This window comes from Microvirga calopogonii (assembly GCF_003347665.1).
GTDB classification, from domain to species: domain Bacteria; phylum Pseudomonadota; class Alphaproteobacteria; order Rhizobiales; family Beijerinckiaceae; genus Microvirga; species Microvirga calopogonii.
Genome location: NZ_QDGA01000019.1, coordinates 53,756 through 99,521 on the forward strand (window position 1 = coordinate 53,756; position 45,766 = coordinate 99,521).

Annotated in this window: 46 protein-coding genes and 1 tRNA gene; 30 read left to right on the forward strand and 17 right to left on the reverse strand. The window is 64.4% G+C overall.

The genetic code is table 11. The features are described from left to right. Positions 1–378: 378 nt before the first annotated feature. The 10 genes from DDF70_RS16215 to DDF70_RS16260 all read left to right on the forward strand — a co-directional run bounded on the left by DDF70_RS16215 (position 379) and on the right by DDF70_RS16260 (position 7,243). Positions 379–2,109: a replication initiation protein gene (locus tag DDF70_RS16215; protein WP_114945896.1), complete on the forward strand. Its 1,731-nt coding sequence runs from the start codon at positions 379–381 to the stop codon at positions 2,107–2,109. A 37-nt stretch (positions 2,110–2,146) separates the two neighbouring features. Further along, positions 2,147–3,265: a hypothetical protein gene (locus DDF70_RS16220; protein WP_162820442.1), complete on the forward strand. Its 1,119-nt coding sequence runs from the start codon at positions 2,147–2,149 to the stop codon at positions 3,263–3,265. Positions 3,266–3,413: 148 nt separating this feature from the next. Continuing rightward, complete coding sequence (locus DDF70_RS16225; RefSeq protein ID WP_114945898.1) at positions 3,414–3,746, forward strand: hypothetical protein; 333 nt, start codon at positions 3,414–3,416, stop codon at positions 3,744–3,746. After that, positions 3,743–4,105 (forward strand): DUF6634 family protein, encoded by a 363-nt coding sequence (locus DDF70_RS16230; RefSeq protein ID WP_114945899.1) that lies wholly within the window; start codon positions 3,743–3,745, stop codon positions 4,103–4,105. Before DDF70_RS16225 ends, DDF70_RS16230 begins: the two co-directional genes overlap by 4 nt. A 55-nt stretch (positions 4,106–4,160) precedes the next feature. Then, positions 4,161–4,556: a hypothetical protein gene (locus DDF70_RS16235; protein WP_162820443.1), complete on the forward strand. Its 396-nt coding sequence runs from the start codon at positions 4,161–4,163 to the stop codon at positions 4,554–4,556. Between the two features lie 2 nt (positions 4,557–4,558). Then, complete coding sequence (locus DDF70_RS16240) at positions 4,559–5,356, forward strand: metallophosphoesterase (protein WP_114945901.1); 798 nt, start codon at positions 4,559–4,561, stop codon at positions 5,354–5,356. A gap of 2 nt (positions 5,357–5,358) precedes the next feature. Continuing rightward, complete coding sequence (locus tag DDF70_RS16245; RefSeq protein ID WP_114945902.1) at positions 5,359–5,652, forward strand: hypothetical protein; 294 nt, start codon at positions 5,359–5,361, stop codon at positions 5,650–5,652. Continuing rightward, the gene (locus DDF70_RS16250) at positions 5,649–5,951 is read left to right on the forward strand and encodes a hypothetical protein (RefSeq protein WP_114945903.1); all 303 of its coding nucleotides are present in this window, start codon (positions 5,649–5,651) and stop codon (positions 5,949–5,951) included. The genes DDF70_RS16245 and DDF70_RS16250 overlap by 4 nt, the downstream gene beginning before the upstream one ends. Beyond that, positions 5,948–6,316: a hypothetical protein gene (locus DDF70_RS16255; protein WP_114945904.1), complete on the forward strand. Its 369-nt coding sequence runs from the start codon at positions 5,948–5,950 to the stop codon at positions 6,314–6,316. The genes DDF70_RS16250 and DDF70_RS16255 overlap by 4 nt, the downstream gene beginning before the upstream one ends. Before the next feature lie 90 nt (positions 6,317–6,406). Further along, a complete protein-coding gene (locus DDF70_RS16260; RefSeq protein ID WP_162820444.1) occupies positions 6,407–7,243 on the forward strand; it encodes a hypothetical protein in 837 nt (278 codons plus the stop codon). A gap of 335 nt (positions 7,244–7,578) precedes the next feature. Here DDF70_RS16260 and DDF70_RS16265 read toward each other — a convergent pair whose 3' ends face one another. From DDF70_RS16265 to DDF70_RS16295, 7 genes are all read right to left on the reverse strand, one after another. Then, positions 7,579–9,306 (reverse strand): site-specific integrase, encoded by a 1,728-nt coding sequence (locus DDF70_RS16265; protein ID WP_114945906.1) that lies wholly within the window; start codon positions 9,304–9,306, stop codon positions 7,579–7,581. 196 nt (positions 9,307–9,502) lie between these two features. Next, positions 9,503–9,576 (reverse strand) — tRNA-Gln (locus DDF70_RS16270). A 147-nt stretch (positions 9,577–9,723) separates the two neighbouring features. Then, positions 9,724–10,284 carry a Holliday junction resolvase RuvX gene (ruvX, locus tag DDF70_RS16275; protein WP_114945907.1) on the reverse strand — a complete coding sequence of 187 codons (561 nt, stop codon included), beginning with the start codon at positions 10,282–10,284 and terminating at the stop codon, positions 9,724–9,726. 257 nt (positions 10,285–10,541) lie between these two features. Continuing rightward, positions 10,542–11,675, reverse strand: a complete 1,134-nt coding sequence (locus DDF70_RS16280) for an ABC transporter ATP-binding protein (protein ID WP_114945908.1) — start codon at positions 11,673–11,675, stop codon at positions 10,542–10,544. Between the two features lie 75 nt (positions 11,676–11,750). Continuing rightward, complete coding sequence (locus tag DDF70_RS16285; protein ID WP_114945909.1) at positions 11,751–12,575, reverse strand: carbohydrate ABC transporter permease; 825 nt, start codon at positions 12,573–12,575, stop codon at positions 11,751–11,753. Next, complete coding sequence (locus DDF70_RS16290; RefSeq protein ID WP_114945910.1) at positions 12,572–13,549, reverse strand: carbohydrate ABC transporter permease; 978 nt, start codon at positions 13,547–13,549, stop codon at positions 12,572–12,574. Before DDF70_RS16290 ends, DDF70_RS16285 begins: the two co-directional genes overlap by 4 nt. Then, positions 13,546–14,811 (reverse strand): ABC transporter substrate-binding protein, encoded by a 1,266-nt coding sequence (locus DDF70_RS16295; RefSeq protein WP_114945911.1) that lies wholly within the window; start codon positions 14,809–14,811, stop codon positions 13,546–13,548. Before DDF70_RS16295 ends, DDF70_RS16290 begins: the two co-directional genes overlap by 4 nt. 130 nt (positions 14,812–14,941) lie before the next feature. Between DDF70_RS16295 and DDF70_RS16300 the strand changes: the two genes are divergently transcribed. The 4 genes from DDF70_RS16300 (at position 14,942) to DDF70_RS16315 (ending at position 18,081) form a co-directional block, all read left to right on the forward strand. Further along, positions 14,942–15,643 (forward strand): metal-dependent hydrolase, encoded by a 702-nt coding sequence (locus tag DDF70_RS16300; RefSeq protein WP_114945912.1) that lies wholly within the window; start codon positions 14,942–14,944, stop codon positions 15,641–15,643. Positions 15,644–15,851: 208 nt separating this feature from the next. After that, on the forward strand, positions 15,852–16,139 hold the full coding sequence (gatC, locus tag DDF70_RS16305; protein WP_114945913.1) for an Asp-tRNA(Asn)/Glu-tRNA(Gln) amidotransferase subunit GatC: 288 nt from the start codon (positions 15,852–15,854) through the stop codon (positions 16,137–16,139). Positions 16,140–16,261: 122 nt separating this feature from the next. Further along, a complete protein-coding gene (gene gatA / locus DDF70_RS16310) occupies positions 16,262–17,776 on the forward strand; it encodes an Asp-tRNA(Asn)/Glu-tRNA(Gln) amidotransferase subunit GatA (RefSeq protein ID WP_114945914.1) in 1,515 nt (504 codons plus the stop codon). Positions 17,777–17,781: 5 nt separating this feature from the next. After that, positions 17,782–18,081, forward strand: coding sequence for a hypothetical protein (locus DDF70_RS16315; RefSeq protein WP_425374082.1), 300 nt, complete (start codon positions 17,782–17,784; stop codon positions 18,079–18,081). Positions 18,082–18,912: 831 nt separating this feature from the next. On the opposite strand, the gene DDF70_RS16320 is transcribed toward DDF70_RS16315, so the two are convergent. Together DDF70_RS16320 and DDF70_RS16325 are read right to left on the reverse strand one after the other, a co-directional pair. Then, positions 18,913–19,176: a hypothetical protein gene (locus tag DDF70_RS16320; protein WP_162820445.1), complete on the reverse strand. Its 264-nt coding sequence runs from the start codon at positions 19,174–19,176 to the stop codon at positions 18,913–18,915. Positions 19,177–19,320: 144 nt separating this feature from the next. Next, positions 19,321–19,572: a hypothetical protein gene (locus DDF70_RS16325; RefSeq protein ID WP_114945916.1), complete on the reverse strand. Its 252-nt coding sequence runs from the start codon at positions 19,570–19,572 to the stop codon at positions 19,321–19,323. Positions 19,573–19,755: 183 nt separating this feature from the next. Here DDF70_RS16325 and DDF70_RS16330 point away from each other — a divergent pair, with 183 nt between their 5' ends. Continuing rightward, positions 19,756–20,463, forward strand: coding sequence for a glutathione S-transferase N-terminal domain-containing protein (locus tag DDF70_RS16330; RefSeq protein ID WP_114945917.1), 708 nt, complete (start codon positions 19,756–19,758; stop codon positions 20,461–20,463). Between the two features lie 41 nt (positions 20,464–20,504). After that, positions 20,505–21,074 (forward strand): hypothetical protein, encoded by a 570-nt coding sequence (locus tag DDF70_RS16335; RefSeq protein WP_114945918.1) that lies wholly within the window; start codon positions 20,505–20,507, stop codon positions 21,072–21,074. A 12-nt stretch (positions 21,075–21,086) separates the two neighbouring features. On the opposite strand, the gene DDF70_RS16340 is transcribed toward DDF70_RS16335, so the two are convergent. Continuing rightward, positions 21,087–21,491: a DUF2147 domain-containing protein gene (locus tag DDF70_RS16340; protein WP_114945947.1), complete on the reverse strand. Its 405-nt coding sequence runs from the start codon at positions 21,489–21,491 to the stop codon at positions 21,087–21,089. A 168-nt stretch (positions 21,492–21,659) separates the two neighbouring features. Here DDF70_RS16340 and ndk point away from each other — a divergent pair, with 168 nt between their 5' ends. From ndk to DDF70_RS16360, 4 genes are all read left to right on the forward strand, one after another. Next, positions 21,660–22,082 (forward strand): nucleoside-diphosphate kinase, encoded by a 423-nt coding sequence (ndk, locus tag DDF70_RS16345; RefSeq protein ID WP_114945919.1) that lies wholly within the window; start codon positions 21,660–21,662, stop codon positions 22,080–22,082. Between the two features lie 84 nt (positions 22,083–22,166). After that, positions 22,167–24,320, forward strand: a complete 2,154-nt coding sequence (locus DDF70_RS16350) for a molybdopterin-containing oxidoreductase family protein (protein ID WP_114945920.1) — start codon at positions 22,167–22,169, stop codon at positions 24,318–24,320. Positions 24,321–24,621: 301 nt separating this feature from the next. Further along, positions 24,622–24,987, forward strand: coding sequence for a hypothetical protein (locus DDF70_RS16355; RefSeq protein ID WP_114945921.1), 366 nt, complete (start codon positions 24,622–24,624; stop codon positions 24,985–24,987). Positions 24,988–25,059: 72 nt separating this feature from the next. After that, positions 25,060–26,328, forward strand: a complete 1,269-nt coding sequence (locus tag DDF70_RS16360; RefSeq protein WP_114945922.1) for a lytic murein transglycosylase — start codon at positions 25,060–25,062, stop codon at positions 26,326–26,328. A 21-nt stretch (positions 26,329–26,349) separates the two neighbouring features. Here DDF70_RS16360 and purN read toward each other — a convergent pair whose 3' ends face one another. Together purN and purM are read right to left on the reverse strand one after the other, a co-directional pair. Next, positions 26,350–26,997: a phosphoribosylglycinamide formyltransferase gene (gene purN / locus DDF70_RS16365; protein ID WP_114945923.1), complete on the reverse strand. Its 648-nt coding sequence runs from the start codon at positions 26,995–26,997 to the stop codon at positions 26,350–26,352. Further along, positions 26,997–28,067, reverse strand: coding sequence for a phosphoribosylformylglycinamidine cyclo-ligase (gene purM, locus DDF70_RS16370; protein ID WP_114945924.1), 1,071 nt, complete (start codon positions 28,065–28,067; stop codon positions 26,997–26,999). The genes purN and purM overlap by 1 nt, the downstream gene beginning before the upstream one ends. Before the next feature lie 314 nt (positions 28,068–28,381). Between purM and DDF70_RS16375 the strand changes: the two genes are divergently transcribed. The 9 genes from DDF70_RS16375 to DDF70_RS16415 all read left to right on the forward strand — a co-directional run bounded on the left by DDF70_RS16375 (position 28,382) and on the right by DDF70_RS16415 (position 38,076). After that, a complete protein-coding gene (locus tag DDF70_RS16375) occupies positions 28,382–28,912 on the forward strand; it encodes a CDP-alcohol phosphatidyltransferase family protein (RefSeq protein ID WP_114945925.1) in 531 nt (176 codons plus the stop codon). A 29-nt stretch (positions 28,913–28,941) separates the two neighbouring features. Continuing rightward, positions 28,942–30,057 carry an AI-2E family transporter gene (locus tag DDF70_RS16380; protein WP_114945926.1) on the forward strand — a complete coding sequence of 372 codons (1,116 nt, stop codon included), beginning with the start codon at positions 28,942–28,944 and terminating at the stop codon, positions 30,055–30,057. Continuing rightward, complete coding sequence (locus DDF70_RS16385; protein WP_114945927.1) at positions 30,050–30,742, forward strand: P-loop NTPase family protein; 693 nt, start codon at positions 30,050–30,052, stop codon at positions 30,740–30,742. Before DDF70_RS16380 ends, DDF70_RS16385 begins: the two co-directional genes overlap by 8 nt. 146 nt (positions 30,743–30,888) lie before the next feature. Continuing rightward, a complete protein-coding gene (locus DDF70_RS16390) occupies positions 30,889–33,057 on the forward strand; it encodes an RNA degradosome polyphosphate kinase (RefSeq protein WP_245435518.1) in 2,169 nt (722 codons plus the stop codon). 1 nt (position 33,058) lies between these two features. Continuing rightward, on the forward strand, positions 33,059–34,579 hold the full coding sequence (ppx, locus tag DDF70_RS16395) for an exopolyphosphatase (protein ID WP_114945929.1): 1,521 nt from the start codon (positions 33,059–33,061) through the stop codon (positions 34,577–34,579). Between the two features lie 128 nt (positions 34,580–34,707). Further along, the gene (locus tag DDF70_RS16400; protein ID WP_114945930.1) at positions 34,708–35,331 is read left to right on the forward strand and encodes a 2OG-Fe(II) oxygenase; all 624 of its coding nucleotides are present in this window, start codon (positions 34,708–34,710) and stop codon (positions 35,329–35,331) included. A 522-nt stretch (positions 35,332–35,853) separates the two neighbouring features. Next, positions 35,854–36,315, forward strand: coding sequence for a hypothetical protein (locus DDF70_RS16405; protein WP_114945931.1), 462 nt, complete (start codon positions 35,854–35,856; stop codon positions 36,313–36,315). A gap of 28 nt (positions 36,316–36,343) precedes the next feature. Then, positions 36,344–37,000 carry a L,D-transpeptidase gene (locus DDF70_RS16410; RefSeq protein ID WP_245435516.1) on the forward strand — a complete coding sequence of 219 codons (657 nt, stop codon included), beginning with the start codon at positions 36,344–36,346 and terminating at the stop codon, positions 36,998–37,000. Positions 37,001–37,038: 38 nt separating this feature from the next. Continuing rightward, positions 37,039–38,076 carry an amino acid ABC transporter substrate-binding protein gene (locus DDF70_RS16415; protein WP_114945932.1) on the forward strand — a complete coding sequence of 346 codons (1,038 nt, stop codon included), beginning with the start codon at positions 37,039–37,041 and terminating at the stop codon, positions 38,074–38,076. A 127-nt stretch (positions 38,077–38,203) separates the two neighbouring features. On the opposite strand, the gene rnd is transcribed toward DDF70_RS16415, so the two are convergent. The 3 genes from rnd to DDF70_RS16430 all read right to left on the reverse strand — a co-directional run bounded on the left by rnd (position 38,204) and on the right by DDF70_RS16430 (position 42,913). Then, positions 38,204–39,358: a ribonuclease D gene (gene rnd, locus DDF70_RS16420; RefSeq protein ID WP_114945933.1), complete on the reverse strand. Its 1,155-nt coding sequence runs from the start codon at positions 39,356–39,358 to the stop codon at positions 38,204–38,206. A gap of 199 nt (positions 39,359–39,557) precedes the next feature. Further along, a complete protein-coding gene (locus DDF70_RS16425; protein WP_114945934.1) occupies positions 39,558–41,735 on the reverse strand; it encodes a peptidase domain-containing ABC transporter in 2,178 nt (725 codons plus the stop codon). Continuing rightward, on the reverse strand, positions 41,732–42,913 hold the full coding sequence (locus DDF70_RS16430; RefSeq protein WP_162820446.1) for an HlyD family secretion protein: 1,182 nt from the start codon (positions 42,911–42,913) through the stop codon (positions 41,732–41,734). The genes DDF70_RS16425 and DDF70_RS16430 overlap by 4 nt, the downstream gene beginning before the upstream one ends. 436 nt (positions 42,914–43,349) lie before the next feature. Here DDF70_RS16430 and DDF70_RS36650 point away from each other — a divergent pair, with 436 nt between their 5' ends. Next, positions 43,350–43,580 (forward strand): hypothetical protein, encoded by a 231-nt coding sequence (locus tag DDF70_RS36650; RefSeq protein ID WP_162820447.1) that lies wholly within the window; start codon positions 43,350–43,352, stop codon positions 43,578–43,580. A gap of 180 nt (positions 43,581–43,760) precedes the next feature. Here DDF70_RS36650 and DDF70_RS16440 read toward each other — a convergent pair whose 3' ends face one another. Together DDF70_RS16440 and DDF70_RS16445 are read right to left on the reverse strand one after the other, a co-directional pair. After that, positions 43,761–44,105, reverse strand: a complete 345-nt coding sequence (locus tag DDF70_RS16440) for a hypothetical protein (protein WP_245435517.1) — start codon at positions 44,103–44,105, stop codon at positions 43,761–43,763. 584 nt (positions 44,106–44,689) lie between these two features. Next, positions 44,690–45,766 (reverse strand): cadherin domain-containing protein (locus DDF70_RS16445; protein ID WP_205772437.1); only part of this gene is annotated, 1,077 nt, incomplete at its 5' end.

Sequence of the window (45,766 nt, forward strand, 5' to 3'; positions counted from 1 at the left end):
GTCTGTGATTTTTTTGGCGCCCCTGTCCCGGCCAACCCATTGAAAACAAAGGCGCCGTCCACTGGGTTTTCGTTGCACGATTCACGCGATGCAAGAATGTGGACGACCTTTTCGTTGCATGATTCACACGATGCCGGGGGCTTTTCGTTGCATGTTTCACAGCGGGCGGGCGAAATCCCGCCTCCCGGGGAGGCTGGGACATCCGTCTCGCGTTGACGGAGCCTTGTCTGGCCCGACTTGTTGCGCGGCTGGCAGGGACGCAACGAAAAGGATTCGGCCCTTTCGTTGCGCGATTGCGAAATCCGCAACGAAAGCCCCTTGCCGAATTCCCGCCGACGAAATGACAATCGTTGCATGGGTTCGGGAGGCGCAACGAAAATGAGATCACTGCTCAAGAGGAGGCCGCGGGCGACGGCGGAGTACAACGACGAGGGACTGCGCCGCGTCCACGTGCGGGGGAGCATCGAGGACGCCCTCGCCGCGGCGGACGGGCGGACCCGCGAGGTGCGCGACGGGACTGACGCCAGCCCGCTCGACCGGGTGTCGCCGGAGACGCCGCGCCCGGCGGAGATGCTCGAGCACGTCACCGTGGAGGGCGACGACGTCCTCACGGCGGGCGACATGAAGCTCCACGAGCTCCTCGTCGCCTACGCCTACGAGCAAAGCAAGCGGGTGATGGAGGCCGGCCGCGAGTACACGATGCCGACCTCCTACGCGATCCGCTTCCTCGGCGAGCACGCGAGGCGGGCCACGGTCCGCGACGCCCTCAAGCGGCTGCGCTCCACCACCGTGTGCTACGGCACGCGGGCCGGGCGCCGCTACGACGACGTGCCGCTGCTCTCCGCCTGGATGGAGGGCGAGGGCGGACGGGACGAGATCGTCTACTCGATCCCGTCCGCCATCGAGACGCTCATGGCCTCCCAGCTCCGCTACGCGTACCTGGAATTGGCGGCGCTCTCCCGGATGCGCAGCCGCTACGGCATCCGGCTGTACCGCCACCTCGCCCTCGCCCTCGCCGACCGCAAGGCGCGATGGGTGCCGGGCCTCGACAACCTGCACGAGGTCACCGTCTCCGTGGAGGAGATGAAGGCGTGGCTCGGCTTCGACGGCGGCCACGTGGGCCAGCTCCAGCTCCGGGCGCTCAAGCCGGCGCTGGCCGACCTCGATCACGTGCGGCTGTTTTCGCACGTCAAAACGGAGGCCGTGAAGGGCAAGCGCCGAGGCGGCGGCATCGACGCCTGGACGCTCACCCTGCGGGTCAACCCGCCGGCCGCACACGCGGGCCGGATGCAGGGCGTCGCCCCCGAGGCCCGCGCCCTCGTCGGCGGCTGGGACGTGCCGATGTTCCGGATCGCCCGACAGGACTTCTGGCAGCGCAAGGGCGCCTTCCTCGTGGAGCACCGCCACATGGGCGGCTTCGCGGACGCCTTCGCCGTGTGGCTGCTCGCCGTGCACGAGGCGCTGACCGGCAACCCGGTCACGGACGGCTTCGCCACCCGCGCCATGCGGGGCGAAAGGCTGCTCACGGCCATTAAGGCCGACGGCCCCGAGGACGCCGCCACCCGCTTCCTCGCCGAGGAGATCGAGGCGCCGGACCTGCTCGCCATGCCCGCCGACGTCGCGGGGCGACGCGAGCGTCTCCTGCGCATCCGCGAGGCCCGCTCGGCCCGCATCGCCCGGTGGAAGGAGTACAAGAAGGAGAAGGGGATCAAGTCGAAGGCGGACATCGGGAAGGAGGCCGAGTCCGTGAACGCTCCGGCACCTAAGCCGAAGGCGTCGCCGGCATCGAAGGCACCCGCCCCGGTGGCGGCTCCAACTCCGGTCCCGCCGACGTTCGGTCCGCTCACGTGGGTGGAGTTCCTCATCGCCCCCGGCGTGCGTCTCAAGGAGATCGAGGCGATGGCCGACGGCATCTTCGAGATGACGTTCGAGGGCGAGGGCATGGACGGCCCCGCTCCGGTCGAGGCGACGATCCGGTTCCCCTCGGGGATCGGGACGGACACGATCCAGCTCGGCGCCTTGCCGCTGGCGGATGCCGACATTTCGTTTATTGCGGGGCAATTCGACACGATCATCGAGAAAGTGCGTCACAACAGGACGGGGGCGTGACATGGAAGAGAACGTGCAGAGGATCGTGACGGTCCGGATGAGGAGATTTTGCCCGGCGGTGGAGACGATGCGGGCCGTGCTCGAGCGGATCGAGTCCTACCCGTGGGCGGGCGAAGAGGAGGTCGAGGCCAGGATCGAGTGGTACGTCCAGAAGGGCGGCAATCCCTGCCACTACCCGCTCAAGCCTGTGCGCTTCCACCGCGAGGACGTCGCCGCGCTGCTCGCCGAGCTTGGCGAGGAGGTGTCGGCAATCATCTGCGCCAAGCCCGTGAACGCGGAGGGACGGAAGGCCGCCGCCGCCGCCGCCGCCGCCAGGTTCCGCCGGGAGAAGGAGAAGGAGGCCGCAAGGCCGAAGCCCCAGCCGACCGACCCGGCCACCGTGCGGCCGTCGCTGCGGCACCTGCTCTCCGACGAGGCGAAGGCAGAGGGACGGAAGCTGTGGGACAGGCTCGACTTAATCCCGGGCGGGACTAAGGCGCTTGCATCGAATGCCGACCACCTCAGCGAAACCTTCCCCCTCATCGCCCAAGCCGACGACGCCCTCGACGGAAAGATTCGCGAGATGCTGCGGGCGGCGGCGGCTCTCCCGGCCGAGGTGAAGCTCTCCCCCAACAAGGGACCCTGGGTGAATGTCGCGTGGCTCATCCGCGAGGGACGCCCGCAGCATCTCACCGCCCGGTACGTCGATGGCAAGAAAGTCGAGGGCGCCGTGGACAAGGCACTCCGGCACATCGCCGACCTGCGCCAGCGCATGGAAGCGAAGATCGCCGCCGACGCCGAGGCGAAGGCCGCGCAGGGCGATGGCAGGCCCGCCTCCCGGCTCCCGTGGCACCTGCACCCGGCCTCGCCCGAGGACGCGGCGGCGCAGGCGGCCGAGCGGGCGGAGCGCGACCGCCTCGGCCTCGGCGCCGGGAGCCTCCGCGACGCCACCCCGGAGGAGCTAGCCCTGATCCGCGAGGCCCGGCGTCGGGCCATCGCCTCCCTGCCGGGACACACCGAAAAGGTCGCTGCCGCCGTCGCCGAGCGCGAGGAGCGCGAGCGCCTCGGACTTCTTTCGGACGACGTGCCGACCGACGAGGAGCGGGCGCTCATCGAGCGCGCCCGCAGCCGCGCAGCCGCTCTCGCCAGCCCGATCCCCGCCGACTGCCCGTTCTGACCTGTGGGATCTCGCGCCCGGGCCCGTTGACACGACGTCAACGGGCCCGATATTCCTATCCGTCATCGAGGAGTTCGCATGAAGGCCATCTGCATACGCGTCTGACAAGACCACCGCCCGCCGACCGAGGCCGGGCGATCTCGTATGCATGAAAGGCTTCATCGTGAAACTACCACTCCGGCGCCCCGACGGACGCCTCGACCTCTCGGAACTCCAGGAACCCAGCACACTCGCGGACATGATCGCGAACGCCGAGTGCGGCCGTCCGACGGCCGCAGAACTGGCGTCCGCGCCACTTCTCACTCACTGGTCCGTCTCCCCGGGGCCGAATCTTTTCGCGCTCGACGAGTACGGCGAGATCGTCGTGCACGAGGTCTGGGCCGTCGGTTCCGATCTCTCCTGGGCGCAAACGAAGGAGGGCGCCGTCCGCCTCGCGCTGCCGGCCCGGCTGCCGCTCGTGACGAAGGGAGGCAGCCGATGATCATGATCGGACCGGACGGCGCCTTCGACCGCAGGCGTGTGGAGCGCGAGATCGAGCGGCTCGAGTCCCTTGCCCGCGACCTACGGCGGCTGCTCGACGAGGGACCGTCGACGGCTGCCGATTACCCCGACGCCCCCGTGATTCATGGATGGCGCGCCCATCCGATCCAGGTGATGTGCCTCATCGGCGCCGTGTCCGGCCATCCCGACCCGCTTGTCGGCAAGCCGGGACGCATCACGGCGACGTCTGATTTGTGGGTCTTCGATCCCGCCCGCGGCCTCGCCCGCACCCTGTCCCGCGTCTACCGGCTCGGCGCCCCGCACCGGGACGAGAGCGCCGCCGGCACGTCGATACATTGAGCGCCCCGGGGCGCCCTCCATGCATCGTCAACACGGACAGGGAAAGGACACGAGCATGCCTACGCAGCACAGCAGGGACTGGCAGGACGAGATCAGGAGCCACACGGAGTGGGAGTGGATGTTCGGACGCGGCGGCTTCTATGCCGAGTGCATGGGGGGATGGCGGAACCTTCTCGTCGATCTCATCCGCAAGATCGACGCCCACGTCCAGGGCGAGTGGCGCAAGGGAGACGAAGACCTGCCCGGCTTCCAAGTCACTCAAGTGAAGGAGAAGTTCGGGACGCTCAGATTTTACTGTTGGGGTTCGGATGACCAGATCGACGCGTGGATCGAGGAGGCAGAGGAGGCCTCGGCAAACACGTGTGAGCTGTGCGGCAAGGAGGGGAAGATCTACGGGCATGGTTGGTACATGACCCGCTGCCCCGAGCATGCTCCAGCGGAGGGCCGCTGATCATGCGCTTGTGGATTCTCTCGGACCTTCACCTCGAGGTCGATCCGCACCTCGCCTTCGCGGTCCCCGATGCCGACGTCGCGGTCGTGGCGGGCGACGTGCACAAGCCGGCGTGGAAGGCGATGCAGTGGCTCGCCGAGCACATCGCTCCGCACATGCCCGTCGTCACGATCCTTGGGAATCATGAGTACTTCTCGGGGTCGGTCACCGGCTGCACGAAGCGCGGCCTCGCCGCAGCCGCAGGCGTCGACGGCGTCCACCTCCTGCACGATTCCGAGGTGGTGATCGGCGGCGTCCGATTCGTCGGCGGAACGCTGTGGACGGACTACTCCCTCGACGCCGACCCCGAGCCGGGCAGGCAGCGCGACATGGACATCGCGCACGCGATGAACGAGTGCGGCTCCCTCATGGCCGACCACGTCGCGATCCACACCGACGACTCGCTGACCGAGCGCTGGCAGCCGGAGCATGCCCGCGCCGCGTTCCAGCGCACGGCGGCGTACATCGACGGCGTCCTCGGCGACGGATCGGGCGTGCCGACGGTCGTGGTCACTCACCACGCGCCGTATCCGGAGTCGGTCGATCCGCGCTACATCGGCAGCCCCATGAACCCGGCCTTTGCCAGCGATCTCGGCGACATGATCTGGGACCGGCAGCCGGCGATGTGGGTTCACGGGCATGTTCATCACACGACCGGCTACATGCTCGGAGGCACGATGATCGCGTGCAATCCGCGCGGCTACGGCAACGAGAATCCCGGCTTCCGGCCTGACCTCGTTCTCTCGGTTTCGGGGAAGTGACGATGGAGATGGAAGGCTGGCAGAAAGAATCCCTCGACCGCTACGTGCACAAGGCCTACGGCACCGACGATTACGAAGTCCTCGGCGCGACGGAGATGCTCTGGAGCGGCTGGGAGTGCGACACCGACGCCGTGCTCATCCGGCTCGCCGACGGGCGGAAGGCATGGGCTGTGATGCTGTGCGTAAACGTGCCTCCGAAGGAAGTGCCGGACGCGCTACGCGAACGCATCGAGGCCTACCGCAAGGCCATCGCCGACACGGAGGCGCTGCTCGCCAAGGCGGAGGAACAGCCATGACGACCTTGAGCGAATCCGAGAAGGAGAGCCTCGCCGCGTACGTGCGCATGTCCTACGGCACCGACAACTACGAGATCGTCGGCGCCTGCCGGCTTCTGTGGCCGCCCGTGCCGGGACCGGTCGCGTCCGGCAAGGCCGTGCTCGTCGCGCTGCCGTCCGGTCGTCGTGTGTGGGCCGCGCTGCACGCCCTCGCGATCCCGCCGGAGCGGATCGCTCCGATGCTGCGCCAGCGGATTTCGGCATACCGGGATGCCATCGCCGAAACCGAGGCACTCCTGACGATCGCGGGCGAGCGATGACGAACTGGGCAGCAGACCTCGCGGAGCTTATGCAAGCCCTGCGCAAGCTGATCGAGCGAACGGCCGGACCTCTCCGCAACGCCGCCGGGCACGAGGCGACGTGGCTGCTGCTCGCCGAGGTCGACTGGCGGGAGCCGCGCATGCTCACCGACGTCGCACTCGTGCTGGCGGACACGGCGCCGGAGATCGGCGTCGAGTGGGCCATCCTTGCGAAAGCCTTCCGGCACCGCCTCGATCACGGACAGCCGCCACTCAAGGACTTCCTCCTGGGGAGCGCGGGGGCAGCGGGAGAGGACAATGACGAATCTCTGGAGGCAGCGATCCGGCAGGTGCGAGGCGAAGGAACCGATGACGACGAGCGATGACGCTATGCGCCTCGGCGACGTCGCGGCCGGGGTTCGACAAAGGACGCCGCTTCGGCCTACATATCGTATGCGGGGTGGAGGAGAATGGCGGTGGACCTGTTGAAAGTTCAGGAGGCTGCAAATGCTGCGCACCGCAACTTTCTCGCGGTAATGGATGTGGACCATCGTGTGTACGATGCGTCATTGCTGTCATATCTTTCTCAGTTTCAAGATGATGCCGTTCCGCGGGTCGCTGCGGTGAAGCAATGTGCCCAAAGGTGTGAAGAAAAGATCCGGGAATTTCCGGGGCTATTTGGAGACCTTTTAGGTAAGATCGCCACTATTCTAATGAAGCGGGATTTGCTTGTCGGAGGAGCTACGGTCATTTCGATGGCTCTCATGCTCAAAGACTTCTCGACATATCTTGATAATGTTCCGAAACGACTTGCTCGGACTAGCCAAGACACGCTTGGTGACGAGGATGCTTATCGAGCAGCAGTGGAGATGCTGAAGGCTGATGCTGCAACGCTTGGATACGCAGTGGCCCTCGTCGAGCAGCTCGGCGCGAATCTTGTAGGCTCACGACTGCAAACGCTGGGAGACTTCCAGAATAGGTACCTCGCGATAAGGACTCCAGCTCAGGTCATCGCCAATATTACTAGCGATGACGTGATCGACGTACTTCTTGAGGCGCTGCTCGCGAGTGCCGAGACCCTTGCTCTAGTTGGCCCAATCAAGAAAGTTCTCGACATATGGGACAGTAAGCGTCTACCTCGCGCCGGAGCCACGCCGGGGGACACGGATAAGCTATTCGAACTGGACGAGAAAACTGAAGCGCATTCGGGCGTGATGCACGAGGTGCTGTCCGCATTACACGAAGCCGAGCTACGAGCAGACGCTCTCCAGGCGAGACAAACGGCGATCCAAGCGTCACTCAAAGACAGTTAGCAAGCCCAGTATTCGCACACGCGCCAGTCCCGACCATCGTTCCGCTGTCGCACGCCTGACCCGGGTCAGAGGGTCCTCTCGCCAATCGTCCCCGCTCACGATCTCGATCCTCTCGATTGGCCCGACCCGGCGCTGAAGCTAATGCTTCATCGCGCTCCACGTCTGCGGCCCGTTCGGCAGCGCGAGAGCCGTCGTCGGGGCGGCGCGACCGCGACCGCGACGCTTGTAAAGGAGCCGCCCGATCGCTGCCGCTCGCGGCCGGAACGAGTGCGTAATAAGCTAGTTACGCGGGATAGGTTCCGACAGGGCTTGTCGGAATCCGTGTTTTCAAAGGGTTAGCCGATATCCTCGGGAGCGTCGTCGTTCCCGGCTGAGAGCGATGCGAGTCGCAGAGGTTCGCTTGGGGGCTTGGCACCGGGCAGCGGGGGGAGGTGCAGGTTGAAGAGCCAGCGGTCCTCGTCCGGGATCGTCGGGATGATGCGGAGGCGTCCGGCCGTGGTGTTGGCGAATGTGCTGTATCGGTCAGTGCGTTCCTTCGCGACCAGTTTCTCGTACTCGGCGAGCACGGCGTCAGTCCACAGGCGCAGCCCCTCGAGCTTCAGCTCGAACCTCATGGCGTGGTTGTAGTGCTTGCGGGTGACCTCCGACTGCTGCTCGTCCGGCCTCATCAGCGGGACCGGCGCCGCGTGGTCAAGGATCGCGGACGCCGTGCTCCCCGGGACAGGCTGCCCGTCGAGGAAGGTTGCCAGGGCAGAACGCATCACGTGCGGCGTGAAGGGCGGGCAGCCGGCCTCCGCGAGTAGGTCGGGCCCGATCTGGCCGTGCTTCTTGTCCTTGCCCCGCAGGCGGTCGAGCATCTGGTTGAGGATCGTGTCCCCGGCGGGCTTGTCCTCGCGCCCTTCCTTGCCGCGGTTCTTCGTCCTCGTCGACGGGAATGCCCACGTGGAGTCACGGCGCTTCGGGTCGGCCAGCGCCCGCCCGATGGTCCGGCGGTACATCTCCGGCGGGATCGCCAGAGCGTGGTCGCGCTTGCTCTTGACGTCCTTGCGCAGCCACGCGACCTCGACCCACCCCTCCTTCGCGGTCCGGTCCTCGATTAGGCTGCGGCGGACGACGGCGGAGGCATGCGTCCGCTGGGCCGACAGGCACACCCACCAGAACAGGGCGAGGGTCTGCTCGTCGGTAGGAAGCTTGATCTTCCGCCAGGGGAGCACCTTGTATTTCTCCGCGACGAACAGGGCGGTGGCGACGTCCTTCGGGGTCGGCGTTCTCGGCAACTCGATCTTGTCGGCCTTGGCCTCCTGGCGCTTGGTCGCATGGATCTTTGCCCGCAGTTCCAGCCACCACGGCGCCACGTCCTCGAGGCCAGCGGCGGAGTGATGAAGCTTGGCCCACTTCATGCTGCTCTTCACGTAGGTGACGAACTTCGCCGGGCGACGTTTGAGATTCTCGCCCTGCCACTTGTCGCGGACGGCCTCGATCTCCCGCTTCGTGACATCGCGGGCAAGCTTCGGCTTCAGGTGGTCGAGGTCGGGGTGCCGCAGGATGAAGCTCACCTCCGAGTCGGTATTCTCCGAAGGCGGCCGAACCCCGGTTGTCGGTGAGATCTCCGGCTGCCGGATGTGGTCGTCGAGGAACCTCTCGACGAGCTGCGACCAAGTCCAGGCGCCCTCGGCCCGGGCGGCCTCCGATTCGGCCTTGCCGAGGGCGTCCTCGTGGGACAGACCGCGCCAGCGGGCGGAGATGTAGTCGTCGGGCTTCTCGTCGCTCTTGAGGATGTCGCGGACCCGTTCGGCAAAGTCCCGCGCGTCCCGGGCCGTGTAGATGTAGTCGGGCTTCCGTCCGTCGGGAGCGGTGTCGGGATGGCCGACGGCCCCGAGTCGCTTCAGGACCTTGCCGTACTTCAGGTACCACGCCGCCGTCCGGCCGGACGTGAGGATCGTGACGCCCGTGAAGGCGGGATCGCGCTGGATGAGCGGCTTGGCTGAGGTGTGGCGGCCGTCGGCCTCGCGCAGCGCGCGCTTGAGGGCGTCTGGTCCGAAACGAACGACTTCGGTTGGCACGGAGAAAGGCTCCTGGGGATGTCGGAGGTTATAAACTCCATAAACACTCCCATAAACACCAGCCGGGTTACCGACCACTCAAATATGCTCAAAACGGCATGCCTGCGGCAACACGTAAATACCTGCCGCAGAGAGGCAAAGGGCCGGAAATCCAGCCATTTTCAGTTGCTTAGAACAGGATTTGAAGAAGAAAGGTTGGCTGGGGGACCTGGATTCGAACCAAGACTAGCGGAGTCAGAGTCCGCTGTTCTACCATTAAACTATCCCCCACCGAAGCCATCGAACCCTTGGCCTTTCCTGAGGCTTTCTTCTCAGCATCGGAGGCGGGGATTCGAAACCGGCGTCGCGGTTGGCGGTGAGATAGGGGGCTTTTGGTGGCGCGTCAAGCCTTGAAATGGGGGCCGAGCGGGTCTGCCGCTAATCGTCGAGCGCCCCGCCTTCCGGAGGGGTGTCCAGGTCGAGGCCGGACCGGAGGGCGGCTTCGTCTGCCGCGTCCTCCGCATCGGCCGCGATACGCTCGTAGCGGTCGAGGGCGCCTTGGAGGATGTAGGCGGCCGCCATCTTGTCGACGGCGTCCGCCCGCTTGGCGCGGGACGCATCCGCGTCGAGGAGCGTGCGGGTCACCACCATGGTGGACATGCGCTCGTCCCAGAACAGGACGGGCAGCGGCAGGAGGGGCTTCATGTTGCGCACGAAGGCGCGGGTCGCCTGGGAGCGGGGACCCTCCGTGCCGTCCATGTTGAGCGGCAGGCCGAAGACGAGGCCGCCGACCTCATAGCGGGCAACGAGATCCTTGATCCGGCCGACATCGGGGGTGAACTTCACCCGCTTGATCGTCTCCAGCGGGGTGGCGATGCGCCGCTCCACGTCCGAGAGCGCGAGGCCGATGGTCTTGGTGCCGAGATCGAGGCCCATGAGGCGGGCGCGGGGCGGCAGGCCGTCGATGAAGGCGACCAGTTCGTCGTCTCGTGAGATCATGGGCGGCCTCCTCGTGCACCTGCCGGAGTCCCAGCCAGTATAGGGGAAGTGGGCGGACGTCGAGACGGGAGAGTGGTCGCCATCTCCGATCATCCTCGACGTCATCACCGGCCTCGTGCCGGTGATCTCGATTGCGGGAGCGCGGCGGTTCACAGCATCGGGATGGCCGGGACGGATCCCCGGATCAAGTCCGGGGACGGCCATGACGTGGTGGGTGGCGTCCCCGGCGGCCGCAGTTCGAGAATGACAAACCCATGTCATGCCGCGCTCGTCAGATCAGGCGAAGACGGAGCAGGGCTCAAGGTGCCGCCGCGTGACGGCAGAGCTTCGCCGGAGCGCCTGAAGAGGTGGCAGGACTCGCGGATCAGATCCAGGTTGACGGTGCTGCCCGTCTCATGACGCGCATCGCCCGGCTCGCGCACGGTCATGCGGCGGCCCTGGCCGACATCGACGTAGAGCAGGTGGTTCTCGCCAAGCTCCTCCACCAGCTCGACGCGGCCTGTGAGGGAGCCCTGGGGGCTGACCCGCACGTGGTCAGGCCTGACGCCGAGGGTGACGGGCTCGCCCGGCTGGACGGCTTCCGGGGCCACCGGGACCGACAGGGTTCCGCCACTGGGAAGGCTCACCAGCACCTCGTCCAGCCCGACACCGGCAACCTGGCATTCGATGAAGTTCATCTGCGGCGAGCCGATGAAGCCGGCCACGAAGAGATTGGCCGGCCGGTGATAGAGCTCCAGCGGCGTGCCGACCTGCTCGATCCGTCCTCCGTTGAGCACCACGATCCGGTCGGCGAGCGTCATCGCCTCCACCTGATCGTGCGTCACGTAGATCATGGTCGCGCGCGTATCGTTGTGGAGCTTGGCGATTTCGATGCGGGTCTGCACGCGCAAGGCGGCATCGAGATTGGAGAGGGGCTCGTCGAAGAGGAAGACCTTCGGGTCGCGCACGATGGCACGGCCGATGGCGACGCGCTGGCGCTGGCCGCCGGAAAGCTGCCGGGGCTTGCGGTCGAGGAGGGTGTCGATCTGCAGCATGCGTGCGGCCTCGCGTACCTTGGCGTCGATCTCAGCCTTCGATGACTTCGCCAGTTCCAGACCGAAGGCCATGTTGTCGTAGACGTTCATGTGCGGGTAGAGCGCGTAGGATTGGAACACCATGGCGATGCCGCGCCTGGCCGGCACGAGATCGTTCACGCGCTCGCCGCCGATGAAGAGATCGCCCGCCGTGATATCCTCGAGCCCGGCGACGAGGCGCAGCAGCGTGGATTTCCCGCAGCCGGACGGGCCGACGAAGACCACGAACTCGCCGTCGCGGATGTCGAGATCGACACCGTGGATCACCTTCACCCGGCCGAAGGATTTTTGCACGTTCTTGAGGACCACATCAGCCATGTGCAGACTTCCTGAACTAAGTTTTTTCTCGCATCTTTGCACGCAAAACCGGTTCCCACTTTTGCGTTCGATGCTCTAGCCCTTCACCGCGCCGGCCGTGAGGCCCGCGACGATCTTGCGTTGGAACACGAGCACCAGGACGATAATCGGGATCGTCACGATGACGGAGCCCGCCATGATCGTGCCCCAGGGCAGTTCATAGGCGGTCGAGCCGCTCATCAGGGCGATGGCGGGCGGCACGGTGCGTCGTTCGTTGGTGAGCGTGAAGGTGAGGGCGAAGAGAAACTCGTTCCACGAGACGATGAAGGCGAGCAGCCCCGTGGTCACGGCGGCCGGTGCCATGAGCGGCAGGAACACGCGCCGGACCACGATCCACGGCGTCGCGCCGTCGACGAAGGCGGCCTCCTCGATCTCCTTCGGCAGCTCGCGCATGAAGGTGGTGAGCACCCAGATCGTGAAGGGCAGGGTGAGCATGAGGTTGGCGAGGATCAGCCCCGGCAGGGTGTTGTAGAGCCCGAAGCTGCGGATCAGCTCGAACATCCCGGCGAGCACCGCAACCTGCGGGAACATGGAGACGCCCAGGATCGTCATGAGCAGAAGCGAGCGGCCGCGAAAGGCGATGCGGCCGAACGCATAAGCCGCCGTGATCCCCAATCCCAGGGACAGGATCACCACGGAGCCCGACACGATGACCGAGTTCAGAATGTTCCGGCCGAAGGGCTGGCGCTCGAACACCGCGATGTAGTTCGACGGATCGAAGCTCTCCGGAAGATAGGCCACCGAGAATAGCGCACTCCCTGTCCGGAAGGACGAGACGATCGCATAGTAGAATGGGAAGAGCGCGAAGAACGCGATGACGGTCACGAGCAGCCAGAAGCCGGTCCGGGCGAGAAGTCTCATCGCGGATCCTCCCCGAGCCGTACGCGTCCGGCCGCGAGGGTGATCACGACCACGAGGGCGATGATGAGGAAGATCAGCGTCGATGCGGCGGAGCCGAGGCCCACTTCCTGGAAATCGACGAGCTGCTGGCGCGCATAGACGGACATGGAGGCCGTGTCCTTCGAATTCGACGTCAGGACATAGATGAGATCGAAGACCCGCAGGGCATCGAGGGAGCGGAAGATCACCGCCACCAGCAGCGCCGGCTTGATGAGCGGCAGGGTCACGCGGAAGAACACGCGGACGGGCGAGACGCCGTCCACCTTCGCCGCTTCGTAGATGTCCTGCGGCAGCATCTGGAGCGCGGCCAGGATGAGCAGCGCCATGAAGGAGGTGTGCTTCCAGACGTCCACCATCACGGCCGCCCACAGGGCCGTGTCGGCATTGGCCGTCCAGCTGACCGGCGCGGCGATCAGGCCGATGCGCAGGAGGAGGTCGTTGATGACGCCGAACTGGTCGTGCAGCATCCAGCTCCACATCTTGGCGGACACGATGGTCGGGATCGCCCAGGGGATGAGGATGACGGCCCGCATGAGGCCGCGGCCCGGGAACGCCGCGTTCAGGATCAGCGCCACGACGATGCCGAGCACCGTCTCGAGCGAGACCGACACGAGGGTGAACCACAGGGTGTTCCAGACCGAGCGCCACCAATCGGGCTCGATCAGGATCCCGAACCATTCGCCGTCGTAATTGGCGAGGTAGTTTTCCAGGCCGATGAATTGGTAGTCGCTCAAGTCGTTGAGGCTGGCATCCGTGAAGCTGAACCAGATCGTCCGCGCCAGGGGCCAGCCCGCGATGAGCGCCACGACGATCAGGCTCGGCGCGATGAAGAGCCATGCCGCCCTGACCCGCGAACGTGTCAGCGACGAGCGGCGCTCCCGCGCCTGCTGCGCGATGGGGGCGCCGGCCTCGGCGACGGCGCTGCCCATGATCATTGCCAGCCGTTGCGCTTGATCCGCTTCAGGTCGCGGTCGAGGCGGTTCAATGCCTGCGCAGGCTCGGAGCGCTTCGAGAGAACCTGATGCACCGCGTTGAAGAATTCGGTCGAGACCTTGTTGTAGTTCTGGCCCGTCACGGTGGCCGGGCGCGCGACCGCATTGCTGAACACGTCGACGAGGTCGCCGATGAAGGGGTTGGCCTTGGCGATGTCCGCATCGCTGTAGAGCGACACGATGGTCGGGTTGAAGGCACCTTCGACCGCGCGGCGCTTCTGTTCGGCCTCGCCCGTCAGGTACAGGACGAGATCGGTCGCGGCTTCGGCGTTCTTCGAATATTTGGAGACCGCGAGAAGCTGGCCACCGAGCGTTCCCGCATGACGTCCGTCCGCGCCTCCTTTCGGCAGGGGCGCGATGCCGACCTTGTCCTTGATGGTGCTGTCGGCGCCCTGCGCCAGCGCCCAGGCATAGGGCCAGTTGCGCATGAACGCCGCATTGCCGGCCTGGAAAACGCCGCGGGCTTCCTCCTCCGTGTAGTTGAGCACGCCCTCGGGCGTGACCGTGCCGACCCAGCCGGCGGCGGTCTTCAGCGCCTCGGCGGCCTTGGGGTTCTCGATGGTGACGTCCCCCTTCTCGTCGACGATGGTGCCGCCGTTATAGGAGGCGATCCATTCGAGCGCGTTGGTGGTCAGGCCCTCATAGGCACGGCCCTGCCAGGTATAACCCCAGAAATCGTTGCGGCCCTCCTTGCGCTCGCCCTCCTGGATGAGACGGGCGGTCTCGGTGAGGTCGGCCCAGGTTTGCGGCACGGGCCGCTTGTACTTGTCCAGAAGGTCCTTGCGGTAATAGAGCAGGCCCGCATCGGCGAACCACGGCACGGCCATCAGCTTGCCTTCGATCCGGCTGGTCTCGACCATGGCTGGAAGATGGTCGCCGATTGCTCCCTGCGCCTTGGAGGTCAGGTCGAGGAGGTGGTTGCCGAGGGTGCCGGTCCAGACCACGTCGATCTGGAACACGTCGATGTCCCCGGCGCCGGCCGCGAGAAGCTGCTGGTAGAGCGCAAGGCGTTCGGTCGCCGAGTTCGGGGTCGAAACGATCTTGACCGTATGGCCGGTCTTTTGCGCCCACGCGTCGGTGCCCTGCTTGCAGATCTCGTATTCCTTGCCGAGTGCGCTGCACGAGATGGATATCTCGACCGCCCAGGCACTGGTGGATGCAAGAAGCCCGGCGGCTGCGGCAAAGCTGGCGATGAGGCGGGACATGGCAATCCTCCTGCAGGCTTGATGTTTATTGCTTAGCTTCTTAAAGCCCCACCTGCCGATTTGTTCCTGTGGGACGTGGTCAGGGGGCGCGGCTGCCCCATCTCATGTTGCCGAAAGCGAGGGTATTCCCATGAAAATTACGTGGTTCGGTCATTCCGCCTTCCGGCTCGATTTCGCCGGCAAGGCCGTGCTCATCGATCCCTTCTTCACCGGCAATCCGGCCTTCGAAGGCGACAGGGCCAAGATCATCGAGGGAATCTCGCACATCCTGATCACCCACGGGCACGGAGATCACGTCGGCGATACGGCCGACATCGCGAAGGCGACGGGCGCCAAGGTCGTGACCAATTTCGAGCTCTGCATGTATCTCGCCAAGCAGGGCGTCCAGAATTTCGATCCCATGAACACGGGCGGCACGACGGACCAGGACGGCTTCACCGTCACCCTGGTGCGGGCGGACCATTCCGCCGGCCTCGTGGAGATGGACGTGAACTTCCCGCTCGGCAACGCCAACGGCATCATCGTCAAGGCTCCGGGGGAGCCGACAATCTATCACATGGGCGACACGGACATCTTCGGCGACATGGCCCTGATCGCCGAGATCCATCGGCCCGACGTGGTGATCGCCCCCATCGGCGACCGCTTCACGATGGGCCCCGAAGTCGCCGCCCTGGCGGTCGAACGCTATTTCAGCCGCGCCAAGGCCGTCATCCCCTGCCACTACGCCTCCTTCCCACCGCTCGTTCCCAATGCCGACCGCTTCGTCGCGGCCCTGGACGGCAAGGGCATCCAGGTGGTGGTGCCGCACAAGACGGTGGGCGTGACCGTATAAAAGCAACCTGCACGTCATCACCGGGCTTGTCCCGGTGATCCCGATGGCATGAAGCGCGGCGCTTTTCCGTATCGGGATGGCCGGCACAAGGCCGGCCATGACGTTGAGGGCGCCGTCGTAGGAGGGCGCCCCGCACATCCAACGTTGCCCCCCGAGGCGGGCGGGTGCTATAGGCCGCGGAAGCGAATTCCAAGAGGTTAGACCATTCATGTCGGTCGATGAGAAAACGGTCCGCCGCATCGCCCATCTGGCGCGCATTGCCGTGACGGATGCGGAGGTGCCTCATCTCCAGGGCGAGCTCAACGCGATTCTCTCCTTCGTCGAGCAACTCAATGAGGTGAACGTGGAGGGCATCGAGCCGATGACCTCCGTGACGCCCATGGTCATGAAGAAGCGCCAGGACGGCGTGACCGATGGCGGCTACGCGGAGAAGATCGTCCGGAACGCTCCCGCAACGGAAGACAACTTCTTCCTCGTGCCCAAAGTGGTCGAGTAAGGCGTAGGCTTATTCGACCATCCCCGGGCAAACGCAGTGCGACCCGGGGATCTCCCGCAGAATAAGGCGTGGATGGCCGGGACAAAAGCCCGGCCATGACGTAGAAACAGAGATCCAGTCCCGTGACCGAACTGACCCATCTCACGATTGCCGAGGCCCGCGACGGCCTGAAGGCCAAGTCCTTCTCCGCTACCGAGCTCGCCCAGGCCCATCTCGCCGCCATGGAAAAGGCGAGGGCGCTGAACGCCTATGTGCTCGAGACGCCGGACAAGGCGCTCGCCATGGCCAAGGCCTCGGACGAGAGGCTGTCCAAGGGCGAGGGCGGGGCACTCGAGGGCATTCCGCTCGGCATCAAGGACCTGTTCTGCACGGACGGCGTGACCACCACCGCCGGCTCCAAGATCCTGAGCAGCTTCAACCCGCCTTACGAATCCACCGTCACCCGGAACCTCTGGAACGACGGCGCCGTGATGCTCGGCAAGCTCAACCTGGACGAGTTCGCCATGGGCTCCTCCAACGAGACCAGCGCCTTCGGGCCGGTGGTGTCGCCCTGGCGTCGCGAAGGCTCGAATGTGAGCGCGGGCGCGTCCGGCGCCATCGAGGGCTCTCATCTGGTCCCCGGCGGCTCCTCGGGCGGCTCGGCTGCGGCAGTCGCTGCCCATCTGTGCCTCGGCGCCACCGCGACCGATACCGGCGGCTCGATCCGCCAGCCGGCGGCCTTCACCGGCACCGTGGGCATCAAGCCGACCTACGGGCGCGTGTCCCGCTGGGGCACGGTGGCCTTCGCCTCGTCCCTGGACCAGGCCGGCCCCATCGCCCGCACCGTGCGCGACACGGCCATCATGCTGCGCTCCATGGCGGGCCCGGACGATAAGGACACCACCTGCGTCGACCTTCCGGTGCCGGATTTCGAGGCGGCCGTCTCCCGTGGCGTGAAGGGCCTCAAGATCGGCATCCCGAAGGAATACCGGGTCGACGGCATGTCGCCCGAGATCGAGGCGCTCTGGCACCAGGGGGCCGAATACCTGCGCGCCGCCGGGGCCGAGATCGTCGAGGTCTCCCTGCCTCACACCAAGTATGCGCTGCCGGCCTATTACATCGTGGCACCGGCCGAGGCGTCCTCGAACCTCGCCCGTTACGACGGCGTGCGCTACGGCCTGCGCGAGAACGGCCGGGACATCGTCGAACTCTACGAGAAGACCCGTGCCGCCGGCTTCGGCCGCGAGGTCAAGCGCCGCATCATGATCGGCACCTATGTGCTTTCGGCCGGCTATTACGACGCCTATTACGTTCGGGCGCAGAAGCTGCGCACCCTGATCAAGCGCGACTTCGAGGAAGTCTATGCCCAGGGCGTTCACGCCATTCTGACGCCGGCGACACCCTCGGCGGCCTTCGGCATCGGCGAGAAGGGCTCGGGCGATCCGGTCGAGATGTATCTCAACGACATCTTCACCGTGACGGTGAACATGGCCGGCCTGCCGGGCATCGCGGTACCGGCAGGGCGCGACGCTCAAGGGTTGCCGCTCGGCCTCCAGCTCATCGGACGCGCCTTTGACGAGGAGACCCTCTTCGCGGCTGGTCAGGTGATCGAGGATTCCGTCGGACGCATCGAACTGCCCAAGGCCTGGTGGGCTTGAACGGCGTGCATCCCACCGTTCCCGTCATCCATCTCTGGGACTGGCTGCCTGCGGCCTTCGATCCGGTGCTGGTTCTCCTCGCCGTCTGGCTCGGCTGGAAGGCCGACCAGTTCGGCAAGGTACTGATCATCGGCATGATCGCCCTGGCCGTGTCGGCGCTCGTCTCCTGGGGGATCAGCAGCCTGGGGCTGCCCTGGATCGCGCCGGTGCGCTCCGACGGGCTGACCCTGTTCCCGGTCCGCTTCGTCGCCGCGATGCTCTGGGCCACCGGTGCCTATGCGGCCCGACGGGTGGTCAGGCGTTAGATCTCGGCCAGCGCATCGAAGCTTTGCCCGGGTTCAAGACCCGGGAAGAACTGCTTCCTATGGAAACCTGGGTGCCCTCGAAGCGATGGTGGCGGGGTAGTCGGCACGTTTCAGCTCACCTTCATCCCCCCAATCTCACCGGGCGCGGTGCAATCCGCGTGAAGGTGGAAGGCGGCGTGTCGGTGGACCGGCATCGGGGCGTCGATGAGTGCCTTCGTCGAAGACCATGCCCGCAGCCATGAAGCAGCCGCTATGGCGTTGACCTTCAACAAGACCCGTGAGGACGGCCCGCCGCTTCTATAAGAGGCTGGGGTTTACACGCAGCCATGAGGGATCTAAGAAAGAAACATAGTTTCAGGGGGCTTCCATGACGACAAACAGGCTTGAGGAGCTTTACCATACTATAGGTCATGCCATTGCGGACACGTTGGAAACGAACTGGTCCAAGGCATGGATCGTCGCAAAATTGGGGGATGACCATCTGGCGAGTTCGATTTCAAATACCAGGCCAGAGCTGAAGAGCCGGCGATAAGCTTCGCCCGGGAAGTCGCTCCAAAAATGCATCTGATCTACATTGCATTCGATGAGATCAGAGCTTTGACCTGCGAGGCAGGGCGTGGTCACTGGACTTCAGCATTATTCGAGTTGGGCAATGGCGGAAGCTTCAAATTGAGCTTCTCGTACGACGACTGATAAGGCGCGCTTTGGGCCGCGGCGATCGAGCTGACCTCCGACTAGACCAGCGACGACACGCATCGGTTCTACGAGCGGCCGGGTTTCGCCCACAGTTATGAGGGTTTCAAGAAGAAGTCCTGACAATCTCGAATGTGATCAGGTCTCGTCGTCCGGGTGGCAGCGGAACCATACGATGTTTCCTTCCTGATGCATGACAAGATCGATGAACACTTCATTCGTTGCCAAGCATCGTAGGCGAAATCCGCCTTTGGTTTGCACTTCGGCGCAAAGCGCCTCAAGCTCAGCATCTTCATCAGGCCATGATTCTGTATCTGTGAAGTAAGGCCGGAAACGCTCGAATTTCGCTGCGTCCAGCAAGGTTGCGTATGTCCAGGGATAATCGATGCCGTCGACTTCCATGAGGGCAATCATTTCACCCCCAAGTTCCAGCGCCAAACGCTTGGAAGAGGGCTCTTTAGGTGCAAGAACTCTCCTCAGCCGAGACCACATATCCGAGTCCTTGCATATTATGCGTGACCGGTTCGGTCACGCATAACAGTGACCTCAAGCCTTCGTGCCGCCCTTGAGGCGCGTGTTGCACTCGCTCCAGAACTTTGGCCACTTGGCGTCCTTGGCGAGCTTGCCGCCAGCCTTGGCTTCCTTCCACTCCGCGCTGCATTTGCTCAGGCGCTCGCGGGCGGCGAGCTGGGCGGCCGTCGGTTCCTTTTTCGGCTTCGTCTCGGCGGCAGCCTGGGCGGCCCCTGCCATGGATAGAGCCAGCGCGGCGGCGAGGGCGGAACTCACGAAACGGTTCATCAGAGAATCCTCAGAGATTGAATGTCACAACGTATCTCACGATGAAACATGGGAACGTGCAAGGGCCGAAGAGTGGCCGGGCAGCCTTTCCACGGAATTTCATTGCGTTGGAGGGTGCGCATCCCGATCTTATGTCTTAACGTCCGGCGCGGATCCGTGCGTTATGTAAGGAGAGGAATATTCATGGCGGCTTCCACGCAGCGACCGATCGATCTCTATTACTGGCCGACCCCGAACGGATGGAAGATCACCATCATGCTCGAGGAATGCGGGCTGCCTTACGCGATCCATCCGGTCAATATCGGCAAGGGCGACCAGTTCCAGCCGGATTTCCTGGCAATCTCGCCCAACAACAAGATGCCCGCCATCGTCGATCACGACGGCCCCGACGGGCGGCCGATCTCGGTGTTCGAGTCCGGAGCGATCCTGCAATATCTCGGCCGCAAGACGGGTAAGTTCTATCCGCAGGACGAGCGCGGGCGGGTCGAGGTCGATCAATGGCTGTTCTGGCAGATGGGTGGCTTCGGCCCCATGCTCGGCCAGACGCACCATTTCCGCATCTATGCGCCGGAACAGGTGCCCTATGCCATCGAACGCTACACCAACGAGACCAACCGTCTTTACGGCGTGCTGAACAAGCGCCTCGCGGACCGGGAATTCGTGGCGGGCGAGTATTCCATCGCCGACATGGCCGTCGCCCCCTGGGCGAAGTTGTGGGAGCGCCAGGGCCAGAACATCGACGATTTTCCCCACGCCAAGCGCTGGCTGGAAACCGTTCTCGCGCGCCCGGCGGTCCAGCGCGGCATCAAGGTGAGCTCGGAAGACCGCGAGAAGACCGACCTGACGGACCCCTCGGTTCAGGCAGTGTTGTTCGGTCAGAGGGCGAGGTAGGCTGCACTGCATCCTGATGGGAACCGCAGTGTCGAGGCTTCATGGGCGATTTCAATACGATTCTCGTCGATTCCCAAGTAAGTCTCGACGATGCTCCCCATGAAGCCGCTCGGATGATCTCCTGGCTTCAGAGAGGGGGGATCATCGGCCCTGCCAAAGTCGAGGAAGGATATCGCCGCGGTCCGGACGGTTCTTACGCCAAGGTCGACGTCAACGTTTACAGGCCTGGAGCGAAATTCAGGGAAGCATCCGAGGGCGACGGACCCCTGAAGCTGAGCTACAACTACTTAGAGGTCACGACGGAACGGACTATCTTTACCGCCGGTGACAACGGCATCGGGATCTATTGCACCCAGTGCGATGCCGAGCAGACCAGGTTGGGGGATGAATGGAACAATGCTTTCCAGACATGGTTCGATGGGCATCCCGAGCCTCTGACATGCATCCAGTGTGCGCAAACAGCTCACCTTTCAGAGTGGCGTTTCGACCCCGTCTTCGGCTTCGGTAATCTTGGCTTCCGCTTCAACAACTGGTCTCTTTTGTCTTCTTTCCTCCAAGCGTTCGAGCGGGAGTTGGGGCGTCCGCTCACGATCGTTCACCAGCACCCATAGCATCAAACCCGCTCAATTCGTCTTCGTCCAGGTCTGCGACCGGCAGATGAGCCCGCCAAGGACGCAGCCGGAGAGCTGCAGGGTGGTCGGGCTCATGACCTTGAGCTTGCCGGTATAGGTCTTGCCGTCCTGGGGATTGTAGAGCTGGCCGCTGTAGCCGTCCCCTTCCGGCTTGGCGTCCCAGATCATCCGCACGCCCACGATGTTGCGGTCCCGCAGCTTCGGATCCGCGTTGTTCGTGTCCTTCTCATAGGTGGAGGACACGATCGTGCCGCAATAAGCGCCGCCGCACTGGGCGATCCTCACCCGGGTGTCGCCGCTTTGCGTAAGCCAGGTCCCGCTCGGATTGGCACTCTGGGCCAGTGCCGGAAGCGCAAGAAGGACAAGGCCGAAAGCGGCCAGGATCGCTCGTTTCATGGCAAATTCCCTCTGTTCGGCCCTCATTGGCCCCATCCGGTTGAAAGATTAGGGGAGGCCATTAAGCTTTCCAAGCAGGTCGGGGCAAAAGGCGCTTGAGGGGGAGGGACCTCGCCGTTATAAGCGCCGCACTTCATTATTTCCCATCTCAGATCAAAGCGAGTTCCCATGGCCATCGAGCGCACCTTCTCCATCATCAAGCCCGACGCGACCGAGCGTAACCTCACCGGCGCCATCAATGCCGTCATCGAGAACGCCGGCCTGCGCATCGTGGCGCAGAAGCGCATCCTCATGAGCCGCCGCGAGGCCGAGACCTTCTATGCCGTCCACAAGGAGCGTCCCTTCTTCGGTGAACTCGTGGACTTCATGATCTCCGCTCCGGTCGTCGTTCAGGTTCTCGAAGGTGAGGGCGCCGTGCTCCGCTACCGCGAGATCATGGGTGCCACCAACCCGGAGAGCGCCGCCGAGGGCACGATCCGCAAGCTCTACGCCAAGTCTATCGGCGAGAACTCGGTCCACGGCTCCGACAGCCTCGACAACGCCAAGATCGAGATCGCCCAGTTCTTCTCGGGCAACGAGATCGTCGGCTAAGCTCTTGGAGCATAGCCTTCATGTTCAGGCCGCCCTCTGGGCGGCCTTTTCTTTGGCCTCCCGCTCCGTCATGATGCGCCCGCCATGAACCAAGCTCCCCGCATCGAACGCCGCTCGTCCGTCTGTCCGCACGATTGCCCCTCCGTCTGTTCCCTCGAAGTCGAGGTGATCGACGGGCGCACCATCGGGCGCGTGCACGGGGCGAAGAGCAACAGCTACACGGCGGGCGTCATCTGCGCGAAGGTGGCGCGCTACGCGGAGCGCATCCACAACCCCGACCGGCTGCTCCATCCCATGAGGCGCACCGGGCCGAAGGGCTCGGGCCAGTTCGAGCGCATCTCCTGGGACGAGGCTCTCGACATCGTGGCCGAGAAATTCCTGGAGGCGGAGCGGGCGTTCGGGTCGGAATCCGTCTGGCCCTACTACTATGCCGGCACCATGGGCTACGTCATGCGCGACGGCATCAACCGCCTGCGCCATGTGAAGAAGTATTCCGGGCAGTATTCCACCATCTGCACGGCCATGAGCTGGACCGGCTACGTGGCCGGCACCGGCCACTTGCGGGGCTCCGATCCGCGCGAGATGGCGGTCTCCGACTGCATCGTGATCTGGGGCACGAACCCGGTTCACACGCAGGTCAACGTGATGACCCACGCGATGAAGGCCCGCAAGGAGCGCGGCGCCAAGCTCGTCGTGATCGACATCTACCAGAACGCCACCATGAGGCAGGCCGACATGGCGCTCCTGGTGAAGCCGGGAACCGACGGAGCGCTCGCCTGCGCGGTCATGCACGTGCTCTTCCGCGACGGGCTGGCGGACCGGGATTACCTGGGGCGCTATACCGATCATCCGCAAGAACTGGAAGAGCACCTCAAGACCCGCGATCCGGCCTGGGCCTCGGCCATCACGGGCCTGACGGTGGAGGAGATCGAGGCCTTCGCCAGGCTCGTCGGCACGACGAAGCGGACCTTCTTCCGCCTCGGCTACGGCTTCGCGCGCCAGCGCAACGGCGTGGTCAACATGCATGCGGCCGTGTCCATCCCGGCCGTGACCGGCGCGTGGCAGCACGAGGGCGGCGGCGCTTTCCATTCGAACAGCGGCATCTTCCACTGGAACAAGGCCCTGATCGAAGGACACGACGCCATCGATCCCGCGATCCGCATTCTCGACCAGTCGCAGATCGGCCGTGTCCTCACGGGCGACGCGAAGGCGCTCTACAACGGGCCGCCCGTCAAGGCCATGCTGATCCAGAACACCAACCCGGTCTCGGTCGCTCCCGAGCAGGAGCTGGTGAAGCAGGGCTTTGCCCGCGAGGATCTCTTTGTGTGCGTCCACGAGCAGTTCATGACCGAGACGGCCCTCATGGCCGATATCGTCCTGCCGGCGACCATGTTCATGGAGCACGACGATCTCTATTCCGGCGGCGGCCACCAGCATTTCCAGGTCGGCCCCAAGCTCATCGATCCGCCCGGCGAGTGCCGTTCCAACCACGAGGTGTTCCGCGGCCTCGCCACGCGCCTCGGCGCCGAGCATCGCGGCTTTGCCATGGAACCACGTGAGATCATCGACTGGACGCTCCGGAATTCCGGCTGGGGCTCCCTGGAGAACCTGGAAGCCCAAGTTCATTTCGACGCGCAGCCGCCCTTCGAGGAGGCGCATTTCCTGAAGGGCTTCGGCTATCCGGACGGCAAGTTCCGCTTCAGGCCTGACTGGGCCACGGTCCCGTCCTACAACAACGGCGCCATGGGTCCGTGGGCCGAAATGCCGGCCTTCCCGGACCATTGGGGCGTGATCGAGGCGGCCACAGAGGAACACCCGTTCCGTCTCGCCACGAGCCCGGCCCGCAACTTCCTCAATTCGAGCTTCACCGAGACGCCGACCTCCCTCGACAAGGAGCGGCGGCCCGAGGTCATGATCCACCCGCTCGATGCCGAACGGCAGGGCATCGCCGATGGTGACTGGGTGAAGCTGAAGAACCATCGTGGCGAGGTCTATCTTCGCGCCAGGCTCTTCGACGGGGTACGGCGCGGCGTGCTCATCGCCGAGGGCATCTGGCCCAACGCCGCCCACCCTTTCGGGCGCGGCATCAACACGCTCACCGGCGGCGACCAGGTGGCGCCCTATGGCGGCGCGGCCTTCCACGACAACCGGGTGGCGCTGGAAAAGGCCGATCTCGATCCGGCCCTGGAACTGCCGATTGCGCGCAAGCACCATCGCGCCGAGGCGGTGGTGGGTTAGTCCTCGACGGAGAACGATCAATCCGCGTTGGGACGGGTCTCGCACCACGTCATGGCCGTCCCCGGACTTGATCCGGGGATCAGTCCCGGCCATCCCGGTAAGGTGAGGCTCGGCGCATCAGGCAATCGAGATCACCGGGACAAGCCCGGTGATGACGTGCGGGTCGACGATGACGCCCTCGACCCGCTCAGCAAGCAATCAGTCACACCTCCTTAAGCCTGTTCGCAACTCCCCCCTTGATCCCGAACGGCCAAGCCTATTCTAAAACGCCGAACGTGATTTCATCTCTGGGGAGCTATCCATGACCTCGATCATCCGCGCGCTGCTCGTCTCGGCGGCCTTGTCCGTCGGCGCGACCTCGGCTTATGCGGCCGCGTCCAACATGCCGACCCAATACCAGCCCGATCCGGCCCTGAAGACGGAAAGCGTCTCCCAGCTTCGCGCCCGTGTCAGCCAAGCCTGCTCGATCACGCAAGCCAAACTCCAGAGCAGCGTCAGCGAGGCATCTCTCAGCCGCTCCTGCGATTGCTATGCCGGCCGGACGATGCGCTCGCTCAGCGCCGATGAGCTCCAAGCCTATCGCGACACGGGCGTGTTCAACGAAACCGCCCGCGCGAAGGCGCTGTCCGCCCTCGATTCCTGCAAGCTGCCGCGGCCGCAGATCTAAGGAGACCCGACTGGCGTTGGCGACGGGGCGGTTGCTTTGCCGCTTCCGGTCCGATGCTCTAGATTGGCCGCCATGCGCGCATCCGTCAGTCTCGCCCGCTTCTTGTCCCTCGCACTCGCGGCTTTGGTCGCGTGTGCCATTCCGGTGCCGGGAGCCTCAACGCTTCAGGCGCAGGACATGCGCGTCGCCACCGAAGCGCAGTTCCGGGACTGGCTCACGCAGACCGTGTGGCCCGACGCGCAGAAACAGGGTGTGTCCCGAGAGACGTTCGAGCGGAACCTGTCCGCCATCAGGCTGGATTGGGATCTGCCGGAACTTCGGCCGCCCGGACAGGCGGCTCCGTCCGACGATCAGCGGCAGGCGGAGTTCCAGCGTCCGGGGCGCTATTTCGTCGAGGCCCAGCTCGCCTCCCTGGCGAAAGACGGGCGCGAGTTGCTGCAGCGATGGGCCTCTGCTCTCGATGCCGTCGAGCGGCGCTACGGCGTGCCGCGGGAGATCGTCGTTGCGATCTGGGGACGGGAATCACATTTCGGCCGTGTGACGGCGCAGTATCAGGCGCTGCGGGTCCTGGCCACGCAGGCTTTCATGGGCCGCCGACGGGAACTCTATTATCCGGAGCTTCTGGCCGCTCTGCTGATCCTCGAGGAGGATCATTTCTCCGGTGAGGTGCTGCTGTCGTCCTGGGCCGGCGCCATGGGGCAGCCGCAGCTTCTCCCGTCGAAATTCCTGCGATACGCGGTCGATGCCGATGCGGACGGGCGGCGGGACGTCTGGAATTCGGTGCCCGACTCTCTGGCATCCATCGCGAATTATCTGCGTGAGCATGGCTGGAAACCGGATCTGCCCTGGGGCTTCGAGGTGAGCCTGCCGCAGGAGGTCTCCTGCACCCTCGAAGGTCCTCGCCAGGGCAAGCCTCTGCAGGAGTGGATGCGGCTCGGGTTGAAGCCTGTCGGCGGCGCCTCGCCCGAGTGGAGCGGCGACGCAACCTCTTTCCTGGTGATGCCTGCGGGCCGCTTGGGCCCTGCCTTCCTGGTGTCCGAGAATTTCTATGTCCTCAAGCAGTACAACGAGTCCGATTTGTACGCTCTCTTCATCGGCCATCTCGCCGATCGCATGCGTGGCGCCCAGGCTTTCGTGGGACGCTGGCAGCCGATCGATACTTTGCGGCGCGGCAACATCCAGGCCATGCAGGAGCGGTTGAAGAGCCAGGGCTACGATGTCGGAAAGGTCGATGGTCTCGTGGGCTTTGCCACGCGCACGGCTATCGGCCAGTGGCAGAGCAGGAGCCGGCGCGACGAGACCTGCTTTCCCGATGCGGCGCTCGTCCAGGCCATCCGCTGAGTCCGCATTCAGAGCGGATCTTCATCCTGGCGAATGCAGCGAGCCGCTCGCATCCCAAGCATGTGAAAACACCACCCGGCCCTTTTCCAGCCGGGCCGATCCGTCGCAGATCATCCGCAGGGCTTGCGGATAAAGCCTGTGCTCCTGCACGATTACGCGGGCCGCAAGGCTTTCTTCCGTGTCGTCCGGCACCACGGGCACGGCGGCCTGGGCGATGATGGGGCCGGCATCCAGTTCCGGCACCACGAAATGCACCGTGCAGCCGTGGACCAGAACGCCTTCTTCCAGGGCGCGGCGGTGGGTCTGCGTGCCCCGGAAAAGGGGCAGGAGGGAGGGATGGATGTTGACCATCCGGCCTGCCCAGCGCTCCACGAACCAGTCGGTCAGCACCCGCATGAAGCCGGCAAGGCAGATGAAGTCGATGGCATGCGAGGCGAGGGCCGCGTCCATCGCCTTCTCGAAATCCTCGCGGGTGGGATGCGCCTTGTGGTCGATCACGCAGGTGGCTATCCCGGCCTCCTGCGCCCGTTCGAGGCCGGCCGCGTCGGGGCGGTTCGACAGCACGAGGGCGATCTCGGCCGGAAAACCCTCGGCGCGAGCGGCCTCGATCAGCGAGACCATGTTCGAGCCGCGGCCCGAGATCAGGATGGCGACGCGGCGGCGGGTCATCAGAACTTCAGGGAGCCCGAGGTCTGGACGCGTTCACCGCCCGCATGCGCCACGGTTTCGCCGATGCGAACCGGGTTTTCGCCGGCCTTCGCCAACCGCTCCATCACGGCTTCGGCCTTGTCGGCGCTCGCCACCACGATCATGCCGATGCCGCAATTGAATGTGCGCAGCATCTCGGCCTCGGCCACGCCGCCGGTCTCAGCGAGCCAGCCGAAGACGGGCGGGACGGCGATCGCATCGAGATCGAGGCGCACGCCGACGCCGTCGGGCAGGACGCGCGGGATGTTGTCCGGGAAGCCGCCGCCGGTGATGTGGCAGAGCGCGTTGATCCCGTCGCCGCCTTTGAGCACCTCCAGGAGGGACTTCACGTAGATCCGGGTCGGCTCCAGCAGGGCCTGGGCGAGAGTCTTGCCCTCGGCGAAGGGAGCGGGCGCATCCCAGGCGAGGCCCGAATGCTCGACGATCCGGCGCACGAGCGAGAAGCCGTTGGAATGGACGCCCGAGGAGGGCAGGCCGATGAGCACGTCGCCGACATTGACGTCCTTTGGAAGAAGCGTGCCGCGCTCGGCTGCGCCGACGGCGAAGCCGGCGAGGTCGTAGTCCCCTTTGGCGTAGAGCCCCGGCATCTCGGCGGTTTCGCCGCCGATCAGGGCGCAGCCCGCCTGGAGGCAGCCCTCGGCAATGCCCTTGACGATGTGGACGCCAACCTCGGGAGAGAGCTTTCCGGTGGCGAAATAGTCGAGGAAGAAGAGGGGCTCCGCGCCCTGGACGATGATGTCGTTCACGCACATGGCCACGAGGTCGATGCCGATGGTGTCGTGGATGCCCGTCTCGATGGCAATCTTGACCTTGGTGCCGACGCCGTCATTGGCCGCGACCAGGATCGGGTCCTTGAAACCGGCCGCCTTGAGGTCGAAGAGCCCGCCGAAACCGCCGATCTCCGCATCGGCGCCCGGCCGGCGCGTGGACCGCACCAGGGGCTTGATCTGGTCGACCATGGCGTTGCCCGCGTCGATATCGACGCCCGCTTGGGCATAGGTCAGGCCGTTCGTCTGCTTCTCGGTCGTCATGGCTCACCCCGTGTTGGCTCGGGCAGTAAGGCGAGAGGGGGCGGGAGGCAAGGGGAGAGTTCGCATTTTGCGAACCCTGTCTTGCCTGTCATTCCGGGGCGGCTCGTCAGAGCCGAACCCGGAACCCATAACCGCTAACGCCTTGAATTCTGCTGCAACGTCAATCGCGCATCCTTGAGATGTGGTGGTTATGGGTTCCGGGCTCCGCTGCGCGGCCCCGGAATGACGGTTCCGGTTCCGTGAAAGCCATCTTATCCCCACCCTTCGGACCCGGCGATTGAACTCCGCCGCTCGACCCGCCATCATCATCCCCGATGACCATTCCGAACATCATCACCATCGGCCGCCTCATCATCGTGCCCATCGTGATCGTCATGATCATGCAGCAGCGCTGGGCCACGGCCTTCGCGCTTTTCGTCGTGGCGGGCGTTTCCGATGCGGTTGACGGCTTCATCGCCCGCAAATTCGACATGCGGAGCGAATTCGGGGCCTATATCGATCCCCTGGCGGACAAGTCGCTCCTGGTCTCGATCTACGTGACGCTCGCCATCGTGGGGGCGATCCCCGGCTGGCTTGCCATCGTGGTTGTCTCGCGGGACGCCATGATCGTGGCGGCCGTGCTCCTGTCCTGGGTCATGAGCCGTCCGGTCGAGATCAAGCCGCTCATCGTCAGCAAGCTCAACACCGGCGCGCAGCTCGCTTTCGCCGCCTATGCGCTCGCGGCCAACGCCTTCGGCGTGGAACTCGGAGGGCTCGAGGAAATCGTCATGGTGCTGGTGGCGACCTTGACCATAGCCTCCGCCGGTGCCTATCTCGTCGGTTGGCTGCGCCACATGTCCACCTGATGGCCAAAAAGATACAGTATGGGGAACCGATGACGGTCCAACGGCAGATTGGGTTTTGGATTGCGGCGCTGGTCGTCGCGGTCCTTCTGCTGTTCGTCCTGCGCGGAATCCTCCTGCCGTTCGTCGCAGGATTCGCGCTCGCCTACCTGCTCGATCCCCTGGCCGACCGCCTGCAGAAGGTGGGCATCGGACGCCTGGGCGCGAGCCTTCTCATTCTGGTTCTTTTCGTTCTCATCCTCATCATCGCTCTCATGATCCTGGTGCCTTTCGCGGCGCAGCAGGTGGGGGCCTTCGTGGAGCGGCTGCCCGGCTACGTCACGAGGCTTCAGGAACTTGGAGCCGAGCAGATCGGCCCCTTGATCCGGAAACTCGGGATCGAGGATGCGCTCCCGGCGGCGCCCCCCTCCGTCGGCAACCTCATCAGCCAGGGCATCGCCTGGATCACCGCCTTCCTGCAGGGGTTGTGGTCCGGCGGGCAGGCGTTGATCGGCATCTTCTCGCTCCTGGTGGTGACGCCGGTCGTGGCCTTCTACATGCTGGTCGACTGGGACCGCATGGTGAAGACCGTGGATTCCTGGATGCCCATGAAGCACCGGGATACGATCCGCGCGATCGCCCACGACGTCGACCGGGCAATCGCCGGCTTCGTCCGGGGACAGGCCCTGGTCTGTCTCATCCTCGGCACCTTCTATGCGGTCAGCCTTGCCCTGATCGGGCTGAATTTCGGCGCGCTGATCGGCATGACCGCCGGCATCCTGAGCTTCATCCCCTATGTGGGCTCGCTCACGGGCCTCATCCTCTCTGTCGGCGTCGCGATCGTGCAGTTCTGGCCTGACTGGACCATGATCGCCGCGACGCTGGGCATCTTCATCTTCGGCCAGTTCGTGGAGGGCAACATCCTCTCGCCGAAGCTGGTGGGCGAATCCGTCGGCCTGCACCCGGTCTGGCTGATGTTCGCCCTCGTGGCCTTCGGCGCCCTGTTCGGCTTCGTGGGGCTGCTGCTCGCGGTGCCGCTCGCCGCCGCCATGGGCGTCATCGCGCGCTTCGCCCTGCGGCAATATCTGGCGAGCCCCCTCTATCGCGGCACGGAGCCGGCGATCCTGAAACCCAGGGTCGAGCCCGAGAAGGTCGATCTCGATGCGTGAGATGCCCAAGCAGCTCGCCTTCGACCTGCCGCTCGATCCCCGTTTCGGAGCCGAGGATTTCCTTGTCAGCCCGTCGAACGAGCAGGCTTACGGCCTGATCGAGAGCTGGCCCGACTGGCCGGACACGATCCTGCTCCTTGTCGGCCCCCGCGGCAGCGGCAAGAGCCATCTGGCCTCCATCTGGGCGACGAACGCCCGTGCCTGGACTATCGACGCCTCCGGGATCACGCAGGACAGGGTGCCCCACCTCGTCTCGAACGGCGCGCTCGCCATCGAGGACATGGATCGGGGCGAGCGGGACGAGGCGGCCCTGTTCCACCTCCTGAATCTCGCGCGGGAGAAAAAGGCTTCGCTGCTGATCACCTGCGAGACGCCGCCCGACCGCTGGTCCCTGCGCACGCCCGACCTGCTGTCGCGCCTGCGGCTCGCCCCGAGCGTGTCTCTGGATGCGCCCGACGATGCGCTCCTGAAGGCCGTCCTGGTGAAGCTTTTCGTCGACAGGCAACTCGTGGTCGACACCTCCGTTGTCGACTATATTGCCCTTCGGATCGAACGGTCATTGGCGAAGGCCTCCGAGCTCGTTGCGCTCCTCGACAGGGAGGCGCTGAGCCGGGGGCGTCGCGTGTCCCGGGCGATCGCGGCGGAGATCCTTGGGGCCGCACAGGAAACGGATGAGAGCGAGTGAAGTCTGACACCAACGCCGCATTGGCGAACCGTCGTGAAAACGTCACGAAGCCCAGAGCAAAACGGTCGCCGAAGAAGGATACGGCGGAGACCGAAGTGCACAGCGCGATTGCCCTTAAGGAAGTGGAGACCGTCAGCGAAGCTCCCTTGCCGAAGGCTCCGCCGGACATCGAACTCGACGGGGCGGTGCTGCGGAAGTTCCCCCAGCGCTTCATCAACCGCGAACTCTCCTGGCTGCAGTTCAACCGCCGGGTGTTCGAGGAGGCGTCGAACCGTAACCATCCGCTCCTGGAGCAACTGCGCTTCCTGTCGATCTCGGCCGACAATCTCGACGAGTTCTTCATGGTGCGCGTGGCGGGCCTGATCGGCCAGGTGCGCTCGGGCGTCGCCACTGCGTCGCAGGACGGGCTCACGCCGCAGGAGCAGCTGGGGAAGATCTCCGTGGCCGTCTCCCATCTCGCGTCCGACCAGCAGCGGCGCTGGCGCGAACTGCGGGACGCACTGCTGGAGGAGGGCATCGTCCTCACCGAGGGGGCGGGGCTGACGAAGGCGGAGGCCTCCTGGCTCGAGGACTACTTCCTCAACCACGTCTTCCCGGTGCTGACGCCGCTCGCCATCGATCCGGCGCATCCCTTCCCGTTCATTCCCAATCTCGGCTCGTCCATCGCCCTGAAGCTGGTGCGCCAGAGCGACGGCAAGGTGCTGAACGCGCTGATCCGCCTGCCGTCGCGCGCGGAGCGCTTCATCCGCCTGCCGGATTTCGCCGAGACGGGCGCGACCCGCTTCATCGCCCTGGAGCAGATGATCGTGCTCTATACGAGCCGCCTGTTCCCCGGCTACGCGGTGCAGGGGCAGGGCGCCTTCCGGGTGATCCGCGATTCCGATATCGAAGTGGAGGAGGAGGCCGAGGATCTCGTGCGCCTGTTCGAGACCGCGCTCAAGCAGCGCCGGCGCGGCAGCGTGATCCGCCTCGAGGTCGAGGCGGCCATGCCGGAGGACCTGCGCCTCTTCGTGGCCGAGGAGATGGAAGTGTCCAACGACGAGGTCTTCGTCGTCGAGGGCATGATGGGCCTGCGGGACCTGTCGCAGCTCGTTGCTCTCGAACGGCCCGACCTCAAGTTCAAGCCTTACAATCCGCGTTTCCCCGAGCGCATCCGCGAGCACAGCGGCGATTGCTTCGCGGCGATCCGCGAGAAGGACATCATCGTCCATCACCCCTACGAATCCTTCGACGCGGTGGTGCAGTTCCTGCGCCAGGCCGCGCGCGACCCGAACGTGGTGGCGATCAAGCAGACGCTCTATCGCACCTCGTCCGATTCCCCCATCGTGGCCGCGCTCGCGGAGGCCGCCGAGGCGGGCAAGTCCGTCACGGCTCTCGTGGAGCTGAAGGCACGCTTCGACGAGGAGGCCAATATCCGGTGGGCCCGCGACCTGGAGCGCGCCGGCGCCCAGGTGGTGTTCGGCTTCATCGAGCTGAAGACGCACGCGAAACTGTCCATGGTCGTGCGCCGCGAAGGCAGCCAGCTCATCACCTATTGCCATGTGGGCACGGGCAACTACCACCCGATCACCGCGCGCATCTACACCGACCTGTCCTATTTCACCGCCGACCCGGTGATCGGGCGGGACGTGTCGCGCATCTTCAACTTCGTGACGGGCTACGCGGAGCCCGCCGAACTGGAGCGCATGGCGGTGTCGCCGCTCACCTTGAGGAAACGCCTGCTCCAGCACATCGAGGAGGAGGTGGCCCATGCCAAGGCGGGCCGGCAGGGGGCGATCTGGGGCAAATGCAACTCGCTCGTCGATGCCGACATCATCGATGCGCTCTACGACGCGAGCGCCGCGGGCGTGCAGGTCGATCTCATCGTGCGCGGCATCTGCTGCCTTCGCCCGGGCATCATGGGCCTGTCGGAGAACATCCGGGTCAAGTCCATCGTCGGGCGCTTCCTCGAGCACACGCGCATCTATGCCTTCGGCAACGGGCATGGCCTGCCGAACCCGAAAGCGCATGTCTACATCTCCTCCGCCGATCTCATGACACGCAACCTCGACCGTCGCGTCGAGGCCCTGATGCCGATCCTCAATCCGACCGTGCACCAGCAGGTGCTCGACCAGATCATGCTCGCCAACCTCCTCGACAACGAGCAGAGCTGGACCGTGCTCCCCGACGGCTCGAGCCAGCGGGTGATACCGGCCAAGGGCGAGGAACCATTCAACGCTCACAAGTATTTCATGACAAATCCGAGTCTGTCGGGCCGTGGCAAATCCCTCAAAACCTCCAGCCCCAAGGCGCTCGCCAAGCGCGGGCAACGCTGACATGCAGGCCGTAAGCCAGGAGGCTCAGGGACGGCTCAAGATCGGCCGTCCCGTGGCCATCATCGATATCGGGTCGAACTCGGTGCGCCTCGTGGCCTATGAGGGCCTCTCCCGCGCCGTGACGCCGATCTACAACGAAAAGGTTCTCTGCGGCCTCGGACGCCATGTGGCGACCACCGGCCGCCTCGACGACGAGGCCGTGGACCGGGCCCTGCGGGCACTCGCCCGGTTCCGCGTCCTCTGCGACACCATGCATGTGTCCGAGGTCTTTGTGCTGGCGACCGCCGCGGCGCGCGACGCCTCCAACGGTCCCGCTTTCCTGGAGGCGGCGGCCGAGGCCTGCGGCCAGCCGATCAGCCTGCTCTCCGGCGCCGAGGAAGCGCGGGCCTCCGCGCTCGGCGTCATCGCGGGCTTCCACGAGCCGGACGGCATGGTCGGCGACATGGGCGGCGGCAGCCTCGAGCTGGTCGACGTGCTGGGCTCCCGGGTCGGGCAGGGGATCACCATGCCGCTCGGCGGCCTCGCCCTGCAGGACGTCAGCGGCGGCTCGCTGAAGCGGGCCCAGCGGATCGTGCGCGAAGCGCTGGAACGGGCCCCGGAATATCTGGAGGACCTGCACGGCCGGACGTTCTACGCGGTCGGCGGCACGTGGCGCGCGCTGGCGCGGTTGCACCAGGCGGCGCGGGATTACCCGCTGCACGTGATGCATGGTTACATCATCGACCCCGACGACGGGCTCGACTTCCTGCATCTCGTGGAGGAGGCCGATTCCAAGACCCTGAAGGACATCGAGAGCGTCTCCGAGGCCCGACGCCCGCTCCTGGCCTACGGGGCCATCGTGCTCGAAGAGATCATCCGCCTCGGCGAGCCGAAGGAGGTCGCCATCTCGGCCTTTGGCGTGCGCGAGGGCGTCCTGTTCGACAGGCTCGATCCAGAGACGCGCGAGCGCGACCCGCTGCTCGCGGCCGCCAGCGACCTCAACCTCCTGCGCTCCCGCTCGCCCCGCCATGGGGTCGAGCTGTGCCAGTGGACGCAAGCCTTCATCGATAGCCTGGGCCTGCCGGAGACGGATTACGATATCCGCCTGCGCCGGGCGGCCTGCCTCCTGGCCGATATCGGCTGGCGGGCCCATCCCGACTACCGGGGCGAGCAGAGCCTCAACCTGATCGCCTACGGGGCTTTCGCCGGGCTCGACCATCCGGGTCGCGCCTATCTGGCCCTGTCGATCTTCTTCCGGCACGAGGGACTGTCTCCCGACAAGGTCAGCTCGCGGATCAAGTCCCTTGCGGGTCCCCGGCTCCTGGAGCGGGCGCGGCTGCTCGCCGCGCTGATGCGCATCGCCTATCCGGTTTCGGTCGCCATGGAGGGGATTCTCCCTCAAGCCCCCCTCACGGCCCGTGGCAATCAGATCGTGCTGGCTCTGCCGGCCGGCCTGGAGCCGCTCGCCAATGAGCGCCTTACCGGCCGCCTTCGCGCCCTGGGCAAGCTTCTCAACATGGATCCCGTCGTCGAAATCCATTAAAAGGCGGTCATCCGTCGCGGACGGGGCCTATCGGCTCCGGCCGCGCGCATGATTAAGGGTTTACAGAGCAAGAGACTTCAATACTTTCTCTTCCCATTGGGAAGGAAGCTTAGCCTTTGGGGACAACCATGGAATTGATCGACCTCACAGCCGTTCGCAATGCAGAGCGGTCCAGCGAGCCATACAACTACGTTCTCGCCTCGAACCTTCTGAAGCAGGACAAGATCGCCGAGCTGCGGCGGGATTTTCCCGACATCAACAAGCCCGGCTACCTGACCGTGGACGAGGTTAACCTTCACGGCCGCTTCAAGAAGCTCATCGAGGAGCTGGAAGGTCCGGAGCTGACCGAGGAGCTGTCCAAGAAGTTCGGCCTGGACCTGCACCAGTATCCGCGCCTGACCACCATCATGAAGAAGTCGCAGCCGAAATACGGGTCCATCCACACGGACGGCCCGTCCAAGGTCATGACCATGCTGGTCTACATGAACGACGAGTGGCAGCAGGACGAGGGTGGCCGCCTGCGGGTTCTCTACGACGACAAGAACTACGACAAGTTCAAGCTGGAAGTGCCGCCCGTCATGGGCACCATGTTCGCCTTCCTGCGCTCCGACAATTCCTGGCACGGCCATCTGCCCTTCTCCGGCGAGCGCCGCGTGGTCCAGATCGCCTGGGTAAAGAGCCAGGCCGACGTGGACCGCAAGAAGAAGCACAACAAGCTGGCTCAGGTCTTCAAGGGCATTTTCGGGCGGTAAGGCCGCCTGCGCTCGGAAGCAGTCAATTGGCGATGGCCGGGTTCTGCCCGGCCATTTGCATGTCGAGGGAGCCATGGCGGCAGAAATCAGAGCGACGGCAACGCGGCTGAAGGGGCTGTTGTGACGCTGTCGATCGGACCGGATCGGATGCGCTCCGATGGTCATGTTGTCCGATCCCCGGGCCATTGCATCCGATGATCTAGGCCCTCTGCTGTCCATAAGTGCAAAGTGTTTGTCTAGAACTGTCAAGCGCGCCGGTGCAGCGCTGCCTAATGTCGTCGCGCCAAGCATAAGAATTGCGGGTACGGGGAAGCGGTCATCCCAGACGATATCAGTCGCCGGCGCGTGCGGTGCGGGCCGAAATCAGTTCGTCGGGCGAACGCTCCGCTGTCGCCGAACCGTATGAGTTCGACAACGACGCAGGAGCCGAACGTGTTGTCTGGATTACCGGATACTGCACATGATTCACGAGCGGGCAGTGGCGTCAGCCGACGTTCGTTTCCGCCCCGGGGACCGCGATCCTTGCTGCGGCCGCAGCCGATCCTCGCCGGAACCGTGGTGCTGGCGCTGGCCGGCTGCACCTTTTCGGGCAACACGCCGGCTCCATCCGCCAATGTCGAGGCTCCCGCGGCCTTTGCGCGGGAACGCCTGATCGGCCAATGGGGCGTCGCATCCTTCCATACCGACAAGGATCGACCGCGGACCGAACGGGAGGCCCGGGCGCAATGCAGCCAGCCTTACAAGATCGTCAAAGGCCCGACCGACGGAGTGATGATGCATGTGGCCGACGATCCGGAACTTCATGAGCTCAGGCTCAAGGGCGATACCTCCGGCAGGACCTATCTCGGTTTCGAGGCGCCGCCGGGTGACCCGCAGGACCGGGAGATTCTCTCGGCGACCGACAAAATCATGACCATGCGCTTCGTCGATCCGGATGCGAACCGGCGTTACGGAACCTTTGTGTTCGTGCGCTGCGGCGCATGACCATGTCCCCAAAAAGCGGAGGAAGGAAATGGTGCGGAACCTGCGGCTGATGACCCACGACAGGACTGCACGGGCCTGCTCCGCCTTCATGGCGGCGGCCGGATACGTGCTGGCCGCGTGCCTTCCTTCCGGCGCGGCCCAGGCGCAAGCCGCGCCGCCGGCTCAGGCTCTTCTCCAGATCGACGACGAGCCGGGGCGCATCTCGACCGAGGAAGTCGTCATCACGGACGGTCCCTATGCCCGGCAGGTCGTGTACTTCAGGTCCAATGAAGCACCGGGGACCCTGGTCATCCACACCTCGGAACGGTTCGTGTATCTGGTCCAGGGCAACAACCGCGCCCTGCGCTACGGCATCGGGGTCGGGCGCGAAGGCTTTCAATGGTCCGGACTGGTGCAGGTGAGCCGCAAGGCCGAGTGGCCGGACTGGCGCCCGCCGCCGGAGATGATTGCGCGCCAGCCTTATCTTCCACGCTTCATGGCAGGCGGGCCCGGCAACCCGATGGGGGCACGAGCGCTCTATCTCGGGTCGACCGTCTTTCGCATTCACGGCACCAATCAGCCGGAGACGATCGGCAGTGCGATTTCGTCCGGCTGCTTCAGGTTGGCCAACGGTGACATCATCGATCTGTACAATCGGGTGCCGGTCGGCACGAAGGTGGTCGTCCGTCACGCCCCCAGTCTCTAGCGCATCGTGCGGAACCTGAGGAGCGGAGAGGGACAGTCATGGTGAATGCAGTCAAAGCCGGTCTCCACTGCGCCTTCGCGGGCATCGCAAGCCTCCTGCTCTGCGCCTCGGCGCTCCCCGCCGCAGCCGGGACCCTCGAGACGGTCAGGCAGCGGGGCGTTCTGCAATGCGGCGTCAGCGAGGGCCTGATCGGGTTCTCGGAGAAAAACGCCCAGGGCGAGTGGTCCGGTTTCGATGTGGATTTCTGCCGGGCGGTCGCCGGTGCCGTCTTCGATGATCCGTCGAAGATCGCCTTCGTGCCGCTGTCCGCCGGCGAAAGGTTCGACGCCCTGCGCTCGGGCCGCGTCGATCTTCTGTCCCGCAACTCGACCTGGACGCTGGAACGCGAGGCGGGCCTGGGTCTCGCCTTTGCCGGCATCACCTACCATGACGGCCAGGGCTTCCTGGTCATGCGCGACCTCAACGTGTCCTCCGCCCTTGAGCTCGACCGCGCCAAGGTCTGTGTCGAGAAGGGCACGACGAGCCAGCTCAATCTGGCCGACTTCTTCCGCGCCAACTCCATGACGTTCGAGGAACGTGCCTTCCCGAGCGCGGCGGAAGCCCTCAGCGCCTTCCAATCCGGCCAGTGCAACGTACTGACGAGAGACCAATCCGCCCTCTACGCGGAGCGTCTGAAGCTTTCCCAGCCGGGCAATGCCATCGTCCTGCCGGATGTCATCTCGAAGGAGCCGCTCGGACCGGCAACCCGCGCCGACGACTTCGCCTGGTTCAACATCGTGAAGTGGGTGAACTTCGCGCTCGTGAACGCCGAGGAGCTTGGGATCTCATCCCAGAACGTGGCGGAAGCGAAGGCCTCGACGAAGCCCGCCATACGACGTTTCGTCGGCCTGGAGGGCGGGTTCGGCGGCGTGTTGGGGCTGGACAATGCCTGGGCGCTGAACGCCGTCCGGGCGGCAGGAAATTTCGCTGAAATCTACGAACGAAACCTCGGCGTCGAGTCCAGGCTCGGCATCCCGCGTGGCATGAATCAGCTATGGAGCATGGGAGGCGTGCTCTACGCACCGCCGATCCGGTGAGGATCTGAAGCCGGACTGGCGTTTAGCCCTCAAGCATCGAACGCAAAAGCGGGAACCGGTTTTGCGTGAAAAGATGCGATAGAACGAAGGGAAGCTCCGGACGCGAACCGGCTTCCGGTCTGAGACTTCAGGCAATCGTCCTGAGCTTCACTCGGCCACGCTCCAGCACGAGCCCGAGCTCGCCGTTCTTCAGGGCCAGCGCCTTCTCCCCGAACAGCTTGCGGCGCCAGCCGTGCAGGGACGGCACGTCGGCCTCGTCGCTGTCGGCGATGGCCTCGAGCTCCTCGACCGTGGCGATGATCTTGGGCGCCACGCCCTCCTGCTCGGACACCGCCTTGAGCAGTACCTTCAGCAGGTCCACGACGGAGCCGGTATTGGAGCGGCCGCGGCTGCGCTCCGGCACGGGGATCGTCGCCATGTCGCGGGACAGGGCGCGTTCCACCGCGTCCAGGATCTCGCCGCCTGTGCGGGAGCGCTCGAAGCCGTTGGGGATGGTGCGCAGGCGGCCCAGAGCCTCCACGCTGCGCGGGGCCGAGGTGGCGATGTCGATCACCGCGTCGTCCTTGAGGATGCGCCCGCGGGGCACGTCCCGCGCCTGGGCTTCGCGCTCGCGCCAGGCGGAAATCTCCATGAGCACGGCGATCTCGCGCGGCTTGCGCAGGCGGCCGGCGAGGCGGCGCCAGGCATTGCCGGGATCGGCCTGGTAGGTCTCGGGCGAGGTGAGGATCGACATCTCCTCGGCGAGCCATTCGAGCCGGCCGTTGGTCTGCAGCTGCGCCATCAACGCCTCGTAGACCTTCACCAGATGGGTGACGTCCGAGAGGGCGTAGGTGAGCTGCGCGTCCGTCAGCGGGCGGCGCGACCAGTCGGTGAAGCGGGAAGACTTGTCGATCTTGGCCTTGGCCAGATCGTTGGCGAGCTGCTCGTAGGAGACCGAATCCCCGTAGCCGCACACCATGGCGGCAACCTGGGTGTCGAAGAGCGGCGTGGGCACGATGCCGCCGAGATTCCAGACGATTTCCAGGTCCTGCCGGGCCGAATGGAAGACCTTCACCACATTCGGGTCCGACATCAGCGCCATGAAGGGGTCGAGGCTGATGCCCTCGGCCAGGGGATCGATGAGATAGGCCTCCGCAGGGTCCGGGCCCGCCATCTGGATCAGGCAGAGCTTCGGGTAATAGGTGGTCTCGCGCAGGAACTCCGTGTCGACGGTCACGAACGGATGCTGGCTGAGACGGTTGCAGGCGGCGGCCAGGGCGTCGGTGGAGGTGATCAGGTCCATGGAGCGTTCATAACCTATCGGGAAGAACCTCGCGAGTCCGCCATCGCCGGATCCGCCGTTTGTCGGAGGATAAGGTGAAGTCTCGCCTTCGTAACCAACGCAAAAAGTTTAACGTTACTTCACAGCAAGGCTGTTGAGCAGGGTAGCGGCTGATCTGCCCGGTTGGTCATGGACCGTTTCGAATTCCGCCGTTGTCCTCCTAAGCCGGACCACGGCCAAGCGCGGCCAGCAACTGACCCGGTGTTTCGGCGAAGGTAAGAGAATCGCCGTCCATAGGCGGGTAGACGCGGCCTTCGCGCAAGATCAAGATCCGGTCCGCTGCGCGGATGGTCTCCGGACGGTGGGCGATGACGATGCGGGTGATGTTCAAGGCCGCAAGCGCGCGGTTCACCTCGCGTTCCTTGTCTACGTCCAGGTTCGATGTGCCTTCGTCCATGAAAAGGATGCGCGGCTTGCGGTAGAGTGCCCGCGCCAGGAGCACCCTTTGCCGCTGTCCACCCGAGAGGGTGGTCCCCATATCGCCGACGAGCGTGTTGTAGTTCATCGGCATATTCATGATCTCCTGATCGATCTCGGCCCAGGCCGCACATTGGCGCATCCATTGCAGGTTGAGGTGCGAGTCGAAGAAGGAGATGTTCTCGGCGATGCTGCCGGAGAGCAATTGGTCGTCCTGCATCACGACGCCGATCTGCGAGCGGAAGGCCTGAATGTCCATGTTCTCAAGCGGAACCCCGTCGATGAGCACTGTTCCGGCCTTGGGTCTGAACAATCCGATCATAACCTTGAGAAGCGTTGTCTTGCCGCCTCCCGAAGGTCCTGTGATGGCCACGAACTCTCCCGGCTCGATGCGGAAAGCGGCTCCGGAAAGCACCTCCGGCTCCGTTTCGGCATAGCGGTAGATCACGTCACGCAGTTCGACCGCGCCCGCGACCGTCCTCTCTATCAGACCGTTCTGACGGCTATGGCCTATGTCTTTTTCCGTCAAGGCGATGTCGGATAGGCGCGAGACATAGAGATCGAGCATACGGTACTGGATGGCGGTCTCGATCAGGTTTGTAACCTTGTCGAGGAATTGCTCCTTGTACGAGATGAAGGCGTAGAGCATCCCGACGCTCATGTCTCCCGCCATCACGGCGCGGGCTCCGAGATAGACGACGAGCACGTTCTCAAGGCCGTAAAGCAATTGGTGTGCGGAGCTGAACGCGATCGTGAGGCGGGTCTGCCTGATGCCTTTGTTGATGGCGTCGACATGGCGGTTCTGCCAGAGCGCCTCCCGGTCCGCCTCGCGGCCAAAAATCTTGATGCTTTGAATGCCGCGAATGGTCTCGATAAAGGTAGAATTCTCCTTGGCTCCGGCTTCGATCACTTCCTCCTGAAGCCGACGCATGAAGTGATAGGATATCACCCGCAACAGGGCATAGAGGACGAGAGCACCGAAGACGATGAGAGAGAGGGCAGGGCTATAGACGACGATCATGATCAGCGTCAGAATGGCCATGACGCCATCCACGATGGCGCCAATGAGCCCTTGCGAGAATAAGCTCTGGATCGGTACGGTCGCGCTGAAGCGGGACACGATGTCGCCGATGTGCCGCTTCTCGAACCATTCGAGCGGCAGCCGCACGAGATGGTTGAAGAGGTTTGCGCTCATCTGGAAATTGAGTGCATTGCCCAGAAACATGAGCACCTGAGACCGCAGCCAGGACGCACCTACGTTGATCAGGAGCAGCAGCGTAAAGCCCAAGGCGAGAGCGCCCACAAGGCCGCCGTCCCCTTTCAGGATGGCCTCATCGACGACAAGCTGCATGTAGAACGGGCTGGCTAGCGTGACGACCTGCAGAATTGCCGAGAGCAGCAGTGCCTGACCGAGCGCACGATTCAAGCCTTTGAGGCGGCCCCAGAATGCCGAGAGCGGCATTTTGACGGCTTCCTTCTTCTTCTCGAAGGTGTCTGTCGGGCTGAGCTCCAGGGCGATCCCGGTAAAATGTCGACCGGCCTCCTCCAGGCTGAAGGAGCGCACACCCGATGCCGGGTCGTGGATCACGATGTGCCGTCTGGTTGCCTGCTTGAGAACCACGAAGTGGTTCATGTCCCAATGCAGGATGCAGGGAGTCTTGATGTCCTTGAGTTGCTCCGGTTCCAGGCGGAGACCCCGGCCCATCATGCCGACCCGCTGGGCGAGCGTGAGGACATCCCGCAGCGTCGTGCCCTTCAAGGAGACCGAGAATTTGCGTCTCAGGCTCACCAGGTCCGTCTCGTATCCATGGTACGAGGCGACCATGGCAAGGCAGGCGAGGCCGCACTCCGCTGCCTCGGTCTGAAGAATGAGCGACAGGCGTGGACCACTCAGGAACTCGATTTTGTCGAGCAGGCTCACATGCGCCCCCTGAGGCTGAGGAGGGGATCAATGAGCCAGGCGAGAAGGGAACGTTCTTCCAAGACGATATCGGCCTGCAAGGCCATGTCCGGTTGCAGAGGCACCGGGCGCCCATAGGCCTGGATAGCCTGTTGCCTCAGCCTGACACCGACACGGTATGTCGGCTCCTTGGGCGTAACGGCGCCGAAGATTTCGTTTGGCGCGAGAATAGCCTGCGATACGGTCTCGACGCTGCCTTCGAGGAAGCCGAAGCGTTGATAAGGAAAGGCATCGATCATGAGCCGGACTTGCTGACCCGGTTGCACGAAGCCGATCGCACGGCTCGGAACGAAGAGTTCCGCCCTAAGTTCCGCGCCTGCGGGTACGATGGTCAGGAGGGGACGACTCGCGTCAACGATTTGACCGGGGTTGGCCTGAAGGGCCGTGATGCGTCCAGCGACGGGCGCACGGATAACCTGGCTTCCGCGCGCCTCGATCTCGGTTCGCTCGCGCTCGCGGTCCGCGAGGTTCAGGCTAAGCTGCGCGACGCGCTCGCTTTGCTGCACGGGGAGCTGTTCGCGCTGGAGTTGCGACTGCTCTAGATCCTTGTCGATGGCGGCAAGCTGTCGGTCGAGATCGGCCAGGTTCTGGCGGCTGACGAGCAGCACGGCTTCCTGCTCTTGAAGCGCGACCTTCGTTCCATTGCCTCTTTGGTAAAGGTCGGAAAGAGTCTGCCGGCGCTCGGTCGCTGCTTGCACCCGCTGTGCTTGCAGCTCACGTTGGGCGAGTACGGCCTGCTTCTGAGCCTTGACGCTTTGGGTCGATGCCTCGAGCCGAACGATCTCATTCGCAACGCGGGCGGGATCGGAGGCGATCTGCTCCTTGATAAGCCGGATCTGCGCGTCGAGAGACGTGATCAGGGCCGCGGAGACGGTCCCGCCACCTTCCAATCCCTGCTGCGAGTCAATCGTGAAGAGTGCCTGGCCGGGCGAAACTCGATCGCCTTCTCTGACCTTGAGATCGGTTACGACGCCGTCGCGTCTTGCCGAGACACGGACAAGGCCGCCCGTGGAGATCAAGGCACCGGAGGCCGTCTCCTTGCGCGCATATCCGGCCGTCGCGACGAAGGCTATCGACGCGCCGGTCGCGACGGCGAGGAACGCACCCAGGATTCGCCATGACAACGGGGCAGCCGGCATGGACGCCGCCGTATGCTCTCTGCCGGCTAAAACTTGAGGACGAAAGAACTGACGCTTCAAGGCCAGCCGCGCTCCCGATATGAAATCATGTTTCATAAGGGGCGTGGATTTGCAAGTTACGCAAATATAGAGGTTCAACGAGCTGCGGTCTTTAGCTCAGCAGTCGCTTCGCCTTGTCCATTGAAAGTTGAACGGAATCGATCATCAGAATTTCCGATCGGAAGATCAATCCGTTTCCGTCAGTGCGGAAACGCACATGGTGAGCCGAAAATTGCGTGCAACCGCGCAAGGTTCATTTGCAGAGCTCGCATGTGAATTGTTGAAGATGAAACCAGGGGTTGGTGGAAAACAAAGTTATGATATACCGTAATGATGAAGCCTTGAGCGATGCTCTCACAGTGTCGTGTTACAGGGTTCTCATAAGTAGGGGCTCGAAATGACGAACTTCCCAATCCTCAGCGATGCTGATCTCGCCCTCGTGTCGGGTGGTGGTGCTGTAAAAGTTAAGCTCAGCCCAAGCACACAGCGTTATCTGAACCTAGTCAACTCAGGCGTTCAAGATGTCCTTAGGCCAGCACCGAATTATCAGGAGATCTTTAATGGCACAACGAAAGGCGTGCCTCCTATCGATCTGAATGACGCTGGCAAAAAGATTAAGAAGAACTAAGGGACGGCAACACAGCTTGATCTGGCGATTCTTAGGGGTCGCCAGATATGCCGTTTTAAAGTTGTCTTGAGCTTCGGCCAGCATGAGAGGACACGGACTGCTCTCGAGCATGCCCGAGAATGTATTGCGACTGTAGCTTATTGAAGTTCCATTTAACGGACGTGGATTCGGCCGAAATCCCTATCTATGCCCGATAATGGCTTTCCTGCGCCTTTTTGCTTGCCGCTCGGCACGTTTCACAAGCCAATCCAGGATGTTGTGCTCGACCACGAGTCCGTTCTCCGCATCCTCCAGGCGCTGGATCCGGTCGACCCGGAAACCGCGGTAGCCGTCATCGGACAGGATGTCGATGCCGCCCAGAAGCATCTTGCCCGGCCCAACCTTCAGCTCGCGCGCCAGGACCCAGCGCCGGCTCGGATTGCCGGCCTGGTCCACATAGTCGAGCTCCAGCGCGCCCTCCAGCGGATAGACGTGCCAATTGCCCTCGATCCGCTCCTCGACGGGGGCGTTCCGGGCCGGTCTCAACAGGGATGTCGCAAGGGTGCTAACCATAGGCACAATATGGGAATTCACCCTTTGTTCCGCAAGGATTTCGGGCCGGTGGACGATGGAAAATTCGTTGAAAAACAAGGGGTGTACGAGTAGGTGGCGGCGCTGGTGCCGAGACTTTGCCGTGTAGGCATGAGGCGGGGAGCCCTGACGTCATCACCAGCCTCGGCCGCCGATCTCAGCTTCATGACGGACTGTCATTCCGGGCGCCGCAGGCGAACCCGGAACCCCTAAACACGATGTTTCAAAAAGACCAGGCTCCTCATTGTGCGTCTTCCTGCGCCGTCGGCGGTTATGCGTCCCGGGGCCCGCTGCGCGGCCCCGGGATGACGGGGAGGGTGTCATTGCCAGACGAAGCGCAGCGGAAGGGAAGGGGATCCATAGCGCTGAGCATGTGAGGGGAGCCCCTTCCCGGCCTGCGGCCGCCGGGAATGACGCCCGCTACGTCATCATCGGCCCTGTGCCGGTGATCTCGATCGGAAAGGCGCGGCGCTTTTCAGCATCGGGATGGCCGGCACGAGGCCGGCCATGACGGTGGCGTTTGCCAGACCGGGATGGTGTCAGACGACGAAGAAGTCGAGGTTGGTGAGCTTGAGGTTCTTGGACAGGGTGGCGACCTGGATCGCCTCCTTGGCGCCATTGCCATCGGCATCGTAGAACAGCGCCCCGGTCTTCTTGTTGTAGATCACGTGATCGTCCCGGTCATGCGCCGCGCTGCCGCTGAAGAACTCGCCCTTCTTGAGCACGCCCTTCTTGGCGATCTTGGAAAACACGCTTTTCGCCAGATGGATCGTGTCGTCGGCGACGACGAAGTCGAGGATCTTGTCCAGGTTCTGCTTCTTGTTCAGCGTGTTGGTCTTCGCTAGCTTGGCGTCGAACACGAAGATGTCCTGCCCGGCCCCGCCGGTGAGCGTGTCGTTGCCCAGCCCGCCGGAGAGCCGGTCGTTGCCGCCATTGCCGGAGAGCTGGTCCTTGCAGGCCAAGCCGACGAGCACGTCGTTGTTGCCACGTCCCGCGAGCGTATCCGCCCCGGGTGTGCCGGTGAGCGTGAGCGCAGGGTCGCTGGGGCTGCCGGGATCGCCCGGTGTCCCGGGATTGCTCGGCGTGCCCGGTGCGTCAGGATTGCCCGGCGTATCGGCGATGTCGGTGACGGTGAGGGTGATCTCCTGCGTGGTGACAGCCCCATAGGCGTCCTTGGCCTCCACGGTCACGGTGTAGCTGGTCTTGGTCTCGTAATCGAGGGCTTTGAGCAGCACGAGAGCGCCTTGGTCCAGCGTGAACGTTCCGGTGGGGTCGCTCAGCGTATAGGTGATCGCGTCGCCCTCGGCATCATGCGCCGAGAGCGTGGCCAGCGGCGTGCCAGTGAGGAGGTTCTCGGCGAAGGCGGTCTTGGAGAACGCGATGCTGTCCGGCCTGGTGTTGTAGAGGGCCACGGTCTCATCGTCGCCCTCAAACTTGATAAACCGCACGTTCTTGAGCGTATCGGTGCCGTCCCGACCGGCTTGGGTGTCGTGGACGGTGCGGACCCCATCGGCATCGGGACCGCCGACTTCATATTCCGCGCGGGAGCCGGCAAAGATGACGGTATTGCTGCCGCTCCCGCCATCGAGAGTATCGTCGCCTTTTCCGCCGATGAG

What these genes read in the sequence shown, in the direction of transcription:
- DDF70_RS16215 (WP_114945896.1), top strand. Translation starts at nt 379, where the DNA reads ATGAGATCACTGCTCAAGAGGAGGCCGCGGGCGACGGCGGAGTACAAC.
- DDF70_RS16220 (WP_162820442.1), top strand. Translation starts at nt 2,147, where the DNA reads ATGAGGAGATTTTGCCCGGCGGTGGAGACGATGCGGGCCGTGCTCGAG.
- DDF70_RS16225 (WP_114945898.1), top strand. Translation starts at nt 3,414, where the DNA reads ATGAAAGGCTTCATCGTGAAACTACCACTCCGGCGCCCCGACGGACGC.
- DDF70_RS16230 (WP_114945899.1), top strand. Translation starts at nt 3,743, where the DNA reads ATGATCATGATCGGACCGGACGGCGCCTTCGACCGCAGGCGTGTGGAG.
- DDF70_RS16235 (WP_162820443.1), top strand. Translation starts at nt 4,161, where the DNA reads ATGCCTACGCAGCACAGCAGGGACTGGCAGGACGAGATCAGGAGCCAC.
- DDF70_RS16240 (WP_114945901.1), top strand. Translation starts at nt 4,559, where the DNA reads ATGCGCTTGTGGATTCTCTCGGACCTTCACCTCGAGGTCGATCCGCAC.
- DDF70_RS16245 (WP_114945902.1), top strand. Translation starts at nt 5,359, where the DNA reads ATGGAGATGGAAGGCTGGCAGAAAGAATCCCTCGACCGCTACGTGCAC.
- DDF70_RS16250 (WP_114945903.1), top strand. Translation starts at nt 5,649, where the DNA reads ATGACGACCTTGAGCGAATCCGAGAAGGAGAGCCTCGCCGCGTACGTG.
- DDF70_RS16255 (WP_114945904.1), top strand. Translation starts at nt 5,948, where the DNA reads ATGACGAACTGGGCAGCAGACCTCGCGGAGCTTATGCAAGCCCTGCGC.
- ruvX (WP_114945907.1), bottom strand. Translation starts at nt 10,284, where the DNA reads ATGATCTCACGAGACGACGAACTGGTCGCCTTCATCGACGGCCTGCCG.
- DDF70_RS16280 (WP_114945908.1), bottom strand. Translation starts at nt 11,675, where the DNA reads ATGGCTGATGTGGTCCTCAAGAACGTGCAAAAATCCTTCGGCCGGGTG.
- DDF70_RS16285 (WP_114945909.1), bottom strand. Translation starts at nt 12,575, where the DNA reads ATGAGACTTCTCGCCCGGACCGGCTTCTGGCTGCTCGTGACCGTCATC.
- DDF70_RS16290 (WP_114945910.1), bottom strand. Translation starts at nt 13,549, where the DNA reads ATGATCATGGGCAGCGCCGTCGCCGAGGCCGGCGCCCCCATCGCGCAG.
- DDF70_RS16295 (WP_114945911.1), bottom strand. Translation starts at nt 14,811, where the DNA reads ATGTCCCGCCTCATCGCCAGCTTTGCCGCAGCCGCCGGGCTTCTTGCA.
- DDF70_RS16300 (WP_114945912.1), top strand. Translation starts at nt 14,942, where the DNA reads ATGAAAATTACGTGGTTCGGTCATTCCGCCTTCCGGCTCGATTTCGCC.
- gatC (WP_114945913.1), top strand. Translation starts at nt 15,852, where the DNA reads ATGTCGGTCGATGAGAAAACGGTCCGCCGCATCGCCCATCTGGCGCGC.
- DDF70_RS16320 (WP_162820445.1), bottom strand. Translation starts at nt 19,176, where the DNA reads ATGGAAGTCGACGGCATCGATTATCCCTGGACATACGCAACCTTGCTG.
- DDF70_RS16325 (WP_114945916.1), bottom strand. Translation starts at nt 19,572, where the DNA reads ATGAACCGTTTCGTGAGTTCCGCCCTCGCCGCCGCGCTGGCTCTATCC.
- DDF70_RS16330 (WP_114945917.1), top strand. Translation starts at nt 19,756, where the DNA reads ATGGCGGCTTCCACGCAGCGACCGATCGATCTCTATTACTGGCCGACC.
- DDF70_RS16335 (WP_114945918.1), top strand. Translation starts at nt 20,505, where the DNA reads ATGGGCGATTTCAATACGATTCTCGTCGATTCCCAAGTAAGTCTCGAC.
- DDF70_RS16340 (WP_114945947.1), bottom strand. Translation starts at nt 21,491, where the DNA reads ATGAAACGAGCGATCCTGGCCGCTTTCGGCCTTGTCCTTCTTGCGCTT.
- ndk (WP_114945919.1), top strand. Translation starts at nt 21,660, where the DNA reads ATGGCCATCGAGCGCACCTTCTCCATCATCAAGCCCGACGCGACCGAG.
- DDF70_RS16350 (WP_114945920.1), top strand. Translation starts at nt 22,167, where the DNA reads ATGAACCAAGCTCCCCGCATCGAACGCCGCTCGTCCGTCTGTCCGCAC.
- DDF70_RS16355 (WP_114945921.1), top strand. Translation starts at nt 24,622, where the DNA reads ATGACCTCGATCATCCGCGCGCTGCTCGTCTCGGCGGCCTTGTCCGTC.
- DDF70_RS16360 (WP_114945922.1), top strand. Translation starts at nt 25,060, where the DNA reads ATGCGCGCATCCGTCAGTCTCGCCCGCTTCTTGTCCCTCGCACTCGCG.
- purN (WP_114945923.1), bottom strand. Translation starts at nt 26,997, where the DNA reads ATGACCCGCCGCCGCGTCGCCATCCTGATCTCGGGCCGCGGCTCGAAC.
- purM (WP_114945924.1), bottom strand. Translation starts at nt 28,067, where the DNA reads ATGACGACCGAGAAGCAGACGAACGGCCTGACCTATGCCCAAGCGGGC.
- DDF70_RS16375 (WP_114945925.1), top strand. Translation starts at nt 28,382, where the DNA reads ATGACCATTCCGAACATCATCACCATCGGCCGCCTCATCATCGTGCCC.
- DDF70_RS16380 (WP_114945926.1), top strand. Translation starts at nt 28,942, where the DNA reads ATGACGGTCCAACGGCAGATTGGGTTTTGGATTGCGGCGCTGGTCGTC.
- DDF70_RS16385 (WP_114945927.1), top strand. Translation starts at nt 30,050, where the DNA reads ATGCGTGAGATGCCCAAGCAGCTCGCCTTCGACCTGCCGCTCGATCCC.
- ppx (WP_114945929.1), top strand. Translation starts at nt 33,059, where the DNA reads ATGCAGGCCGTAAGCCAGGAGGCTCAGGGACGGCTCAAGATCGGCCGT.
- DDF70_RS16400 (WP_114945930.1), top strand. Translation starts at nt 34,708, where the DNA reads ATGGAATTGATCGACCTCACAGCCGTTCGCAATGCAGAGCGGTCCAGC.
- DDF70_RS16410 (WP_245435516.1), top strand. Translation starts at nt 36,344, where the DNA reads ATGGTGCGGAACCTGCGGCTGATGACCCACGACAGGACTGCACGGGCC.
- DDF70_RS16415 (WP_114945932.1), top strand. Translation starts at nt 37,039, where the DNA reads ATGGTGAATGCAGTCAAAGCCGGTCTCCACTGCGCCTTCGCGGGCATC.
- rnd (WP_114945933.1), bottom strand. Translation starts at nt 39,358, where the DNA reads ATGGACCTGATCACCTCCACCGACGCCCTGGCCGCCGCCTGCAACCGT.
- DDF70_RS16430 (WP_162820446.1), bottom strand. Translation starts at nt 42,913, where the DNA reads ATGCCGGCTGCCCCGTTGTCATGGCGAATCCTGGGTGCGTTCCTCGCC.
- DDF70_RS36650 (WP_162820447.1), top strand. Translation starts at nt 43,350, where the DNA reads ATGACGAACTTCCCAATCCTCAGCGATGCTGATCTCGCCCTCGTGTCG.